This window comes from Nocardia carnea NBRC 14403, assembly GCF_000308515.1.
Taxonomy (GTDB): domain Bacteria; phylum Actinomycetota; class Actinomycetes; order Mycobacteriales; family Mycobacteriaceae; genus Nocardia; species Nocardia carnea.
This window is the reverse complement of sequence record NZ_BAFV01000053.1, coordinates 169258-216161: the sequence shown is the minus strand read 5'-3', so window position 1 is coordinate 216161 and position 46904 is coordinate 169258. Positions and strand designations below refer to the sequence as shown.

Annotated in this window: 46 protein-coding genes (1 of these 46 running past the window's edge); 20 read left to right on the top strand and 26 right to left on the bottom strand. The window is 67.2% G+C overall.

All coding sequences use genetic code 11. From position 1 onward, the window contains the following. From ON22_RS19555 to ON22_RS19520, 8 genes are all read right to left on the bottom strand, one after another. The coding region (locus tag ON22_RS19555) for a DUF4153 domain-containing protein (RefSeq protein WP_063820609.1) at positions 1-1692 on the bottom strand (1692 nt) is incomplete at its 3' end. Positions 1693-1814: 122 nt separating this feature from the next. After that, the gene (locus ON22_RS19550) at positions 1815-2762 is read right to left on the bottom strand and encodes a HAMP domain-containing sensor histidine kinase (RefSeq protein ID WP_373280880.1); all 948 of its coding nucleotides are present in this window, start codon (positions 2760-2762) and stop codon (positions 1815-1817) included. Between the two features lie 131 nt (positions 2763-2893). Continuing rightward, positions 2894-3595: a response regulator gene (locus ON22_RS19545; RefSeq protein WP_063820608.1), complete on the bottom strand. Its 702-nt coding sequence runs from the start codon at positions 3593-3595 to the stop codon at positions 2894-2896. A gap of 190 nt (positions 3596-3785) precedes the next feature. Next, positions 3786-5162, bottom strand: coding sequence for a tripartite tricarboxylate transporter permease (locus ON22_RS19540; protein WP_033241105.1), 1377 nt, complete (start codon positions 5160-5162; stop codon positions 3786-3788). Further along, the gene (locus ON22_RS19535) at positions 5159-5656 is read right to left on the bottom strand and encodes a hypothetical protein (RefSeq protein WP_051157826.1); all 498 of its coding nucleotides are present in this window, start codon (positions 5654-5656) and stop codon (positions 5159-5161) included. Before ON22_RS19535 ends, ON22_RS19540 begins: the two co-directional genes overlap by 4 nt. Before the next feature lie 34 nt (positions 5657-5690). Continuing rightward, entirely contained in the window at positions 5691-6653 is a 963-nt protein-coding gene (locus ON22_RS19530; protein ID WP_033241107.1) for a hydroxymethylglutaryl-CoA lyase, read from the bottom strand. A gap of 1 nt (position 6654) precedes the next feature. Then, positions 6655-7941 (bottom strand): hydroxymethylglutaryl-CoA reductase, degradative, encoded by a 1287-nt coding sequence (locus ON22_RS19525; protein ID WP_033241108.1) that lies wholly within the window; start codon positions 7939-7941, stop codon positions 6655-6657. A gap of 133 nt (positions 7942-8074) precedes the next feature. Next, positions 8075-9991, bottom strand: coding sequence for a helix-turn-helix domain-containing protein (locus tag ON22_RS19520; protein ID WP_043740344.1), 1917 nt, complete (start codon positions 9989-9991; stop codon positions 8075-8077). A 165-nt stretch (positions 9992-10156) separates the two neighbouring features. Here ON22_RS19520 and ON22_RS19515 point away from each other — a divergent pair, with 165 nt between their 5' ends. Beyond that, positions 10157-11548: an amidase gene (locus ON22_RS19515; RefSeq protein ID WP_033241110.1), complete on the top strand. Its 1392-nt coding sequence runs from the start codon at positions 10157-10159 to the stop codon at positions 11546-11548. Positions 11549-11563: 15 nt separating this feature from the next. On the opposite strand, the gene ON22_RS19510 is transcribed toward ON22_RS19515, so the two are convergent. Beyond that, positions 11564-12022, bottom strand: coding sequence for a nitroreductase/quinone reductase family protein (locus ON22_RS19510; RefSeq protein ID WP_033242101.1), 459 nt, complete (start codon positions 12020-12022; stop codon positions 11564-11566). A gap of 89 nt (positions 12023-12111) precedes the next feature. Further along, complete coding sequence (locus ON22_RS19505; protein ID WP_033241111.1) at positions 12112-12912, bottom strand: IclR family transcriptional regulator; 801 nt, start codon at positions 12910-12912, stop codon at positions 12112-12114. A 48-nt stretch (positions 12913-12960) separates the two neighbouring features. Between ON22_RS19505 and ON22_RS19500 the strand changes: the two genes are divergently transcribed. Genes ON22_RS19500 through ON22_RS19485 form a run of 4 tightly spaced genes read left to right on the top strand, consistent with a single transcriptional unit; the run spans position 12961 to position 17570 of the window. Next, positions 12961-14166, top strand: a complete 1206-nt coding sequence (locus ON22_RS19500; protein ID WP_033241112.1) for an FAD-dependent monooxygenase — start codon at positions 12961-12963, stop codon at positions 14164-14166. A 34-nt stretch (positions 14167-14200) separates the two neighbouring features. Then, positions 14201-15085: a fumarylacetoacetate hydrolase family protein gene (locus tag ON22_RS19495; protein ID WP_033241113.1), complete on the top strand. Its 885-nt coding sequence runs from the start codon at positions 14201-14203 to the stop codon at positions 15083-15085. 4 nt (positions 15086-15089) lie between these two features. Further along, entirely contained in the window at positions 15090-16457 is a 1368-nt protein-coding gene (locus tag ON22_RS19490) for an MFS transporter (RefSeq protein WP_051157824.1), read from the top strand. A gap of 60 nt (positions 16458-16517) precedes the next feature. Further along, positions 16518-17570, top strand: a complete 1053-nt coding sequence (locus ON22_RS19485; protein ID WP_033242103.1) for a cupin domain-containing protein — start codon at positions 16518-16520, stop codon at positions 17568-17570. Positions 17571-17665: 95 nt separating this feature from the next. Here the strand turns inward: ON22_RS19485 and ON22_RS19480 are convergent, their stop codons facing one another. Then, positions 17666-18589 (bottom strand): LysR family transcriptional regulator, encoded by a 924-nt coding sequence (locus ON22_RS19480; protein WP_033241114.1) that lies wholly within the window; start codon positions 18587-18589, stop codon positions 17666-17668. 136 nt (positions 18590-18725) lie between these two features. On the opposite strand from ON22_RS19480, the gene ON22_RS19475 reads away from it, so the two are divergent. Genes ON22_RS19475 through ON22_RS19450 form a run of 6 tightly spaced genes read left to right on the top strand, consistent with a single transcriptional unit; the run spans position 18726 to position 24723 of the window. Further along, positions 18726-19856 carry an FAD-dependent monooxygenase gene (locus tag ON22_RS19475; protein WP_033241115.1) on the top strand — a complete coding sequence of 377 codons (1131 nt, stop codon included), beginning with the start codon at positions 18726-18728 and terminating at the stop codon, positions 19854-19856. Positions 19857-19899: 43 nt separating this feature from the next. Then, positions 19900-20838, top strand: a complete 939-nt coding sequence (locus ON22_RS19470) for a VOC family protein (RefSeq protein ID WP_033241116.1) — start codon at positions 19900-19902, stop codon at positions 20836-20838. Continuing rightward, complete coding sequence (locus ON22_RS19465; protein ID WP_033241117.1) at positions 20838-21821, top strand: fumarylacetoacetate hydrolase family protein; 984 nt, start codon at positions 20838-20840, stop codon at positions 21819-21821. Before ON22_RS19470 ends, ON22_RS19465 begins: the two co-directional genes overlap by 1 nt. Continuing rightward, the gene (locus tag ON22_RS19460; RefSeq protein ID WP_033241118.1) at positions 21818-22567 is read left to right on the top strand and encodes an SDR family oxidoreductase; all 750 of its coding nucleotides are present in this window, start codon (positions 21818-21820) and stop codon (positions 22565-22567) included. The genes ON22_RS19465 and ON22_RS19460 overlap by 4 nt, the downstream gene beginning before the upstream one ends. Before the next feature lie 12 nt (positions 22568-22579). After that, a complete protein-coding gene (locus ON22_RS19455; protein WP_033241119.1) occupies positions 22580-23749 on the top strand; it encodes an alpha/beta hydrolase family protein in 1170 nt (389 codons plus the stop codon). Then, positions 23746-24723, top strand: a complete 978-nt coding sequence (locus ON22_RS19450) for a cyclase family protein (protein ID WP_033241120.1) — start codon at positions 23746-23748, stop codon at positions 24721-24723. The genes ON22_RS19455 and ON22_RS19450 overlap by 4 nt, the downstream gene beginning before the upstream one ends. A gap of 28 nt (positions 24724-24751) precedes the next feature. Here the strand turns inward: ON22_RS19450 and ON22_RS19445 are convergent, their stop codons facing one another. After that, positions 24752-25219, bottom strand: coding sequence for an SRPBCC domain-containing protein (locus tag ON22_RS19445; RefSeq protein WP_033241121.1), 468 nt, complete (start codon positions 25217-25219; stop codon positions 24752-24754). Positions 25220-25235: 16 nt separating this feature from the next. Here ON22_RS19445 and ON22_RS19440 point away from each other — a divergent pair, with 16 nt between their 5' ends. After that, complete coding sequence (locus ON22_RS19440) at positions 25236-25559, top strand: ArsR/SmtB family transcription factor (protein WP_033241122.1); 324 nt, start codon at positions 25236-25238, stop codon at positions 25557-25559. Positions 25560-25716: 157 nt separating this feature from the next. Here ON22_RS19440 and ON22_RS19435 read toward each other — a convergent pair whose 3' ends face one another. Further along, complete coding sequence (locus ON22_RS19435; protein WP_033241123.1) at positions 25717-26397, bottom strand: TetR/AcrR family transcriptional regulator; 681 nt, start codon at positions 26395-26397, stop codon at positions 25717-25719. A gap of 113 nt (positions 26398-26510) precedes the next feature. Here ON22_RS19435 and ON22_RS19430 point away from each other — a divergent pair, with 113 nt between their 5' ends. Then, on the top strand, positions 26511-28007 hold the full coding sequence (locus ON22_RS19430; RefSeq protein WP_033241124.1) for an MFS transporter: 1497 nt from the start codon (positions 26511-26513) through the stop codon (positions 28005-28007). A 107-nt stretch (positions 28008-28114) separates the two neighbouring features. Here ON22_RS19430 and ON22_RS19425 read toward each other — a convergent pair whose 3' ends face one another. From ON22_RS19425 to ON22_RS19400, 6 genes are all read right to left on the bottom strand, one after another. Next, positions 28115-28939: an HpcH/HpaI aldolase/citrate lyase family protein gene (locus tag ON22_RS19425; protein ID WP_033241125.1), complete on the bottom strand. Its 825-nt coding sequence runs from the start codon at positions 28937-28939 to the stop codon at positions 28115-28117. Further along, positions 28936-30099, bottom strand: coding sequence for an acyl-CoA dehydrogenase family protein (locus ON22_RS19420; protein WP_033241126.1), 1164 nt, complete (start codon positions 30097-30099; stop codon positions 28936-28938). Before ON22_RS19420 ends, ON22_RS19425 begins: the two co-directional genes overlap by 4 nt. A 20-nt stretch (positions 30100-30119) precedes the next feature. Next, the gene (locus tag ON22_RS19415) at positions 30120-31499 is read right to left on the bottom strand and encodes an MmgE/PrpD family protein (RefSeq protein WP_033241127.1); all 1380 of its coding nucleotides are present in this window, start codon (positions 31497-31499) and stop codon (positions 30120-30122) included. After that, positions 31496-32710 (bottom strand): CaiB/BaiF CoA transferase family protein, encoded by a 1215-nt coding sequence (locus ON22_RS19410; protein ID WP_033241128.1) that lies wholly within the window; start codon positions 32708-32710, stop codon positions 31496-31498. Before ON22_RS19410 ends, ON22_RS19415 begins: the two co-directional genes overlap by 4 nt. Continuing rightward, positions 32707-33273, bottom strand: coding sequence for a MaoC family dehydratase (locus ON22_RS19405; protein WP_033241129.1), 567 nt, complete (start codon positions 33271-33273; stop codon positions 32707-32709). Before ON22_RS19405 ends, ON22_RS19410 begins: the two co-directional genes overlap by 4 nt. 144 nt (positions 33274-33417) lie before the next feature. Next, a complete protein-coding gene (locus ON22_RS19400; RefSeq protein ID WP_373280878.1) occupies positions 33418-34110 on the bottom strand; it encodes a FadR/GntR family transcriptional regulator in 693 nt (230 codons plus the stop codon). Between the two features lie 380 nt (positions 34111-34490). On the opposite strand from ON22_RS19400, the gene ON22_RS19395 reads away from it, so the two are divergent. The 4 genes from ON22_RS19395 to ON22_RS19380 are packed head-to-tail and all read left to right on the top strand — an operon-like array spanning position 34491 to position 37939. Further along, positions 34491-35489 (top strand): ABC transporter substrate-binding protein, encoded by a 999-nt coding sequence (locus ON22_RS19395; protein ID WP_033241131.1) that lies wholly within the window; start codon positions 34491-34493, stop codon positions 35487-35489. Between the two features lie 31 nt (positions 35490-35520). Further along, positions 35521-36312, top strand: coding sequence for an ABC transporter ATP-binding protein (locus ON22_RS19390; RefSeq protein WP_033241132.1), 792 nt, complete (start codon positions 35521-35523; stop codon positions 36310-36312). After that, on the top strand, positions 36309-37118 hold the full coding sequence (locus ON22_RS19385; protein ID WP_033241133.1) for an ABC transporter permease: 810 nt from the start codon (positions 36309-36311) through the stop codon (positions 37116-37118). Before ON22_RS19390 ends, ON22_RS19385 begins: the two co-directional genes overlap by 4 nt. Then, the gene (locus ON22_RS19380) at positions 37115-37939 is read left to right on the top strand and encodes an ABC transporter permease (protein ID WP_231507892.1); all 825 of its coding nucleotides are present in this window, start codon (positions 37115-37117) and stop codon (positions 37937-37939) included. Before ON22_RS19385 ends, ON22_RS19380 begins: the two co-directional genes overlap by 4 nt. Positions 37940-37991: 52 nt before the next feature. Here ON22_RS19380 and ON22_RS19375 read toward each other — a convergent pair whose 3' ends face one another. The 4 genes from ON22_RS19375 to ON22_RS19360 all read right to left on the bottom strand — a co-directional run bounded on the left by ON22_RS19375 (position 37992) and on the right by ON22_RS19360 (position 42647). Next, positions 37992-38285, bottom strand: a complete 294-nt coding sequence (locus ON22_RS19375; protein ID WP_033241135.1) for a hypothetical protein — start codon at positions 38283-38285, stop codon at positions 37992-37994. 48 nt (positions 38286-38333) lie between these two features. Beyond that, complete coding sequence (locus ON22_RS19370; RefSeq protein ID WP_033241136.1) at positions 38334-39389, bottom strand: glycerophosphodiester phosphodiesterase family protein; 1056 nt, start codon at positions 39387-39389, stop codon at positions 38334-38336. Positions 39390-39813: 424 nt separating this feature from the next. Continuing rightward, positions 39814-40269 carry an SRPBCC family protein gene (locus ON22_RS19365; protein ID WP_033241137.1) on the bottom strand — a complete coding sequence of 152 codons (456 nt, stop codon included), beginning with the start codon at positions 40267-40269 and terminating at the stop codon, positions 39814-39816. A gap of 770 nt (positions 40270-41039) precedes the next feature. Then, entirely contained in the window at positions 41040-42647 is a 1608-nt protein-coding gene (locus tag ON22_RS19360; RefSeq protein WP_033241138.1) for a DEAD/DEAH box helicase, read from the bottom strand. A gap of 554 nt (positions 42648-43201) precedes the next feature. Between ON22_RS19360 and ON22_RS19355 the strand changes: the two genes are divergently transcribed. Next, a complete protein-coding gene (locus ON22_RS19355) occupies positions 43202-43780 on the top strand; it encodes an NPCBM/NEW2 domain-containing protein (protein ID WP_231508096.1) in 579 nt (192 codons plus the stop codon). Between the two features lie 37 nt (positions 43781-43817). Here the strand turns inward: ON22_RS19355 and ligD are convergent, their stop codons facing one another. Then, positions 43818-44753 (bottom strand): non-homologous end-joining DNA ligase, encoded by a 936-nt coding sequence (gene ligD, locus ON22_RS19350; RefSeq protein ID WP_033241140.1) that lies wholly within the window; start codon positions 44751-44753, stop codon positions 43818-43820. Positions 44754-45103: 350 nt separating this feature from the next. Between ligD and abmR the strand changes: the two genes are divergently transcribed. After that, the gene (abmR, locus tag ON22_RS19345) at positions 45104-45691 is read left to right on the top strand and encodes an ATP-binding transcription factor AbmR (protein ID WP_033241141.1); all 588 of its coding nucleotides are present in this window, start codon (positions 45104-45106) and stop codon (positions 45689-45691) included. A gap of 204 nt (positions 45692-45895) precedes the next feature. On the opposite strand, the gene ON22_RS19340 is transcribed toward abmR, so the two are convergent. Continuing rightward, complete coding sequence (locus ON22_RS19340; RefSeq protein ID WP_033241142.1) at positions 45896-46198, bottom strand: DUF1540 domain-containing protein; 303 nt, start codon at positions 46196-46198, stop codon at positions 45896-45898. Positions 46199-46340: 142 nt separating this feature from the next. Beyond that, positions 46341-46850 (bottom strand): MarR family winged helix-turn-helix transcriptional regulator, encoded by a 510-nt coding sequence (locus tag ON22_RS19335; RefSeq protein ID WP_033241143.1) that lies wholly within the window; start codon positions 46848-46850, stop codon positions 46341-46343. Between the two features lie 47 nt (positions 46851-46897). Here ON22_RS19335 and ON22_RS19330 point away from each other — a divergent pair, with 47 nt between their 5' ends. Then, positions 46898-46904, top strand: partial view of a questin oxidase family protein gene (locus ON22_RS19330; RefSeq protein WP_231507893.1) — the 5' portion only. It continues 1139 nt past the right edge of the window; only the first 7 of its 1146 coding nucleotides appear in the window; it begins with the start codon at positions 46898-46900; its stop codon lies off the right edge, out of view.

The window sequence follows — 46904 nt, the reverse complement described above, 5'->3', positions numbered from 1 at the left end:
GTCGTCGTCGAGATTGTTGTCGAGCCGGTTGAGCAGATCGTTGCGCATCGGGGCGGGCAGGCGGTCGAGGACGGGGACGATATCGACCGACAGGCCGGCCAGATAGTGCACGTCGAGATCCTCGCCGCGCTCCCAGCGGTCGATGTTCTCGCCGGCGACCAGGCCCTCGGGATTCAGCGCGGCCAGCGCCAGTAGGGCGGCCGTTGCCGTCGCGACCGCAGTGCGCGGCAGCCACGCCGTTTCCAGGCGCAGGACGGCGATGATCACCAGCACATAGACGATGCCGAGCCAGAGTTCGCAGGTGCCGACCAGCAATCGCAGCACGGTGAATCCATACGCCTGCTGGTAGGTCCACATCCGTCCGAGCGCGGAGGCGATCATCACCAGCGTGAGCCCGCTGATCGCGCACAACAGGCCGCGCAACCACAGCCGGTCCACGGCGGTATCCCGGGTGGCCCGGTGCAGGACCGGCAGGATGACGGCGAGCGTGAGGACCGTGACCGCCGAGAGCTGCCAGAAACCACTCCGGGCATATTCGGCGTAGGTGAGGCCCGCGGTGCGTTGCACGTAGTCGTCGCCACCGAACAGGGCGACGAGTTGCGCCCCGAGGAACAGCGCGAACACCGCTGTCAGGGCGCCCACCGGCAGACCCCATTCCAGCTGTGCCAGCGTGCGTTTCGCGGAATCCGGCTTATCTTCGGCCGGGAGCGGGGGCCCGGCGAGCAGGTACAGGGCGCCCAGCGTTCCGATACCTGCCAACACGAACACCGCGATCCAGCGGGTCAGGGTGTTGCCGTCCAACCGGGGCACCAGACCGTCGACCAGAGCCGCGAACGTCGCGTCGGCGCCGGACAGCAGCGGTACGAACACCGCCAGCAACGCGACCGTGACCGCGGCGGACACACCGAGCCGGCGATTACGCGCACCGGCACCGTCGGGCCGTTTGCCCAGCGCGTTGTACACCCAGGCGACCGCACCGACCGATGCCAGCGGAACAGCCAGTGCCTCCCGGAACACTCCGCGCTCCGAACGCCTGCCCACCACCGCCAGCGATCCGGCTACTGCTGCCGCCGCCACGCACAGCACGAACAACCATCCTGCGGCCCGGAAAGTGCCGACCGCCAGCAATGCCAGTGCCGCGACAGCCCACCACAACCCTTCCCGATTGCGAACCTGTCCGTGCTCCGGCCCCGCGGCACGACGTGCCCGGCGATGGACCAGACCCACCGCGGTTGCCGCTGCGGAACCCGCGAGCAGCCAGCCGATTCCGGGCCGGTCCAGCGGAACGGCCGCCGCCGCGACCAAACCCGCGATACCTGCCGCGGGCAGGACACCCGCCGGGTAGGCGATCAGAAGCCGGCGTGGCGCGACGGCCGGCGGTCTCGGATATTCCGGTGCTTCCAGCACGCTGGACGGCTGCACTTGTACCTGGCTGCGGGGCCCCCGGACCGTGGCATCGGATGTCGAATCCGCGGCGGGTTCGTTCCCGGCGGGGGATTTCGCGATGCCGGCGACCGCGACCCCCTCTCCATCGGTCGAGGCTGTCGAGACGGCGGCTTTCGCCGCCGCGCCTGGTTCGGCGGGGTCCGACGAACCGGTGCTCGTGCCCTCGGCCGACGCTGCGGTTCCCGGTATCGCTGGGTGCGTGGTTGCCGGTGAGTGTTCGGGCTCGCCGGATTCCGTGGACGTCACCGGGCGCCTCCGTTCCGGGGTGTCGTCGTTCGGTGCGGCTCTTCTGGGCATAGGTGTCCCTCCTGAGGGTGTGCGTCATCGACCCGGGGCCGATCGGCGGCCGGGCTGTGTGGATGGAAAGGTCAGTGGTCGGGCGATTCGGCGGCCGGGAGGATCACGCGGATCCGGGAGCCGGGGTCGGTGACGGCGATGGAGCCGCGGTGCAGATCGATCACCCAGCGTGCGATGGCGAGTCCGAGTCCGGTGCCGCCGCCGTCGGTGCGGCCGCCGCGGGTGAATCGGTCGAAGATGTGCTCGCGCTGGGCCGGCGGTATACCGGGGCCGTCGTCTTCGACGTCGATGACGAGGTCGCCGCCCACGGTGTGGGCGTGCAGCCGGACCTCACCGCCGGCCGGACCGTGCCGGGCGGCGTTGTCCAAGAGGTTCAGCAGAACCTGGTGCAGGCGGGCCCGGTCGGCGTACACGGTCGCGGTCGCCGGATCGACCTCGCTGCGGTGGCGGACCCCGCGGCCCGATGCCGCCGTCATCACCTCCGCCTCGGCCACCACTTCCGCGAAAAGCGGTGCGATGGCGTATACGCCGCGGTCGAGCGGGACGGCACCGGCTTCGATACTCGACAGGTCGAGCAGTTCGGAGACCAGCCGCCCGAGCCGTTCGGTCTGTGCGAGAGCCGTTTCCAGTGTTTTCGGATCGGGTTGCGATACCCCGTCCACGAGGTTCTCCAGGACCGCGCTCAGCGCGGTGATCGGTGTACGTAATTCGTGCGAGACATTCGCGATGAGGTCGCGGCGCTGCTGGTCTGCGGCGGCCAGATCATCGGCCATCCGATTGAACGCCGCGGCCAGCTGGCCCACTTCGTCCCGGGAGGAGGCGCGCACTCGGCTCGTGTAGTCGCCGCGTGCCATCCGTTGCGCGGCCGCGGTCATCTCCCGCAGCGGCGTGGTGATGCCGTGCGCCAGGAACTGGGAGGACACCAGCGCGATCACCATGGCCGCCAGCGTGGTCATCGGTGGGAGCCAGCCGATCTGCAGGCGGAAGTAGCCGAAGGCGAGTCCGCCGGCGAAGGTCATCAGGACGGCCAGTTTGAGTTTGATGGAGCGGATCCGGTCCAGTGGCCGCGGCAGTACCGCCGCCACCCGGCCCGATGCCCGCCGCACTCGGCCCAGGACCGCGCCCGGGCCGGCGGAGTCGGTGGGCCCGTTCATCTGCTCTCCAGGGCGTAGCCGACACCGTGGACGGTGCGGATCAGGTCGGCGCCGAGTTTGCGGCGCAATGCCTTGATATGACTGTCGACCGCGCGGGTGCCCGCGGCGTCGGCCCAATCCCACACCTCCTCGAGGAGTCGTTCGCGGGCCAGTACCGCGCGGGGGCGCTGCGCCAGCCGGGCCAGCAGATCGAATTCCAGTGGTGTCAGCTGCGCTTCGACGCCGTCGCGCCAGACCCGCCGCTGATCGGCGTCGATCCGCAGATCGCCGACCACGGTGATCGCGGCGTGCTGTGCTCCGGCGCGTTCGACCCGCCGCAGCAGGGCGTGAACCCGGGCGGTGAGGACCCGCAGCGAGAACGGTTTGGTGAGGTAGTCGTCGGCGCCGACACCGAGACCGATGAGCTGGTCGGTTTCGTCGGTGCGCGCAGTGAGCATCAGGACCGGTACCGAGCGTTCGGCCTGGATCCGCCGGCACACCTCCAGTCCGTCGAAACCGGGCAGCATGACGTCGAGAACGACGAGATCGGGTTCGAATGTGCTCGCGGCGGTTACCGCGGCGGGCCCGTCGTGGGCCAGCTCCACGGTGAATCCTTCGGCCCGCAACCGCGCCGCCACGGATTCCGCGATGGTGAGTTCGTCGTCCACCACCAGGATCCGCCGCGCCGCCGCTCCCCCTACCGGTGCCTTCTGTTCCATGATCGGGGAGCCTAGCCACCCCGTGTGGAGAGACCAGGCGTCAATTGTGGAGATTCTGTGTGGCCCCGCAGATCGGTCGCCGCGAACCGGAACACCCCGCTCCCGACCGAAAACGGCTGTCGACACAGCGAACGGCGTGTACCGCCCCGGTGAGGGCCGGTACACGCCGTGCTTCGGTACGGCCGGCGTTTCAGAGTGCGAGTACCGCGGGGATGGTCAAAACCGCCACGTAGTAGCCCATGAACAACACTCCGGCGTGGATCTTGAAGAACCGGCACAGCAGACCGCCGACCAGGCCGACCGTAAGCGTCACGGCGAGGCCGAGTACCCCGCCCTCCCAGACACTGATCACCACGACCAATCCGGCGAATGCGGCGATGATGGCCTCGTGGCTCACGTAGCGCACGACGATACTCGCGGCCCGGTGGGCGAAATTCATCGCGAACGGGTAGGCGATGAGGATCGCCACCGCGACGGCGGCGAGTCCGTAGAAGAGGAACTCGGTATTGGAGAGCGCGGTCGACAGATTGTCGATATTGCCGTTGCCGTCATCGGTGGTGAAAACCGGTGGGGCGTTGAACAGCGGTGCTGCGGGCCCGGCGGCAACCGGGCTCAACGGCAGCCCGAACGCGATGAGCGGGATGAGCGCTTCGGCGATATAGGTCGATTCGGTGGTGCCGTTACGCGCGGCGATCACCGAGGTGAGCCGGCGGTAACCGTGTTTGACCCGGGTGGCGACCATTTCGCCCATCAGTACCGTCATGGCGACCGGACTGAAGACGAAGGTGGCACTGGACACCGTGGCGGTGGCCGCGACATAACCCGTCTGCCCGCGGTCGAGTATCCGGAACGGATTGGGGAAGTAGCCCTTCCAGGTCTTGACATCGGGCGCCAGCCATACCGTCGCCGGTTCCTTGCGGGCCATCTCGGTGCGTCCCGGGCCCAGTGACAAGAAGAGGTCGGCGATCAGCGGTCCGACGGCGATACCGAGGAAATAACTGATATTGAGCGCGACATCATAGGACTCGGTGAGCTGTTTGAGACCCAGGATGAGCACGACGAACGGTACGAGCGCGAGCACGCCCGCCCATTTCCCGGGCGATGCATAGGCGATACCGATCGCGGCCAGCAGGAACAACCACGGCGCGGCGGACTGGACGTGGTCGGCGACCGGGGCCAGCAGCGTGGCGAACAGGACCGCGGCCGGGACGGCGATCACGGCGGCGATAACCGCCGCGGAGATCGCCTTACGGAGTGCGATATGGGGTACGCCCAGCGCGCGCAGCATCCGGGCTTCGCGCATGAGCGGGACAGCCATCGTGTCCCCGGGGATGCCGAGCAGCGTGGTCGGCGCCGCATGGGTCATATGTTTGGCCACGGCTCCGGACAGGAAGAACGTGAACACTGCCGCGGGCGGGGCGCCCAGCAGGATGACCAGCAGGGTGAGTGGGGCGATGGTGGCGGTTTCGTCGGTTCCCGACACCATTCCGATCAGCGAGAAGACGATCGCGCCGATCACGGCGAGTATGACGGCCAGCGCGATATCGCTGGTGAGGATCGCACTCATGAGGTGGCCCCGGGGTTCTCGCGTTCGGCCGCGGCGAACTGCGGGCGCAGCCCGAGATCGTCGAGTTCGCGGCGGGTGTGGTCGGGCAGATCGTCCAGCGATCCCAGGCCTTGGCGTTCTTCGCGCAACGCGGCGATGACCTCGCCGACAGCCACATCTTCGGACGCGTCGGTGACCACGATCCGTTTCGGCCGGAACATCCGCCCGCAGATCACCCCGGCCACCACACATCCGGCGATACCCACCAGCAGGGCGTAGGCCTCGGCCAGCGATTCGTTCGCCACGAACGAGGAGAACGCCCAGTCGGACAGCAGCAGCGCAGCGAGGCTCAACCCGATACCGATGACCACGGAGACGGCCAGATGGCGACCGACGACGGTGTCCCCCCACACCTCCAGGTACTGCGGGTGTTCGCCGCCCGAGGCGGTCGGTGCGGTGGCGGGTGGGTCCGCTGGTGCCGCCGGCACTGGCGGCGGCGCGGGTTCGGTGGGCATGGGTACTCCGTCGGCGTCGAGGGGGTCGGGCGGGTCAGGAAGTCGAGGCGGCGAGTGCGCTGACCACTCGCGAAGGGCTGGGGCGGCCGAGGACGGTGGACATCCACCGGGAGGTCGCGGCCAGCGCATCCAGGTCGATACCGGTGGCGATACCGAGTCCGTGCAGCATCCACACCAGGTCCTCGGTCGCGAGGTTTCCGGTGGCTCCGGCGGCGTACGGGCAGCGACCCAGGCCACCGGCCGCACTGTCGAACTCGGTGACGCCGGCGGTCAGGGCGGCGTAGACGTTCGCGAGTGCTTGGCCGTAGGTGTCGTGAAAATGCATCGCCAGGGTCTCGGGCCGGATCCCCCGTGCGAACAGGGCTTCGAGGAGTTCGTGGACGTGTCCGGGAGTGGCGACACCGATGGTGTCGCCCAGCGAGATCGAAGCCACTCCCATATCGAAGAGGTGTTCGGCGATATCGGCGACGGTCCCGGTGCCGACGGCGCCCTCCCAGGGATCGCCGAAGCACATCGAGATGTATGCGCGGGTGGTGAGCCCGTGCGCTCCGGCGCCGGCCACGACGGGGCGTGCGGATTCGAGCGCTCCGGCGACGGTGGTGTTCAGGTTCTTCTGCGCGAATGTCTCTGTTGCACTGACGAATACGGCAACTTCGGCAGCTCCGGCCGCCAGTGCCCGCTCCAGCCCACGATGGTTCGGGGTGAGCACCACCTGGCGGATATCGCGGGGCAGCTCGAGGCCGGCGAGTAGTTGTTCGGCATCCGACAGTTGCGGGATCCAGCGCGGCGAGACGAAGCTGGTGAGTTCGAGCTCGGTAACCCCTGCGGCGGCGAGCCGTCGGCAGAAGTCGATTTTGACCGGCGTCGGTACGACGGTGGCTTCCGCCTGGAGGCCATCGCGCGGGCCCACCTCGTAGACCCGGACCGCTGCCGGCAGGTCCGGTCTGCAGTGGACGTGCGGTGCGGGCCGCCGGACGGCCTCGGTATCCGGTGTCATCTCAGCTCCGGCTCCGCAGGCCCGCGAGTACTTTTTCGGCGTGCTCGACGCGAATGTTCTTGTCCTGGATGAGCTGTGCGACGACGGAATCGAGTTCGGCGGTGGACGCACCGGCCGTAACTGCGACGGTACGGGCATGCAGGCTCATATGGCCGCGCTGGATACCTTCGGCGGCGAGAGCCCGGCAGGCGCCCAGATTCTGGGCCAATCCGACCGCGACCACGACCTCGGCGAGTTCGGTGGCCGTCGTCACTCCGAGGATCTTGATCGCCGACTGCGCCACCGGATGAACCTTGGTCGCCCCGCCCACCAGGCCGACCGCCATCGGCACCTCCAGCGTGCCGGACAGGTGCCCGTCGGCGGTTTTCTCGAAATGCGACAGCGCCGTGTACCGGCCGTCGGGGCCGACGGCGTGGGAATGGCAGCCCGCCTCCACGGCGCGGGTGTCGTTGCCGGAGGCCAGCACCGCGGCGGTGATGCCGTTCATGATGCCTTTGTTGTGAGTGGCGGCCCGGTACGGGTCGGCTTCGGCCAGCGCCGAGGCGTGCACGATATCGTCGACGACCTGCTGGCCGCCCAGCAGATCGCGGTCGAAGACGGCGCGGGCCCGGACGATCCGCCGGTCGGCCATATTGGTGAGAATGCGCAGCAGCGGCCGGCCCCCGGCGATCTCCGCGAGCCGGGGTGCGATGGCTTCGGCCATGGTGTTGACCGCATTGGCGCCCATCGCGTCGCGCACATCGACGACCAGATGCGTGACGACATGGGTGCCGGTGCGGGTCGGGACCAGACGTACGTGCAGATCCCGGGCGCCGCCGCCGAACCGGACCAGCGTCGGATCCTGTTCGTTGGCGAGGTCCACGACGGCCGAAGAATGTTCCAGGATGCGTAGCCGCGCGGCCTCGGGGTCGGGTAGGTCCAGCAACTGGATCTGCGCCTGCATCACCGGGCCGGTGCCCGAGGTGAAGAATCCGCCCCGCTCGCGGGCCATCCGCGCGGCATTGCTCGCCGCGGCGACGACCGACGGCTCCTCGGTCGCCATGGGGACCAGGTAGTCGCGGCCGTTGATCCGGAAGTTGGTGGCGATGCCGACCGGGATACCCAGCACACCGATCACGTTCTCGATCATGTGATCGGCATGTTCGGTGTCCAGGCCGCGCGCGGGGTCGAGGACATCCAGGTCCGCGACAGCAACCCCGGTGCGTTCGGAAACCACCGAGCGGCGCTGCTCGACGGACGAGTCCTTGAAACCGGGAATTCTGCTGTTGACGGTCACTGCGCCCTCCATGTAGCGGGGACGCGGTATCCGCGTCCCCGGGGAAATCTGCCGGATACCGACGCTACGACCACGCTGTAACCGGCGACATGTGTCCAGAGCACATGAAATCTCTGGTTCGGTGTGTTGACCGCATATTCGGCCGTCACTGCCGGGATACCGAACGCAACTCGTCCAACCGGGTGGCGAGGGAGATACGGAACAGGTGTTCGTCCTGCCGCCACTCCGCGCCGAGCAGGGCTTTGAGACGGTCGAGACGCTGCAGGATGGTGTTCGTGTGATAGTTCAGCGCGCGCGCCGTCTTCGTCGGACTCGCCTCGTGCCGCACGAACGTGCGCAGGGTCGTGAGCAGATCGGTACCGTGCCGGGCGTCGTAGTCGACGACCGGGCCGATGGTGAGATCGAGAAACGATTGCAGGGCCTCCGGGTTAGCACCGAACAAGACCGTGTACGGGGCGTAGGCGTCGGTGGCGACGGCGCCGTTGTCGATCCCCAGCCCCGCCAGGAGGCGCACGGTCTGCTGCGCGGTGCGGAACAGCCGGGGGAGCTCGTCGGGAGCTGCGGCCGGTGGCGGGGTCACGAGGAGAACCGGCGCTCCGAGCGCGCCGATGAGGTGAGTGCGGAGGTCGTCCGCGAAAGCCATCGGATCGGCGGCCGCTCCGATCACGGCGACGGTGGCCGCATGCTCGCCCACCAGCCCGCTGTCGCCGAGAAACCCCGCCGCCGCGCGTTCGGCGCGGGCCCGCCGGTCCGGCGGCACCTCGACGATATGCAGCGTCTTCACATCGGACGAGGTCAGGCGGTGGTTACGCATCCGCTGGTCTATATCGCGCCGCCTCTCCGGCGACGAATCCAGCAGGTCGGCGATGAGTTCGCCGCGTTCACGGCGGTAGGCGTCCGTGACCGCTCGCTGCTGTAGGGCGAGCAGCGCCGCGACCTGAGCCGCCCGCTCGATCGTGCGCCGCTCCACCGGACCGAGCTCCACACTGCCGGGCGTGAGCAGTAGCGCGCCGAAATACAGTTCACCGGCGGTGACGGCGGCCACCGCCTCGACCGACCTGTTGTTCTCGACCGTCCGGCAGTGCCCGCTGACCCGGCTCACCGAGATCGCCGCCCGCACATCCGGCGACAGGCTCACCGCGACGTACTCGCTGTCGGCAGCCGCGGAGGTGGCGATCGAAAAAGAGTCGGCGTCGACGATGGTCACCCGCCGGTCCAGCGCCGCGGACAAGGTGCGTGCGACCTGCGTGAAACCGCCTCCGGACAGCACGGCATGGACGAGTTCCTGGTGCACCGCGCTCGACCGGTCCCGGGCTTCCAGATGCGCGGTCAGCTTGTCCAGGGCGCCGCGGGTGCGGTCTTGCGATTCCCGGAGTTGGGCGAGGACGTTCGCGGTCTGCAGCACCACCGAGGCATGGTCGGCCAGCGCCGAGAGCAGCGCGATCTCCGCGGGAGTGAAACGGTGTTCCTGCCGGGTCGCGGCGAAGAGGACGCCGAGCACGGTGCCGTCGGACAGCATCGGCACACCGAGGATCGAAACGATCCCCTCGGCGAAGACGGCATCGTCGATGGTGTGCTCGTGGGTGCCCTCCACGTACTCGCTGTAGCGGGGCACCCACTGCGCCGACCGGGTATCGGCGATCCGGCTCGCCAGCCCTGTCCCGGCGGGTACGTGCAGATCCTGGAACTGCGGAGTCACCGCTCCCATCGTTTTGCGGACGTGCAGGTCGCGGGTGGTGGCGTCGAACTCCGACAGATAGGTCACGTCGGTGCCCATCATCTCGTGGGCGCGCGCCACCAACCTGGCCAGCAGCGCATCGATATCGCGCACCTCGGCCAGGTCGCGGGCGCTGGAGAACAGCGCGGTGAGCTCCTGTTCGCGCCGGCGCAGGCGTGCGACCTCGGCGCGGTCGCGGCGGACACGGTCGACGATCTCGCCGATCGTGTCCGCATCCAGGCCGAGGCCGGTGAGCGAGCCCGTCAGTGCGGTGACATCCGGTTCACCGTGGGTGACGGTGCGGAGCACCTCGCGGACGAGACGCGCGACGTCACTGCTGTTCATGGACTACATGATCGCCCCTGTGCCGTGAGGCCGAAGCACGCCCTGGCCGGTTCGCGGAGCCGGTCATCGACAGCCGGGCCGGGTTGCCGCCACCACGGTGAGACATTCCTGCCGTTCTGGCAGGATTACGGCGCCAGCGAAACCTCGGCAGGAGAGCGATGCACAATGCGTGATCTACTCCGCTCCGGCGTGGCCGGGCAGGCCGCCGCATTGCGCGACGGCCGGGTCGGCGCGGTGGAGCTCACCGAGGCGGTACTCGCCGCCGTCGAAGAGCTGAACCCGAGGGTGAATGCGTTCTCCGAGGTCTTGGCCGAATCTGCCCTGCGGGAGGCGGCTGCCCTGGACACATGCCCTGCCGGCTCGCGCGGTGCGTTGCACGGAGTTCCGGTGGCGATCAAACAGGAGAACGATATCGCCGGCTCGGTGACCACCTTCGGTGGCCGGGCGAATCACACTCCCGCCGCCGCGGACAGCGAAATCGTCGGGCGACTGCGCCGGGCGGGCGCGGTGATCATCGGCAAGACGACGATGCCCGAATTCGGATTGTGGCCGTTCACCGAAGCCGAGGCGACCGGGCGGACCGACAATCCGTGGAATCGCGGGCATACTGCCGGTGGATCCAGCGGTGGTTCGGCGGCCGCCGTCGCCACCGCAATGGTCGCGGCAGCCATCGGCGGAGACGGCGGTGGGTCGATCCGGATTCCCGCTTCGTGTTGCGGCCTCTTCGGTCTCAAACCGTCCCGGGGGCGGGTCAGCACGGCGCCGCATCCGGATCTCTGGCAGTCGCTCGGTGTGCTGGGCCCGCTCACCCGGTCGGTGCTCGACAGCGCCATGGTCCACGATGCGATTGCCGGGTCGGTGCCCGGCGATCGTTACAGTGCGCCCGCACCGCCGGTCTCCCTGGTCGACGCGGTACGAACTCTCCCGGGCCGATTGCGGGTCGGATGGTGCACCACACCCCCGGCACGCGGGACGCAGGGCGATCCCGAAGTGGCGGCGGCGACTGCCGCCATGGCCGCGACACTGACCGATCTCGGCCACGAGGTACGTCCGGTGCAACCGGATTACCCCGATATCCGGTTCAGTTTCCTCACCCAGGTACTCGGCGGGGTCCGTGACGAGGCAGCCCGCGTAGAAGAAAGCGGCAGGCTCGAGGCCCGCACCCGTACCGTTCTGCGTTTGGGCGCATGGGCCCGCCCTGCGGTGATCCGGCGGGCCATCACAGCGGGTGCCCGGGCGGCCGCGCGCGTGAACACCGTCTTCGACGAAGTGGATGTGCTGCTCACCCCGACGCTTCCGGTGGAACCGCCGCCGGCCCCCGCCCTGCCACGCGGCGCGGTCGCCGGGTTGATCGCCGCGTTGCCGATGACCTCCTACACGGCGATGTGGAACGTATGCGGCAATCCCGCGGCTTCACTTCCGGCCGGTTTCGCGCGATCCGGGTTACCGATCGGTGTTCAGTTGGTCGGCCGGCTCCACGACGACTCGACACTCATGGCATTGGCCGCGCAGGTCGAACAGGCACTGGCCTGGACGGACCACTGGCCGCCGCCGTGATCGGGCGATGACCGGCTATTCGGTCAGCCCGGATACGCGTCCGACCACGACGAGCGGGATTTCTCGTTCGGTCTGCTGCTGATGGGCGGCCATATGCGGGAACCGGTCCGCCAGCATCGCGAACAGCCGTTCGCGTTCGGCCCCGGTTGCGGTGTGCACGGTGCCGGTGAACAGGTCGATCCCCGCGGAGGTGGGTCGTTCGATGATGACCTGCGGATTGGTGGCCAGATTGCGATACCACGCCGGATGCTCGGCAGCCGCCATATTGGACGCCCACAACACGATTCGGTCGTCACCGTCGGTCAGATAGGCGAGCGGCACGATGTGTTGCCGCCCGCTCCGCCTGCCGACCGTGGTCAACAGGACGAGATCGGCCCCCTTCAGCATTCCGTCCATCGTGATCTCCCCGTCGTGGGCGCGGAAATCCTCCACCACGGACCGATTGAACGCTGGCATATCACTCGGCAACGACATCTGCCGGATACTAGTCCGCGCCGGTGACGAATCGGTGGCTGCCCGGTGGGGCAGGCCGAGCAGACCCGCCCGAATCGGTTGCCGAGCGCTCACCGGTCCCGGATATCCAAATCGATGATCTGCAGGTCCTTTTCGATCTGATCCCGGGTGTCCAGCAGCAACGGGACGAAGGTCCGGTCGGCCAGCCCGGTGAAGCGCGCGGCATGGCTGGATACCGATACCGCGCCGACGGGATGGCCCGCCCGGTCGTTGATCGCGACCCCGACAGCGGCGACACCGCGTTCGGTCTCCTCGAAGTTGACGGCGAAACCGCGCGCCGATACCTGGATGAGGGATTCTGTCAGCGAAAGGAATTCGTTCTCGGTGAGGGACGGGCTGGTACCGGTACCGGATCGTCGATACAGCTGGCGGAGTTCTTCTTCGGACAGAGTCGCCAGTAGCGCTTTTCCGCCGGACGCCCGGTGCGCCGGCATCACCACCCCGTCGCGATCGTTGGTGGCGAACACAGACTGGGCTCGGACGGTGCCCAGAAACCGGACGGTATCGCGGACCCGGATCATCAGGTTCGCCGATTCACCGCTGCGCCGGGACAGCACTTCGAGGTGTGGCTGGCAGAGCGCGCGGAAGGTTTTGGTCCAGGCGAGCCGCGCCGGTGCCGCGTCCAGGGAGGGACCGGGGAAGTAGACGTGGGATTCGTCCTGTACCGCAAAGCCCCGGTAGGCGAGCGTCTGCAGGAGCCGGTGGGCGCTGGAGCGGGAGATGTCCAGATCGGCCGCCGCGTCCATCACCCGCAGGCTGCCGTAGTCGCGCAGCAGCTGCAGCAGGCGGAGGCCACGGTCGAGGGAGCCCACCGCGCTGGGTGGCCGTTCGGGCAGTGGTGGGTTGCGCATAGCGGAATCTTATTCCGTCCACGGGGCGGCGCGCTCTAGCTTTCTCGCATGATTGAGTGTGACCTGGATAACGGTGTCCTGGTGGTCGGTGGGGGCATCGGCGGTCTCGCGACCGCACTCGGCCTCGTGCGAGCCGGCCGGAAAGTCGTGGTAGTCGAGCAGGCCGGTGAGTTCGGTGAGATCGGCGCCGGTCTGCAGCTCGGTCCGAACGCCACCCGGATTCTGGATTCGTGGGGGTTGCTGGATCAGGTGCGGGCGGCCGGTGTGGCGCCGGAGAATATCGCTATGCGGGACGCGATCTCCGGTGCGGAGATTGCCCGGCTTCCATTGGGGGCAGATTTCCGCGCCCGCTACGGCACTCCGTACGTGGTGATCCACCGGACGGATCTGCATGCGATCCTGCTCGCGGCCTGCCGCCGGGTGGGCGTCGAATTGCTGACCGATGTGCGGATCGAACGGGTCGACACCACCGACTCCGGAACCGTCGCCCACGCCGCCGGCGGCCGGACCTTCGCCGCCGCGGCCACGATCGGGGCCGACGGGCTGCATTCGGTGCTGCGGCAGGCCATTGTCGGAGACGAACTCCAGCCGTCCGGGTACGTCGCCTACCGCGGTACCGTCCCGGTCGACGAGGTCCCCGCGGCCGATCGCGAACTCGACGATGTGGTGGTCTGGGCCGGGCCCGGCTGCCATCTGGTGCAGTACCGGTTGCGGTCCGGGGAGGTGCTCAACCAGGTCGCGGTGTTCGAATCGCCGGGTTTCCGGCGCGGCGCGGCGGACTTCGGCGGGGTCGACGAACTCGAAGCCGCCTTCGCGGAATGCCATCCGCAGGTGCGGGCGGCGATCGCGCATATCGGTAAGCAACGCCGGTGGCCGCTCTACGACCGGTTGCCGGCCGACGACTGGGGCCACGACCGCCTGGTCCTGACCGGTGACGCGGCCCATCCCATGCTGCAGTACCTGGCCCAGGGCTGCTGCCAGGCGCTCGAGGATGCGAACACCCTCGAAACGCTGGTTCGCGAGGACGCCGGAGATACCGAATGGCCGGAGGTGATCCGCCGCTTCACCGAAGCCAGGATTCCGCGCACGGCCGAGGTGCAGACCAAGGCACGCATGTTCGGTGAGATCTGCCACGCCCGCGGTGTGCACCGCCACCTGCGCAACGAACTGCTCGACCGGCTCGATACCGCCGACCTGTACGGCCACGCGGACTGGGTCTACCGCGGCCCGCTCTTCGATTCGGCCCACTCCTGAGCCCGAACTCTCTCCCAGACAAGGTTTTCTTCTCATGCGTCTAGCAGTACTCGGCGGTGACCGCGCCGCCGTCGTCTCCGGCACCGACGTCTACGACGTCACCGAATATCTGCCCACCTCACCCGGCCGCTACGGTGGGCCCTGGCTGCCGTGGCTCGAACAGGGCGGTCGCGTGGCCGATCTCGCCGGCATCGACCTCTCCGCGTGCCCCGTCCAACCGCTGGCCGGTGCCGCGCTGCTCGCGCCGATCGCGCGCCCGGGCAAAATCGTTGCGGCGCCGGTCAACTACCTCGATCACAAACTCGAGATGCACGAGCAGAAGACCATCGCCGAATACGGTGTCTTCCTCAAGGCCAACTCCTCGGTGATCGGGCCGGGAGAGCAGGTCGTGCTCCCGTACAGCGATATGCGGACCGATCAGGAAGGCGAGCTCGCGATCGTCATCGGCTCCACGGCCCGCAATGTGAGTGCCGACGACGCTCTCGACCACGTCTTCGGTTACACCGGTGTCCTCGATATCACCGTGCGCTCCACCGAGGACCGATCGACCCGTAAATCGTTCGACACCTTCACCCCGCTCGGGCCGTGGATCGTCAGCGCCGACGAGATCGGCGATCCCGACAACCTCCCGCTGCGCTGCTGGGTCGGCGACGAACTGCGCCAGCAGACCGATACCGCCGAACTCATCTTCTCCGTTGCCGAACTCGTCGCATACAGCAGTTCGGTGATGACGCTGTACCCCGGCGACATCATCGCCACCGGTACACCCGCCGGAGTGGGCCCGCTGTACGACGGCGCGACGATCCGCCTGGAGATCGGCGGTATCGGGACTCTCGAAGTCGGGGTCACCGGTCGGGACGCCAGCGCCTACGCCGATCGCCCGGGCACCCGGCACGACGTGCGCGCGGCAAGGGGATAGGACCATGGATATCAAGACCCGGATCGAATCGTCGCCGATGCGGCCGGTGCAGTACGCCGTCGTCGCGGTATGCGTATTGCTGAACATGCTCGACGGATTCGATGTGCTCGCGCTGGCGTTCAGCGCCTCGCATATCTCCGACGAATGGGGGCTGTCCGGTTCCCAGCTGGGCGCGCTGCTCAGTGCCGCGCTGATCGGCATGGCGGTGGGATCCATCGTGATCTCACAGGTCGCCGATATCGTCGGCCGTCGCCGGACCATCGTGGTGTGCGCATTCGTGGTCGCCGCCGGGATGGCGCTGTCCGCGGTGGCAACCGGTTTCGCGATGCTGCTCGTCGTCCGGATTGTCACCGGCCTGGCGATCGGCACACTGCAGGCCTGCCTGAACGTCATGGTGGCCGAATACTCGTCGGCCCGCTCCCGGTCGACGGCGATCAGCGTCTACACGGCCGGTCAGCCGATCGGCGGCACCGTCGGCGGGATCATCGCGGGTGTGCTGCTGGCGCAGTTCGATTGGCGGGCGGTGTTCCTGTTCGGAGCCGGGGCGACTCTGGTGACGGCGCTGATCGCGTTGGCTGTGCTGCCGGAATCGCTCGACTATCTGCTCTCCAGGCGCCCCGCGAAGGCGCTCGAACGGGCGAACGCCATCCTGGTCCGGCTGGGACAGCCGGAACTCGACACCCTGCCGCCGGCACCGGCGCGCACCCGGGGTTCGGCCGGCCGCTGGAAAGAACTTGCCACCGGCGCCAATCCGGTCACCACCCTGCTGCTGGGGTTCAGCTTCTTCGTGCTGATGGCGGGCTTCTATTTCGCCAACTCGTGGACCCCGAAACTCGTCACCAGCAGCGGGTTCACCGACGCCGACGGTGTGCAGGCGGGCGTGCTGTTCAGCGCGGGCGGAATTGCCGGTGCGCTGATCTTCGGCCCGCTGGCCGGCCGGTTCGGCGTGCGACGGACCCTCACCGCGTTGTTCGTTGTGGCGGGCGCCGCCTTCGGGTTGTACGCAGTATCGGTGGAATCGCTGAACGTGGCCTTCGCCGCCGCTGCCCTGCTCGGATTGGCCACCAGCGCGGTGATGGCCGGCATGTTCTCGATCGGTCCCATGTACTACGGGTCATCGGTCCGCGCGACGGCGGTCGGCCTGATCATCGGTCTCGGCCGGGTGGGCGCGATCCTTTCGCCGATACTCGCCGGCGCACTACTCGATCTCGACTGGGAGCCGCGCGGTATCTACTTCCTGTTCGTGTTGCCCATGGTGGCCGGTGCTGTAGCTATCTACGCCATGCGCACTCGCCGGCCGGTGCTCGCGGAAAGCCGGGAGAAGGCCGTCGAACCCGGCGCCGACCCGGACGCTGCGGTCGTCGTGCAATGACCGGTCCGCTCACACCCTCCCACTCCCGTCTTTGAGGAATATTTCGTGACAAGCGAGAACATCACCCCCGAGGAACCGACTGCCGAACTCGATCGCCTCTACGCCGATTTCGCACGTAATTCGACGGCACCGCTGTGGACCCAGACCACCGATCTGATGGCCGCGCACCCCGCGCCCGCCGCCGTACCGCATGTATGGAAATGGTCGGAGTTGCTCGATATCGCCCGCCGCTCGGGCGAATTGGTGCCCGTGGGCCGCGGCGGCGAACGCCGGGCGATCGGATTGGCCAACCCCGGCCTGGCCCCCACCGCCTACGCGACCCCGACCCTCTGGTGCGCGATCCAATGGCTCGGTCCACGCGAAACCGCGCCGGAACATCGCCACGCCCAGAACGCTTTCCGTTTCGTGATCGAAGGCGAGGGGGTGTGGACGGTCGTCGACGGTGATCCGGTGGCAATGCGACGCGGTGATCTGCTGATGACCCCGGGCTGGTGCTTCCACGGCCACCACAACGAAACCGACGAGCCGATGGCCTGGATCGACGGCCTCGATGTCCCGCTCGCCCACGATCTCGATTTCGGGTTCTTCGAATTCGGCCCGGAAACGGTGACCGATACCAGCACACCGCCCGTCTCGCGATCCGAGCGGTTGTGGGCGCATCCCGGTCTCACCCCCCTCTCTTCGCAGGACTCCGCCGGTTCGACCCCGATCGCGGCCTACCGCTGGGAGCACACCGACCGCGCTCTCACCGAGCAGTTGCTGTTGGAGAAAGAGGGTTACGCGGCAACCGTCGAACCTGGTCACGCCGCGATCAAATACACCAACCCGACCACCGGCGGTGATGTGCTGCCGACCATTCGCTGCGAATTCCACCGGCTGCGTGCCGGGACCGCTACCGCACCGCGCCGTGAAGTCGGTTCCTCGATCTGGCAGGTCTTCCAGGGCGACGGCCGCGTGACTCTGGGCACCGAGGAACGGCTGCTGACCACGGGCGATCTCTTCGTTGTCCCGTCGTGGGTGCCGTGGTCGCTGGACGCCGAGACGGAATTGGACCTGTTCCGCTTCTCCGACGCGCCGGTGGTGGAAAAACTGCAGTACCACCGCCCCCGGTGATACCTGGGGAGCAGATCCGTTCGATAGGCCGGCCGGACAACCGTGCCCCACTGCCCGCACAGTACGGGCGGTGGGGCGCGGAGCTGCTGCGGTGTTCAGTTCAGCGCAGCACCTGCGCTCACTTCTGTCAGTACCGAACGCAACCACTGGTGGGCGGGGTCGGCGCGATGGGTGGGATGCCACCAGAACGCCTCCACCAGCGGTACGACCTCCCACGGGCAGGGGATAACCCGGACGTTCGCGGCCGCGGCCAGCCGGTCGGCGAGGCGGCGTTGCAGTAGTGCGACGCAACGGGTTCCGGTGACCATGAAGGGCACTGCGAGGAAACTCTGTACGACCACCCGGATATCGGGTTCGATCCCGATCATGCGCAGCTGCCGGGCCGCAGGGGTGAAGGCGGTCGGTGCGTGATAGGTGACCACCCAGGGTAATTCGGCGAGCTGTTCGAGGGTGACCGTGTCCCCGACCTCGGTGTTGTCCGCCGACACGATGAGCACCCAGCTGTCGGTGAACACGTCGATGGAGGGCAGATCGGTCAGGAAGCCGTGCGGTAGGAAGGTGCCGTCGGCGGTGCGCAGTGATTCCGGGGCCTGGTCGATATGGGCGCCGGTCTGCTGGTCCAGGCGCAATCGCACGCCCGGGGCCTGTTCGGCGAGGACGGTCGCGACCTGGTCGCAGAATACTGTCGCCGCATAGTCGGAGACCAGCACGGTGAACTCCCGGCTGGACGTGGCGGGATCGAAAGCGGGGACCGCGTCGAAAACCCGCTGGATCCCGACAAGCGCCGCGGCGGCCGGTTCACGGAGCTGCTCGGCCAAGGGGGTGAGCTCGTAGCGGTTACCGCTGCGGTGCAGGAGTTCGTCGTGGAAATGGCGGCGCAGCCGGCGCAATGCGGCCGATACCGCGGGCTGGCTGAGGCCCAGATTCTCGGCGGCCCGGGTGACATTGCGTTCGGTGAGCAGTGCGTCGAGCGTCGTCAAGAGGTTCAGGTCCAGATTTCGCAGCCAGCCGGCGGTCATACCTCGAACCATAAACCGCGTGGATGGTGAACATAAGCGATCCGCTCTTCCGTGATGGTGACCTGGGTCGCAGAGTGGTCCCTACCACCTCGTCGCGGAGGGCTCGGCGAGGTCACGAGAGCCACTGGAGTCTGTTGTGTCTGCTGTCCGGAATGTGTTGGTGATCGGCGCCGGTTCCGCCGGTACCGCCACCGCGATCCTGCTCGCCGAGGCCGGGGTATCGGTCGAAATCGTCGAGACCAAACCCGATATCGCCGCGCTGGGTTCGGGTATCACGTTGCAGGGCAATGCTTTACGCATTCTGCGACAGCTGGGGGTCTGGGACGAGGTGCGTGCGAAAGGTTACGCCTACGACACCTTGGGCCTGCGCGCACCGGACCCCGCGGGCACCCTACTGGTCGAACTCGACGAGTTGCGCTCCGGCGGCCCGGACCTGCCGGCCAATATGGGCATGTTCCGTCCCGATCTGGCCCGCATCCTCGTGGGCCGGGCCGTCGCGGCGGGCGCGAAGATCCGCTTCGGTATCGCACCCACCGGCCTGGCCGCCGACGAGCAGGGCGTGGACATCGATTTCTCCGACGGTTCCATCGGCCGCTACGACCTCGTCGTCGGCGCGGACGGTATCCACTCGTGGACGCGGCGCACGCTCGGTATCGATATCGAGCCGCGGCCCACCGGCATGGGGATCTGGCGGCTGTTCGCCCCTCGGCCTGCCTCGATCACCCGCACCGATCTCTACTACGGCGGTCCGGCCTATATCGCCGGATACTGCCCGACCGGGCCCGACACTCTTTATGCCTACCTGGTGGAAAATGCCCGCGACGATGCCCGGCCGACTCCGGAGCACGGCCTGGCCGCGATGCTGGAGCTGGCGGCCGCCTACCACGGTCCGTGGGACGAAGTGCGGGCTTCGATGACCGACCCGGACCGGATCAACTACGCGAAATTCGAAAGCCATGTGATCGACGGGCCATGGCGCCGCGGCCGGGTGGTGCTGATCGGCGATGCCGCCCACAGTTGCCCGCCGACCCTCGCGCAGGGGTGTGCCCAAGCGCTGGAGGACGCCGCGGTACTGGTCGAACTGCTGATCGCCCACGACGCGGTATCCGAGGAACTCTGGCGTGAGTTCACCGGCCGCCGGCTGCCCCGGGCGAAGGATGTCGTCGAATCCTCGGTTCAGCTCGGACAGTGGCTGCTCGACGGTGAACAGGGCGATATCGCCGGACTGATGACCCGTATCTCGCACATGGTCGCCGAACCCGCCTGAGCGGTATCCGGCCGATTCCCCGACCCGAACGAAGGGCAAAAGCATGAACGAACGATTGATCACCCATCTGCGGCATGTCGATCTGGCCGTCCCCGACTACGACAAGCAGTTCGAGTTCTATACGAATATGTGGGGGCTGGAACCGCAGACGACCGAGAGCGGCATCGCCTTCCTGGCCGCGGCCGGCTCGCCGGAACAGTATTCGGTGCGCTTGCGCAAGGCCGAGGAGAAACGCCTCGACCTCATCGCGTTCGGTGCGGCGACTCCCGCCGATGTGGACACGATGGCGGAACGGCTGGCCGCCGATGGTGTGAAACTGGCCAGCAGTCCCGGTGAACTGCAAACCCCCGGTGGCGGTTACGGTTTCCGGTTCTTCGACAACGACGGCCGCACGCTCGAGGTGTCCTCGGACGTGGCCGTGCGGCAGCATCGCAGGGTCGAGGAGGGGGAGTCGGTGCCGGTGAAGCTGTCGCATGTCGTGATCAATTCGCCGAATCCCGAAGCGACCGTTGCCTTCTACCAGAGGCACCTGTCCTTCGCGCTGTCCGACACCCTCTTCCACTCGCATATGGGCGAGATGATGTGGTTCCTGCGCACCAACCGGTTCCATCACAGCATCGCCATCGCACGATGCCCGCACGTCTCACTGCATCACGCCTCGTTCGAGATGCGCGGGATCGACGAATACATGCGCGGCACCGGCAGGCTGCTGCGCGGGGGAGTCGAGAAGGTGTGGGGCCCGGGCCGGCATATGGCGGGTAACAACACCTTCAGCTACTTCCTCGACCCGCACGGCAACACCGTCGAATACACCACCGAACTGGAAGAACTCGACGAGGACACCTGGCATCCGCACCTGTACGACTTCTCCGACCCCACCGTGAGCGACCAGTGGGGCACCGCGAACCCGATGGAGGAATTCGTGGCGAAGAAATCGTTCAACGACCCCGACCGCGGCTGCTTCGTCGCGCCTCCCGTCTGATGCGGCTCGCGACTTTCACCGCGCCCGATCTCGTGGAACCCCGTGTCGGGCTGGTCGACGGTGACACGGTGTATCCGTTCCCCGCGGGACTGAGCATGCGCGACGTGATCGACGCCGGTCTGCCTGAAGCACACCGGCTGGCCGGTCACGCCCGCGCTGAGCAGGCCGGGCGAGGGCTGAGCGAGCTGAGGCTGCTGGCCCCGCTGCGGCCTGCGTCCATCCGCGACAGTGTGGCGTTCGAGGAACACGTCGAAGGCGTGCGCCGCAGCGTGGACGGCAAGTCCGGGGTGCCCGACGCGTGGTACGACGCGCCGACGTTCTATTTCACCAACCCGCACGCCGTCCTCGGACCGGACGACGAGGCACTGTTCCCGGCGACCTGTGTCGTGCGCGATTTCGAACTCGAGGTCGCCGCGGTCGTGGGCCGGACGGGCCGGTCGCTCCCCGAGGACCAGGCACGGGAGGCGATCTTCGGGTACACGATCATGAACGACTGGTCGGCCCGCGATCTGCAGAGCCGGGAGATGCAGGTGTCGCTGGGGCCGGCGAAAGGCAAGGATTTCGCGACCAGCCTGGGGCCATGGATCGTCACCGCCGACGAATTCGACCCCTACCGCGACGCCGACGGTTTCCTCGACCTCGACTGCGCGGTGAGTGTCAACGGTGTGGAGATCGGCCGCGATGTGCTGAGCAATGCGGGCTGGACCTTCGAATCGATGATCGCCTACGCCTCTCGTGACAGCGGGGTCGTCCCCGGCGATGTGATCGGTTCGGGCACCGTCGGCAACGGCGGCTGTCTCGGCGAACTGTGGGGCAGGCGCGGCGAACAGGATCCACGGCCGCTGCAACCCGGTGACGTCGTGACGCTCACCGTCGAAGGGATCGGTGCGTTGAGCGGCCGGGTCGGAATCGCCGATCCCGCACCACCGCTGAGTCCCGTGCGGCGGCGCGACTACGCGGCCTTCCGAAGAAGTCCGCGATGAGCACGCTCGCCGGACGCACTGTGGTCGTCACCGGGGCCGGGGCGGGAATCGGTGCCGCGGTAACGGCCGCGGTCACCGCCGCCGGTGCTCGCGCGGTCGCGGTCGACCGGAATGCCGGGGACGGAATCCGCCGGCTCGACGTACGCGACCCGGGGGATTGGTCGGCGTTGGTCACCGACCTTGCCGGTGAACCGGTCCACGGCCTGGTCAACTGCGCGGGCATCACCTGGCGGGCGCGGCTCGAGGACGTCACCCCGGACGCCCTCGCCGATACCCATGCGGTGAACGTCGGCGGTCCGTTGCAGGCGATCCAGGCGCTGTCACCGCTGATGCCGGCCGGCGGTTCGGTCGTCCTGATCGGTTCCCTCGCCGCCTACCAGGGCCATTACCCGCTGGCCTACACGACCAGTAAATGGGCGGTCCGTGGGCTCACTCGCACGGCGGCCCTGGAACTCGGCGAACGCGGAATTCGGGTCAATACCGTGCATCCCGGCTTCATCGAAACGCCGATGACCGCGTCGGCGCCCGCGGAATTCCGGAACTCCTCGATCGCCGCCGCGCCGCTGGGCCGTGCGGGCAGCCCGGAGGAGGTCGCGTCCGTTGTCGTGTTCCTACTCGGCGACGGCGCCTCGTATGTGACCGGAGCCGAGATCCCCGTCGACGGCGGTGTCGCTTCACACGCGGGCGCGAAACCCGTCTCCGATGCCCTGCGCCCGCTCTACCAGCCCCCACAATCCACCCACTGAGCAGAGGAAATCATGTTCGAATACTTTCCGGGCAACTACATCTGGAACCTCGGCGTCGTCGCGACACTCAACAGCGGCGGCCTGATCGACGAGGTCGACCGCGCCTGCCGCCCCATCCGCGAACTCGCCGTTCAGGGCGCCGATGTGGGCACCGCCGAGTTCATGGCCGCCTGGCGGGCGGTGGCCGACCGGCTCGAACAGCAGGCCGTGGACGCGGAGAAAGCGGGCCATCGGCGCACTGCCGGGCAGGTGTATTTCCGTGCGTCGGTGTATGTCGCGCAGGCGGAGCGGATGCAGAGCGCCAAGGATTCGAGTCGCAATGCCGAATATCAGCGCAGCGTGGACCTGCTGCTGAAATCGTGTGCGCTGATCGACCCGGCGACCACCAAGGTCGCGATTCCCTACGAGGACACCACTCTTCCGGCGTACTTCCACAACGCGTCGGCCGACGGTGCCCCGACACCGGTGGTCATCATGTGGAACGGGCTGGACTCCACCAAGGAGATGATGGTCGGCGCCGGAATCCATACCGAACTCGCCGCTCGCGGTATCTCCACGCTGATGGTCGACTGCCCCGGCAGCGGTGAGGCGCTGCGGTTGCAGGGGCTCACCGCCCGGATCGATACCGAGGTGTGGGCCGCCGCCTGCGTCGACTGGCTCGAAGCCCGCCCCGATATTCGCGCCGACCGGATCGGGCTGGCCGGCTGGTCGCTCGGCGGCTACTACGTCCCGCGCGCCGCGGCGTTCGAGAAACGTCTCGCACTCTGCGTGGCCTGGGGCGCCAACCACAACTGGGGCGCGGTGCAGAAGCGGCGGCTCGACCGCGAGGGCGAGAACCCGGTCCCGCACTATTGGGATCATGTGCTGTGGGTGTGGGGACAGCCCGATATCCCGACCTTCATCGAGTTCGCCGAGGATATCCACCTCGACGGCGTGGTCGAGAAGATCACAGTGCCGTTCCTGATCGCGCACGGCGAAAAGGATCGGCAGATCCCGCTCGAATACGCGCACCGTTCCTACGACCAGGCGGTCAACAGCCCCAAACGCGAACTACGGCTCTTCACGCCGGAGGAAGGCGCGACCGAACATATCGGCCTCGACCACCTGCCGCACGTGACCACCTTCATCGCCGACTGGGTGCGCGACACCTTCACCGAACTCGACGGAGGCGTGCTCTCATGACCGCCGGAGAACTGGACCCCGCCGACCCCGAGGGCGCCATCGCCGCCGCGGCCGCCCGGGTTTCCAATTGGGGACGCTGGGGCCCGGACGACGTCCTGGGCACCATGAATTTCCTCGACGACGACACCCGCCGCGCCGCGGCCGCCGCGATCCGCACCGGCCGCTCCTTCTCGCTGTCCCAGTCCTTCGATATGGACGGTCCGCAGAAAGGCTGGCGCCGACGCACCAACCCCGTGCACACCATGCTCGACACCGGAACCGACGCCGTCGCCGGAATCCAGGGCTTCCCGCACGGTCTCGGCGGCGCCGACGATGTGATCGCGATGCCCTTGCAGTGCTCCACGCAGTGGGACGGGCTCGGCCATATCTTCGACCACGGCCGCGCGTGGAACGGCCGACCCGCGGAACAGGTTGTCACCAGTCTCGGCGACCAGGTCACCGGTATCGAAACCGTTGCCGATGTGATCTGCGGCCGCGGCGTCCTGCTCGACGTAGGCCGGGCGATCGGCGAAAACGGGGAACTTCCCGACGGTTTCGCGATCACCCGCGATCACCTCGAGCAGACCGTCGCCGCCCAGGGGGCGACCGCGGAGATCCGCCGCGGCGATATCGTCGTCGTGCGCACCGGCAGGCTGACCCGGGCCCGCCGCGAAGGGTGGGGCGAATACGCGGGCGGGCCGGCTCCCGGCCTGTCCTTCACCACCGCGGACTGGTTACACGCTACCGAGATCGCCGCAATCGCCACGGATACTTGGGGTTTCGAGGTGCGGCCGAACGAATTCGAGGTAGCCTTCCAGCCGCTGCACCAGGTCGCGATTCCGCAGATCGGCCTTTTCATCGGCGAAATGTGGGACCTCGACGCGCTGGCCGAAGCGTGCGCCGAGGACGGGATCTACGATTTCTTCCTCACCGCCGCCCCCATCAAGATCACCGGCGCGGTCGGCTCGCCCGTCAACCCGGTGGCGGTCCGATGAGGTGCCTTTGCCGGTCTTTGTGCGGGGGCTATTTGTAGAAGCCCTCGCGCAGGTTGATGCCGTGCTCGACCCAGACCTTGAGTGCGGCCAGCATGCCGGTCCAGCCCTCGCAGTTGCCGAAGGCGTTCTTCGCGCCGGCTTCGGTCGGGCGCCAGGACGATTCAGTGATGGTCACTAGGGTGCGGGTGTCGTTGTCGATCGGCTCGAATTCGAAGGTCGTGGTGGTGGCACCGGCTTCGTCGGTGGTGGCCTCGCCGTCCCACTGGACGACGATGGTGCGTGGCGCGTCGGCCTTCAGTACCCGCACCGGAAATGCGCCGGGGAAGTCGTGGAAATCCCAGGTCACCTCCGTTCCCGGGGTGAGCCGGCCGCGGGCTCCTCCGGTGGTGAAGTACTTCGACAGCTGTTCGGGGTCGGCGACTGCCTCGTAGACCTCGGCGCAGGGCTTGGCCACGCGGCCGGAAACGGTGAAGGAGAGTTCTTTCAGCTCAGACATGTGATAAATTTACAACATGTCTGCGGTTGATGACAAGGACCCCGATGATCTGGTGTTCAAAGCACTGGGATCGGCGACCCGGCGGGCCATGCTCGATGCGCTCAAGGAAGCGCCGCGCACCACGGGCGGGCTGTGTGAATTCTTTCCCGATCTGGACCGGACGACGGTGCTGCAACATCTGCGGGTGCTGGAGCGGGCCGGGCTGGTGACCGGCCGCAAAGTGGGCCGGGAACGGCACCTCTCTCTCGCGCCGATGCCGATCAAACGCATATACGACCGGTGGATCGGCGAATACGCGCGCGCTGCAGTCGAATTGCTCGGCGATCTCGATGCCGAGTAGTTGTCACCGGCCCGGTGTTCGGCTGTGGGCTTTCGGCGAGCTTGCGAAACTGCCCCGGCTGGGTGGACGGCACGTGCCGCGTGCCCTTCGGGGGCGGAAGTGTTCCGAGTCGTAAGCCCTCGGCGATATGCCCTTCGGCTCCGGCGAAAAGGGTCGATCAGCGGCGACGGCCGGCGCAGGGGGCCGTGCGCGCGGTTTTGGCCTGGTCGACTTCGTCGTCGGTGAGGGCGCGTACGGGTAGGTCCTGGCGTGCGATGTTGTCGGAGCGAATCCCGTTGAGCGTGATGGCCATATAGCGCCGCCAGATTTCGGGATTGATCGGTTTGGCGAACTCGGCGAGCCCGTCGACCATATGAATCATCGCGAAGAGATCCGACGGTTCGATATCGGGTTGCAGTACGCCCGCTGCCCGTGCCCGTTCGACGATGGCGGCGACCGCCGGTTTGATCCGGTCGCGGATGCGGTGGAAGCGTTCGGTATCGAGATCGAGTTCGAGGATCACTTCGCTGAACCCGCGGTTGATCGCGAGGTGGCGGCACGCGTATTCGACGAACTGTACGAGGCCGAGCCACGGATCGGGGTGGTGCACGCTCGCCTCGGCGGCGTCGGCGAATTCGCCGAGGTGACGTTCGAAGACCTCGGAGATGAGTTCTGTTTTGTTGGTGAACCGGCGGTAGACCGTGCCCACTCCCACGCCCGCGCGTTCGGCCACATCGTCGAGGGTGATCTCGAGGCCGCGTTCGGCGAACAGTTCGCGGGCGGCCTCGACGATGCGTTGCTGATTGCGGACGGCATCGGCGCGCAGGCGCCGGGTGCGCAAGGTCGTGGCGGGTTTCACAGCCGCAGTCTATCAACGACGGGATTAAGTGGAGGCGTGATCTCCGTTATTGTGTTAGCGTTCAGGTAAGCGGAGACGCAACCTCCATTTAACCACTCTTTTCTAGGGGCGAGATGACTACCACGTTCGATCGCGGGCCATCCGCGCAGGAAAAACCGTCCGGCAGACGCGGCTCGCACGCGCTGCGATGGTGGGTTCTCGCCGTACTCGGCGTCGCCCAGCTCATGGTCGTGCTCGACGCGACCGTGGTGAATATCGCGCTGCCCGAGGCCCAGCGCGACCTCGGATTCGACGATGCGAGCCGGCAATGGGTGATCACCGGCTATGCCCTGGCCTTCGGCAGCCTCCTATTACTCGGCGGCCGGCTCAGCGATCTGTTCGGGCGCCGCAACACCTTCATCGTCGGCCTGATCGGATTCTCGGTGGCCTCCGCTGTCGGCGGTGCGGCCGCAAACTTCGAGATGCTGGTCGCGGCCCGCGTCGGCCAGGGCGTTTTCGGCGCGCTGCTCGCACCGGCGGCACTCTCACTGCTCACCGTCACCTTCACCGAACCGTCCGAACGGGCGAAGGCCTTCGGTATCTTCGGCGCCGTCGCCGGTACCGGCGGAGCCATCGGACTGCTGCTCGGCGGTGCGCTCACCGAATGGGCGTCGTGGCGGTGGGTGATGTTCGTGAACCTGATCTTCGCCGCGGTCGCACTGGTCGGCGCGGTACTGCTGCTGGCCCGGCACGCCGCCGGCGTCCGGCCCAAGCTCGATATCCCCGGCACGGTCGTCGTCACCGCCGCCCTGTTCGCGATCGTCTACGGTTTCTCCCACGCCGAGAGCGAAGGCTGGACCGATTCGGTGACGCTCGCCTTCCTCGTCGGCGGCGCGGCCCTGCTCGCGCTGTTCGTCTGGCTCGAAACGCGGGTCGCGCATCCCCTGCTACCGCTGCGTATCGTGCTCGACCGCACCCGCGGCGGCGCATACCTCGCGGTATTCGTCATGGGGATCGGCATGTTCGCGATCTTCCTGTTCCTGACCTACTACATGCAGCTCACGCTGGGCTATTCACCGATCATGACCGGTGTGGCATTCCTGCCGATGGTCGCCGGAATGATCGCCTCGTCCACCACGACACCGTCGCTGCTGCTGCCGAGGATCGGGCCGAAGGTGGCGGTCAGCGGAGGGTTCGCGATCGCCGCGCTCGGAATGGCGTGGCTGACGCAGATCGGTCTCGATACCGGTTACGCCACCCATATCCTGCCCAGCCTGGTCCTGCTCGGCCTCGGTCTCGGCGCCGCGATGTCGACGGCGTTCCAGAGCGCCACCGCCGGGGTCCGGCACGACGATGCCGGTGTCGCCTCCGCGATGATCAACACCAGTCAGCAGGTCGGCGGGTCGATCGGGACCGCGCTGCTGAGCACCATCGCGGCCTCGGCGGCCGGTGACTACCTCGCCGGGCGGACGCCGAGCCAGATCACTGTCGCCCAGTCGGCGATCGAAAGCTACACCACCAGCTTTGCTTGGGCTGCAGGCGTTTTCGTGATCGGCGCGATCGTGCTGGCGGCGCTGCTGCCATCCACCTTGCCCGCTCCGGCCGAGGGAGAACCGGTGCTCGCGCACTGATACCCGCGGTACGGACGTGCCCGCCGTCGCGATATGCGAGGGCGGGCACGGCGCGTTTCCGGCGACCGTCCGAATCGGTGAGTGCCTCCCGGGGCTCGGTCGACTGCTCAGCGTGCGCGAGCGAGTACTCGCCGCGCCGATCGCGCGACCGCTTCATCGATGAGATGCCCGTGCGCGTCCACCCCGACACCCGAAGGGGCGGAGGCGAGCCGGCTCAGCACATCCTCCGCACGGCCGATCTCCTCCGCCGTCGGGGTGAACACGGCGCGCACCGGTTCGAGCTGTTTCGGATGGATACACGCGCGCCCGGTGAAACCCAGGCGGCGGAGCCGCCGGGTATCGGCCTCGAACGCGGGAAGATCGGTGAAGTTCACCGATACCGCCGCAACGGGCGGTTCGATCCCGGCAGCCGCGCTCGCCGTGACCACGCGGCTACGTGCGAACAGCAACTGTTCGGCGGAGTCATCCACGTCGATCCCCAGATCCGCGGCGAGGTCGACCTCACCGATTTGCAGGAACCGGAGGCGGGGCGAGCGCGCGATACCCGGTGCTGCCAAGAGCCCGGTTGCCGTTTCGATGAGCGCGGAGAGCCGCGCATTATCGGCCCCGCATTCGGTGAGAATGCGGTCCGCAGCGTCGAGTTCGCGGGCCGATTCCACCTTCGGCAGCCAGATGCCGGTGAGGTTCGGTCCGGCCACCGCGCGGATATCGCTGTCCTGCAATTCGCCCGGGTTCACCCGGACCCAGATTTCGACTCCGTCCGGATCGCAGCCCGCGACCCATTCGGCGACTGCGGCGCGTGCCTCGTCTTTCTGTGCGGGGACCACTGCGTCTTCGAGGTCGAGCACGACCGCGTCCGTCCCCGAGCGCAGCGCTTTGCCGAATCGCTGCGGGACGTCGCCCGGCACGTACAGGTACGTGGTCGCCGTCATCCGATGACTCCCTGACCCGAGACGAGTGCCTTCGCGATCACGGTACGCATGATGTCGTTGGTACCCTCGCCGATCGCCATGAGCGGTGCATCCCGGTAGAGCCGCTCCACGACGAACTCCGTGGAGTATCCGTATCCGCCGTGGATGCGCATGGATTCCAGGCTCGCGGTGATCGCTGTTTCGGAGGCGAAGGTCTTGGCCATCCCGGCTTCCATATCGACGCGGTTGCCGCCGTCGGCGCGAGACGCGGCCCAATAGGTCATCAGCCGCGCGGCCTGCAACTGGGTGGCGATATCGGCGATCTTCAGCTGGATCGCCTGGAACTCCGCGATAGGCTGCCCGAATGCCTCGCGTTCGCGTGCGTAGACGAGGGCGGCGTCGTAGGCGGCCTGTGCGATTCCCACGCTGCGCCCGGCGATATTGAGGCGGCCGATCTCCAGCCCGGACAGAGCCTGTTGCAGGCCACGGCCCTCGGTTCCCCCGAGCAGCGCGCTCGCCGGCACCCGCACATCGGTCATGACTATCTCGCACGATTCGGTGCCCTTGTACCCGAGCTTTCCGAGATCACGCTGCACCTCGAAGCCTTCGGTGGCGGTGTCGATCAGCAGAATGCTCATACCCTTGTGGGCCGGGGTCGCGGTGGTATCCGTTTTCACCAGAACGGGAAGGACGTTCGCGTAGCGGGCGTTGGTGATCCACGTCTTCGTACCGTTGACCACGTAGTGGTCCCCGTCTCTGCGGGCTGTCGTGCGGATGCCCTGGAGGTCGGTACCCGCGCCCGGTTCGGTCAGGCCGACGCCGGTCCGGTAGGTCCCGGCGGCCAGTTTCGGCAGGAGTTCCTGTTTCTGTTCCGTGGTGCCGTGACGGGCGATCATCCAGCAGGAGAGGTTGTGGCTACCGAGGATGCCGGCGATTCCCATCCAGCCCCGGGCCAATTCCTCGTAGACCAGGGTGAACGACACCTTGTCGAGGTCGAGGCCGCCGTACTCCTCGGGCGTGGTGATGCCGAAGAGTCCCATTTTCTTCATATGCTCGACGATTTCGGTCGGGTATCGGCCCGAACGCTCGTATTCGCTCGCGACGGGCACGATCTCCTTCTCGACGAAGGCCCGCAAGGCCGAACGGAAATCGCGCTGCTGTTCGTTGAAGGTGAAATCCATGCTGGTTTCCTCAGCTTTCTTCAGTCGTGCCGCTCGGTGGCGATGAGATGGGCGAGGTCGTGCACGACGGTCAGGTCGGCCTCCGCGGACAAGTTCAGGATTCGGTCGGCGAGTTCGCCGGCCCGCGGGTGCCCGGCGCAGTTGCCGGTGAACTTCGCCAGTACTTCGGCATCGGACATGGGAACCTCGGGTGTTCCCTTGCTGCCCGGGACTTCTCCCGTCGCGGTCCGCCCATCGCGCAGCGTGACGACGGCCCGGCTGGGCGCCGCGGCGGCGGGCCCTTCGGCCGGTGCAGGGACCACCCGGACCGATTTCGCCGTCGCTGCCACCGCGGGGCGAGTGATCGACTGCGGGGTGTAGGTGTCGATCGTGATCGACCCGTCGTGCAGCAGCGCGGCGACGCTCCACGGCAGGTCGAACTTGGCGTCGTAGGTACTGCGCGGGGGAGCCGTGCCGGTGTGGTCACCGCAGACGAACGGGCTGGAATCGGGGTGGACGTGCACCTCGATATCCACGATATCGGCCGGATCGACCGCTATTTCGGCGACTGCGGCCGATACGGCATCGAGGGTCACGTGCATGAGCTGGCAGCTCGGGTAGGGCTTGATACCGATGCGTGTCACTTCCCAGCGGACCCCGAGATCGTCGGTCAGCACACCGAGATCGGCCGCTCGTTCCGAAAGTGTCGCGTACACACCGCGTTTACCCTCGAGAACCGAGGGCGGTCCGGAGGCGCCGGCGGCGGCAAGTCGTGCCGCCACCACCCCGGCGAAAGCCGCGGAACCGGGATGCAGGGATTTGGTGTCGGCGGCGGAATCCAGGAACTCCAGCAATCCGCCGGCCGAGGAGCCGGCGATCCCCAGGGCGTCGACGAGGCGGGCGGCGGGCAGGCCCATCAGCCGTCCCGCGGTCACCGCCGCGGCAAACGGCCCGGCCACACCGGTGGCGTGCAGGCCGCGGGCGTGGAAGCCGTGCGGGCTGACAGCGCCGAGCCGGCAGACCGTCTCCAGTCCGAGAGCCGCTGCGGCCATGACTTGCTCGCCCGTCGCCGACTGCTCCTGACCCACGGCGAACGCGGTCGGTAGCACGGTCACCGTCGGATGGACCAGGCCACCGGCATGAGTGTCGTCGAAGTCGAGCGCGTGCTCGAGCATCGCGGTGGCCATTGCCGCTGCCGGTGCCGACAGCGCCTCGTCACCGGTCAGCGCACGCGCTTGCGGTGGCCCACCGAGACTGTGCGCGACGGTCCACCCCGGGGTACCGGCGGCGAGGCGGGCTGCCGCGACGGTGACGCCGGCACCGTCGAGCAGATGCCGGCCGACGGCGTGCTCCACGTCCCGCGGCAGGTCACACGGCTCCGTCTCGTGAATCCAGTCGGCCAGTACCGCGGCCGCAGTCATCGGGTGGCGCCCGGGTCGTCTGTGCCGAAGGCGCCGCCGGCGGTCAACTCCGAGATCCGTTCGTCGTCGTAACCGAGTCCCCGCAGTACGGCATCGGAATGCTCGCCCCGGGCCGGTGCCCGTCGGTAGTCGGGCTGCTGGGTGCCGAAACGTACAGGCGAAGCGACCTGCCGGACCGTGCCGAAGCGCGGATGTTCGGTGTCGACGATCAACCCGCGGGCGAGCGTGTGCTCCTCGGTGAGCGCCTGGCCGATATCGTTGATAGGTCCGGTCGGCACACCGGCCGGTCGCAGCACCGACAGCCAGTGGTCGACGGTGGCCGTCGCGAAGATCTCTTCGAGAATCGGTAGCAGTTCGGCGGCGTGGCGGCCGCGGCTCTCGAAATCGGTGAAGCGGGGATCTGCCGCGAGTTCGGGCCGGTCGATCGCGACGACCAGCCGTCGCCAGAATTTCTCCTTGGCGCAGCCGACGATGAGCCAGCCGTCCGAGGCTTCGAATGCCTGGAAGGGGACGAGCGAGGGATGCGCGGAGTTGCGGGTACGGACAGGTTCGAAGCCGCCGTTGAGATGCCAGGTCGCGGGATAGGTGAGCAGTCCCATCGCGGTGTCGTACAGCGAAAGATCGCAATCGCCGCCGATACCGTCGCGCCGGGCGGCGTGTAGTCCGGCCAGGATGCTGATGGCGGCGACGAACCCGCCGGAGTAATCCACCAGGGACAGGCCCGATTTGGTGGGCGGGCCGTCGGGGTCGCCGGTGACGCTCATCCATCCCGCCAGGCCTTGCAGGATGTAGTCGTATCCGGGTTCTTTCGCGCGCGGACCGGTCATCCCGAAGCCGGTCAGACTGCAGCAGACGATTGCCGGATTGAGGTGTTTCAACTGGTCGTAGGTGATGCCGATCTTCTCCGGCACGTCTCCGCGCAGATTGGAGTACACGACATCGGATTCGCGGACGAGGTCTTCGAACACCTGACGGCCTGCCGTGGTCGACAGGTCCAGGGAGATGCTGCGCTTGTTGCGGTTGAAGGTCTCGAAGAACAGTGAATCCTCGCCCGCGGCGAAAGGCGGGACATAGCGGCCGACATCGCCGCCGGCCCCGGGATCTTCGACCTTGAGCACATCGGCGCCGAGGTCGGCGAGATGCAGGCTCCCGAACGGGCCCGCGCCGTACTGTTCGAGCGAGAGGATCCGGACATCTTCGAGCGGCCTCATGCGGTCACTCCGTTGGTCGTACCGGCGGAGGTGGAGCCGGGTAGCTCGAGCGGCCCGCTCTTGGCCGCGGGGAAGTAGTTCTGTCCGATACCGCTTTCGCGGGTCGCGACCATGACCGAACGCTTCCAGGAGATGACCTCGTCACCGTCCTGGTTCAATCCGCGCGTGATCATCGAGACGATGCCGGCGTAGGGTCGGGATTCCGAGCGGCGCAGACCGGTGCAGATGCTTTCGGCGTAGATCGTGTCACCGACGTAGACCGGGTGGCTCATCTTGATATCGGTGAACGCGAGGTTGGAGATCGCGTTCTGGCTCATATCCAGTACCGAAATACCCAGCACCACCGAGACGGTGAGACCCGAGTTGACGATCACCCGGCCGTCGGTAACCGGATTCTGTTGTGCCAGATGGGCATTGAAGTGGTTCTGATTGGTGTTCATGGACAACAGGGTCACCCAGGTGTTGTCGGCCTCGGAGATGGTCCGCCCCAGTGGGTGCTGGTACACATCGCCAACGGTGTAGTCCTCGAAGAACCTTCCCAAGATCGCGGGATGGGTCGCCACGGTGCCTCCTAGGGCTTCGGTCGGGCAGTCGCGATGACTGTAAACATCTGATGTTTGCGACGTCAATAGTTACCTTCGCAAACATGGAGCCCATGTTTGCCGAAAAACTTCGAGACATCAGGATAAAACATCAGATGTATGACCTTATGTGGACCGAAGATGGTCCATCTGGCGGTACGAATCCCGCAGATGGTCGAGGTGTCGGCGCATGAGATCCATGGCCGCCATCGAATCGCCGTCGCGCACCACCGCGAGGATCGCCCGGTGGTCGTGGTCCACGCATTCCCAGAAACCGTCCGGAGTGTGATCGCGTCCGAAGCGGCCGGACAGTACCCGGAACACCGGCGCCGTGATCAACTCGAGTAACGGATTGCTTGCGGCGCGCAGCAGGATGAGGTGGAATTCCTGATTCGCCGCGTATGTCTCGGGGCCCTGGGTGCCGTCCGGTTCGAACATCACCGCCTCGAGTTGTTCGAGCTGTTCGGGCGTGCGCCGAAAGGCTGCCATCCCGGCCGCGGGAACCTCCATCAGGTTGCGCACTTCCATCAACTGATCGACGCTCACGGTCTGCGCCGCGGCCATGAGAGCGACGCCCGTCTCGAGGTGTGCACTGATATGACCGATACTCGGCGCGGTGACGAAACTGCCGCCGGTCACCCCGCGGGTGGTATGGATCAGGTTCTGGGTGGCCAGTGACCGGAGGGCTTCACGGATGGTGCTGCGGCCGACGCCGAACTCGTCGCTGAGCTCGGGTTCCGTGGGTAGGCGAGTGCCCGGAGGGAGTTCGCCGGACAGTATTCGCCCCCGGATGGTCTCCACCAGGATCTCGTAGGCCAGTGGCGGCCGGGGCGCCGTTGCCTTCGACCCGTGGTTCGTGTGATCGGCGACCAACCTGGGCCCCTCCTTCGTCGGTCCGGTGCAACCTCATGCCCGGGATGGATACTGAAAAGTCTGCTGTATTGGCAGGTATTTCGTCGCGCGTTGCCCGATATCGTCGTGAAATGGGGATCTTGACGACCAAAGCATCATATGTTTACAGTCACCCACTGTAACCCAAGTCTCATCAACGAGATCCTGCGAGCCGTCACATCACGTGCCGCTCTCTACCACCCGCGGCGGCGGCATCGTCACCACCGACCCGCACGATATGTCGAGGGATCATGTTCACATCATTTCTGTCCCCACGTCGCCGGGGCCTTCGTGGCAGGTCGGTTGTCATGGCGGCCGCATCGATCGTCGCGCTAACCGGATGCGCCGGTGATCCGGGCCCCGACGCCGACCCCGCCGCACCCGTCACCATCGATGTGACGGTGTCGGCCGCGGCCGAGATCTACAGCATCCCGTGGCTGGTCGCCCAGAAACAGGGGCTGTTCGAGAAGTACGGCGTCATCGTCGAGAACATCGTGCCGGGCAAAGGGGGCAGTGCCACCATGCGCACCCTGCTGGACGGCAATATCCCGATCGGCGAGGTGAGCTACCCATCGATCGTGCAGGCCGACCCGACCGGCGCCGAACTTCGTGTGGTGGGTGGCGGAACGCAAGGTCCGTACCCGATGAACTTCTACGCACTTGCCTCGAATACTCAGATCAATTCGATTCAGGACGTGCGCCGGTGGGCCTATACGCGTCCGAACTCGGCAACCGACGCCCTCTCGCAGCTGATACCGGAGCTGGCCGGTATCCCCGAGGGCCGGATCGAACGTATCTCCTCGGGTGGTATCGGCGAGGGGCTCGCGCTGCTCGAAGCCGGGTCCGTGGATATCGCGATGCTGCCGTCGATCGTCGCCGAGCAGCGCCCGGACGATTTCGAACTCATCGCGAGCAGCCCCGAATACCTGGAGCGGTTCCTCCAATCCACCATCACCACCACCAAGGACTACGCCGCTTCCCACCCCGGCGTGGTGCGCGCCATCAATGCCGGTTACACCGACGCGGTCGCATCGATCGACGCGAATCCACTGGCCGCAGCCCAGTTGTACGCCGACTACTCGGGATTCGATGTCGACGCCGCGCTGAAGGTGGTCGAACGGGCAGCATCCGCCCGAACCTGGGGCGGCGGCTTCGATCCCGCGTCGGTGGCATCGGCGCAGGCCGGAGTCGAACTTTCGGGTAGCGACCGCGATCCCGACCTCTGCACCCTGTTCGATCCACAGTTCCTGCCGCCCGAGGTGGATCATTCGCTCCCCGACGGATGCTCCGAGACGTCCTCGTCGTGATGTACAACTTCCGACCGCGAAGGGTCTGTTCATGAATACTCCTACGACATCCGATCCGATCGTCGACGCACGCGGTATCGTTCGGCGCTTCGGTGCGGTCACCGCACTCGACGGGGTCGATCTGCAAATAGGGCGAGGTGAGTTCGTTTCCATCGTGGGCCCCAGCGGCTGCGGAAAATCCACGATGCTGGAGATCGTCGCGGGGCTGCAGGACCACGATGGCGGGACCGTGGCAGTGGACGGGAAGCCGCTGGGCGGTCCCCGGGAACGCACCGCGGTGATCTTCCAGGAATCGGCCACCCTGCCGTGGCGTACGGTCCGCGACAATGTGGCGTTTGCGCTCGAGGTACAGGGTGTGGCCAAGCGGGAGCGCCGGTCCCGCGCCGACGAACTGCTCGCCACGGTCGGTCTCGCCGCTTTCGGTGATCACTTCCCGGGGCAGTTGTCCGGGGGAATGCGGCAACGGGTGGCCATCGCACGGTGTCTGTCGATGCAACCGGACCTGATCCTGGCCGACGAGCCCTTCGGCGCGCTCGACGAACAGACCCGCCTGGTGATGTCGTACGAGTTACTCGAAATCGTCGAGAAGCTCACCTGCGGTGTCCTGTTCATCACGCACAGCATCCAGGAGTCCATCCTGCTGTCGGACCGGGTCCTCGTCATGAGCGCGCGGCCGGGGCGATTCATCGACGAAATAGAGATCGACCTCGCGCGACCACGTTCGGAGGATGTACTGACCTCATCGGCCGCGACCTCGTTGCACGAACGTATCTGGTCGTCGCTGCGGGACGAGGCGAAGAAGACGATGAGTGTGGCCCGATGAGCAGCCGATCCGTCGTCCCCGGCTATCTCCGCCCGCCGCCGGCCCGGGTGCTGCGGCTGCCGAGTCCGGGATGGACCGCGGTGGTCATCATCGTTCTCCTGGTGCTGGTCGAACTCTACGCACGCTCGTCGCTGGCCTCGCCGCTGGATATCGTGCCCGTTTCGGACATGGTCGCGGAGACGATCCGATTGCTCGGTGACCGGGAGTTCCTGGTCGATTCGCTGGGACGTACGCTCGGAATCATCGCGATCAGCTTCGCTGTCAGTTCCGTTCTCGGTATCGCGGCCGCGTACCTGTTGTGGCGGTTCGATCTGTGTAAGCGTGCATTCCGTCCGTACCTGAATGTGTACTACGCGGTCCCGACTTTCGCGCTCTATCCCATCATGGTGGTGCTGTTCGGCAGTGGGATCACGCCGATCGCCGTACTTTCGACGGTCTTCGCCTTCGGTATCGTCACCGTGAACGCGCAGACCGGGTTCGAAGCCACGACACCGATCATCGGGAAACTGGGCCGGGTGCTGCGAATGACTCGATGGCAGTACTTTCGATCGATTCTTCTGCCCTACGCGCTGCCCAATATCATCACCGGACTGAAACTGGGCCTGTCGTACGCAATCATCTCGGTGCTGGCCAGTGAATTCATTCTCTCCACAGACGGTCTGGGGCACTATATTTCGATCGCGTACGACAGCTTCGATATCGCCGAAATGTACGCGGGCATACTCGTGGTCACCGCACTCGCACTCCTGGCGACCCTCCTGATCTCCGCAGTGCTCAACCGATTCGATTGGAGGCGCCGGCGATGACATCCGTAATGTCGCGGCAGCTGCCGACCCGTCCGATATCCCTGGGCGCAGCGGTGCCCCGGATCAGCACGGCACGACGGGTCGGGCCACCGGTCCTCGTCGCCGTCCTGGGCGTCCTGGCCTGGTGGGCCACCGCGATCGTGCTGGACAGCCGAATCTTTCCCACGCCCGCCGATTCCATGCGGTCGTTGGTCGCCGATCTGGCCACCGAATCGTTTCGCGCCAATGTGTTCGACTCCCTGCGCCTGTTGATCGCCGCATTCGTCGTCAGCGTGGTGATGGGTTCGATTCTGGGTCTCGCGCTCGGAATGAGCGCATTCTGGTCGCGTGCCGTTCTGCCGATCATCTACTCGATCAACAGCATCCCGAAAATCGTGCTGTACCCGTTGTTCCTGTCCTTTCTCGGGATAGGCCAGTTGAGCCGGTTCGGATTCGCTTTCTACGCGGCATTCGTCCCGATGCTGATCATGGCCGTAGAGAGCGCGACCGCGGTGAATCCACTGCATCTGAAAATGGCGGCGTCGCTACGGATGAGCCGGCCGCGCCTCATCCGACAGATCATCGTGCCCTCGACTCTGCCCGCCCTCGCGACCGGTATGCGGACAACCTTCGGTCTCGCCTTCCTCGGTTTGCTCCTCGCGGAGATGTTCTCCTCGTCGAGCGGTATCGGCTACGAGATGCTGCGCAATGTCAGCCTCATCCGGATGGAGAACATCATGGGTACGGTCGTGCTGATCGTCGTGATCGCACTGCCTCCCACGATCGCTTTGCAGGCGCTGGAAAATCGCATCACAGCCCGCTTCGGCGGGTCTGCTCGGTGAACATGCCTACCTGCAGGTGCGCGGGTCCGTAATCTGTTCCCGCGCGTTCGCTTCAGTTGTCCGGGGGGAGAATCGGAGAGCTGAACACGTCCTCGAGCGGCGTCGGCCCGGTATAGCGGCGGCAATTGCATTGCACCCATTCACGCAGACCGTGGGTGCCGCGGCGGGAGGACTCGGCGTGGCAGGTGCCGGTGGTGCGGTCGTGCAGCGCCAGATCGTGGCCGCAACCGCAACGCGCGGGGAGTTTCCGGGCCGATCCCGTTCGGCGCCGTGGCACGAACCGGCCGCAGGCCCAGCCGACCGCGAGAAGGCCTGCGCCGACGGCAAGGCTGAGGGGATCGAGCATGCAGTCAGTATATGAATACGCTCAGCGGGTCCGGGCCGGTTCAGCCGTTCATTGCCGCAGCAGCGGTGGCGGTGGGGCGTACCCGTTGTCCTCGAGGACCTCACGCAGTACATCGGGGCGGTTGGTGATGATCCCGTCGACGCCGAGACCCAGCAGGTGGGCCATGGTGGCGGGGTCGTCGATCGTCCACGGCACCACCCGGAGTCCGCGCCGATGTGCGGTATCGACAAGTTCCGCGGTAGTGAACGGGGTGTAGCCGGGATCGGCGATCGAGCCGTCCTGAGGGTCGCCGTGGACAGGAGAGAGGGTTCTGACGCCGAGCTCGGCCGCGGCGGCCACGTACTTCTCCTGCAGTGAACCCGCGAAATCGTCGATATCCAGCCCGCCCAGCCACGGTGAAGCGCCGGGCACGCCCTCCTGGAGGAACTGCGCGCCGTTCGTCAGCGCGACCAGCGGAAGTTCCGGGGCCAGCGCGCGCACCATACGCAGGGTGTCCCAGTCGAAGCTCTGCACACTGACCTGGTCCTGTATCCCGGCGCGCCGGACCTCGCGCACTACGGTCCGGGCGAAATCGGCTCCCGGCATGGTCTCGTGCGGGGCCGCGGCCTCCACCTTGGTCTCGATGTTCAGCATCACCGATTCGGCGCGATACGCCCGCACGAGATCGAAAACCTCCGACAGCAGTGGCATTCCAGCGCCGGGGGCCGGTCGCTGTTCGGGATATCCGGGCAGCGGCCGGGAGCCACAGTCCAGGGTGCGTACCTGGTCGAGTGTGAGATCGCGGATGAGAGCCGGGCCGGGGACATAGGGATATTCCGGGTCACCGGGGAACGCCGGTGCGGTATCCGCACATTTGGCCGGGTCCGGATCTCGGTCATGAGTGACGACCGGGTGACCGTCGGCCGTGATCTGGACATCGAGTTCGAGTGTGCTCACCCCGAGTTCCAGGGCGTGGGCGAAAGCGGGCAGGGTGTTCTCCGATACCAGGCCGAGCCCGCCTCGGTGCGCCTGGAGATCGAAGGCCGGCCGCTCCGGTGCCGGCGTTGCGCCGGTCGAGCATCCGGCGATCAAGGCCACCAGTACCGGCGCATACGCCCACCACATAGCCCCATCCTGTCCTACCCGGGGCGGGGTCTACCACCGTTCGCGGCCGGATCGGTGTGATGGTCGCCGAGGGTTCATCGGCGGGTAACAGTCGCGGTGCCGGGTGGGCACACACGACGCCGTCACAGCCTGCCGAGAGCTGGCGAGCAGGATGCGGTCCGGCCCGCCCCAGTGCTCCACTCGCCGCCTCCCAGCCCGAAGTTCCGGCCCGGGCGACCGACACACCAGTACCAGCGCCCGCAACGTGCCGGCACTGCCGGGACCGGCGGATAAAACATTCTGCGGTTCTCACCGGTGCAGTGTCCGACCGGGTCCTGCGGTACGGCGAGCGGAGGCGGGGCCTGGTGGGCGGAGCGTGGCGAGACGACTGTGGTGGGGCGCGAGGCCGGCGAGCGCAAGGGGCCGAGCGCGGCGCATGAGGCGTTCAGTCGGGGCCGGTGGGGGAGCGGCCGGCGGCCAGGGCTGCGAGACGCTGGAGCGATTCGCGATTGCGGGGGATCAGCGCCAGATCCTGGACCGCGCCGGGTAGTAGCCGTCCGGGCCCCTGCGAGACGCGTTCGGCCATCCGGACCTCGGTGCTGCCGGGGCCGAGCGCGACGAGGTCGAGCGAGATATGGGCGGCTCCGGCGGGCCACAGCCGCGCCTCCAGCTCGAGATGATGCGGCGGATCCACCGCGCTCACCGTGGTGGTGTCGCTGCGGGCCAGCGGCCACCCGCCGACGCTGTGGTGGATCCGGGTGCCGACCGCCGGCCATCCGGTATCGACCTTCCGGATATGCGTGGCGCCGACAACCCACAGCGCATAAAGCCAGCCGTCGGCGAGGACGGCGAACACGTCCTCGATCGGGATCGGGATACGCACACTCGGTTCGGCGGGCATCGCAGCTCCGATCGTCGGAGAACCTGCTGCCGCGCGGCCACCTGCGCCGTACGGCAGTTCCGTCGCCCGGCGAGGTACCCGGCCGCCGGTCCGCGAAACGCGCCGGGATCGAGGCGCGAGTCGGCTGGAGCCTCGCCGGCGCCGATCCGGGGAGTCGTGCGGGACTGCGATCCGGCCGTCGTGCGGGTGCGGCCGACGAGCTGATCGGCCGCCTGGGCCTAGCTGTAGCTGGGCGTCGACGCGCCCGAGGTTGTCCGGGGCCCTCGCAGCAGACCGCATCCGGCTGTGGGCCCTCCGGCCACAAGCGGGGTGGGAACGGCAGTGACGATGTTGATCACTCCGGGCGGGAAGCCGGGCTTCGTCGATCGGTTCGGCCCGCTGGAGCGTGGTCAGGGGGAGTCTCGCTCATCGGTGGTGCGAGTCGTTGCCGGGGCGGTCGTTCCCGTATCGAGGGAAACCGGTGTCGGCGAGATGTGCTGCTCGGTGGCCGTGGCGCATCGATGCACCGGATCGAGTTCGGCCAGGTCGGCTGGAATCGACCGGCCTGTGGTGAATCCGTTGGCACCGGAGCCGGACCCGTCGTAACACGCGGCAGGGAATGACGCCGGATGTCCTCATCGGCCCGCACCATTCGAGTACCACCGGTGCACGGAAGCTGATCGGTGCTCCGAACGCATCGGGTCGGTGCCCGATACGCCGCACTCCCTCGAGCGTGCTGTCGTCGCTCGAGGGAGTGGCGGTCTGCCCGAGGAGTTCGGGTCAGCGGCGGATCAGCCGGCCGGGCGGGTGGCCCGGCGGGGACGGCGCGTGCCACGGGCCCGCGTCGGATCGGAAGTGTTCGTGGTGCTGGTATGCGCGGTCCGCTTCGTGCCGGCTGCCTGCTTGCGTGCGGGTGCTGCGGGAGCCTCATGGCCGGACGCGACCCGTTTGCCGGCGCGTCCCGCGGACGCTCCGCGCCGACCGCTGGAACCGCGTGCTCCGGCGTGTTCGGCCGCACCGGAGCGGTCGCTGTGACCGGAGCGTTTACCCGCTCCGTCCGGACGGGTGCGCCCTCCGGTGCCGGCAGCCGCGCCGGTCGTATCCGCGCGACCGTTCGCCGATGTGCGTGCACCACGCGCGCCACGCCTGCCGTTGCGGGCGGGTTTGTTCTCGGGGCGCGAGCGGTCGGCCGGCGGCGCCTCCGTGGGGAGTTGCAGCGCGGCGGCCGCGCCGTCCGAGAGTTCGGCGAGGATCGGCGAATCGACTGTCACCGAGCGCGGTTTCACCGTGATTCCGGCTTTGCGCAGCAGTGCCGCGACATCCTTGCGCTGTTCGGGCAGTACCAGCGTGACCACGGTGCCCTCGGTGCCGGCGCGCGCGGTGCGGCCGGACCGGTGCAGGTAGGCCTTGTGCTCGGCGGGCGGGTCGACGTGGACCACCAGTTCGAGTTCGTCGACGTGGATACCGCGGGCGGCGATATCGGTCGCGACCATCACCCGGGCCGTCCCGGCGGCGAATGCGGCGAGGTTGCGGTCGCGGGCGGGCTGCGAAAGGTTTCCGTGCAGGTCGACGGCGGCGATACCGGCGCGGGACAGCTCGCCGGCCAGTCGCCGGGCGTGGTGTTTGGTGCGCATGAACAGGATGCGGCGACCGCTACCGTTGGCCAGCATCCGGATGATCTGTTTTTTCGCCGCGGCGCCCTCGAGTTCGAAAACGTGGTGCTCCATTTTCGGCGGCGGGTCACCGGCTTCGTCGACCGAATGGGTGACGGGTGCGCGCATGAACCGGTCGACCAGTTTCCCGACCCCGTTGTCCAGGGTGGCCGAGAACAGCAGGCGCTGACCACCGGCGGGGGTGGCCGCGAGGATGCGCGTGACGCCGGGCAGGAAGCCGAGATCGGCCATATGGTCGGCCTCGTCCAGCACGGTGATCTGCACGGCGTCCAGCGCGACCGCCCGCTGTTTCATCAGATCTTCGAGCCGGCCCGGGCAGGCGACGACGATATCGACACCTTGTTTGAAGGCCTTGATCTGGCGATTCACCGGGACACCACCGAAAACGGTGGTTACCCGCAGCCCGCGGAGCTGCGCCAACGGGGTGATGGTGGCGGCGATCTGGGTGGCGAGCTCCCGGGTGGGGGCCAGGATCAGCCCGGCCGGCCGGCCCGGGACCCGCTTGGTGCCGGCGAGCCGGTCGACCATCGGGATCGCGAAGGCCAGGGTTTTACCGCTACCGGTTTTGCCGCGGCCCAGGACATCGCGTCCGGTGAGGCTGTCGGGCAGGGTGGCGGCCTGGATGGGGAAGGCTGTGGTGATACCGGCGGCCGCGAGTTCGTCGACGATTCCGGTGGATACGCCGAGATCGGCGAAAGTCTGCGTGACAGCAGTGTGGACAGGCATGAATATAGTGCGCCTTTCGGCATCGGAGGTGATACCGCGACATCCGATCGGACCGATGTCCGTGCCTACACGAGGTGGCGGTGTCGCGGGTCCGACGCGAAAAGCAGGTATCCCGCGACGGCTGTACATGCATAATTCATCGGCGCAGGTACAGCAGCGACCCTACAGCACAGGCGAGCGGTTTCCGGTATTCGTGAAGCGGCGCACAGTCGGCCGGCTTCACCGGATCGCTGCCCGACTGCCCGAAATGGTCTGGTCCTATGAGTGTGAATTATCAAAGTGCGCTGAAACTTTCGCGTTTATGGCATACCGAGCCAGGTCGGCGGGATTACGCTGACTGCGTCATCACCACCGACCCGAGCGCTCCGATTCCCTACGCCTGGCGAGCGTGGTATATCTCTGCTGCGGCGCCCATCCGGGTTCCGGCGAGTTGATCGAAGAAGAGTGTGCGCGTGTCCAATCCCACCGATCCCACCCGCGGGCAAACACAGAGTCCCCCCTCGCCGGCGCGTACGGCGCCGGGCGCCCGTGCCGGTGATCCCGTCCAACGAGTGATGCTTGTCTCAGGGCTCGGTGTGACGCTGGCGATCGTGGGTTTGGTCGTGACCCTCATTGTCGGTCCGGGGTCGGGAGAAGCCGATTCCGATTCCGCTCTTCCCGCCACCACCACGGAAAGTTCGGCGTCTGTGCCGGCGCCCGCGCCGCCCGCCACGACCACCGGCGCCGCTCAGCAGTTCCTCGCCGAACTCGACCCGGTCGGTACCACCGCCTACACCGGGGCGATCACCGTCAACGGTGTTGCTTATCCGCATGCGATCTACCAGCAGTTCAGTGGCTGCAGCACCGAGGTGAGCCACAGCTACGACCTCAACGGGGAATGGTCGCGCTTTTCCTCGGTGATCGGCGTGGCCGACGGCGGTAATACGGAATCGGCCCTGCAGTTCTCGGTGGTCGCCGACGGGAAATCTGTTTTCACCTCCGGAAATGTCGGTGTGGGCGTACCGCCGAAGGTGGAAATCCCGGTGGCCGGTGTGGAGAATCTGACGATCACCTTCACTCTTCTCGACGGTGCTTCGTCGAGTTGCACCCAGCTCGGAAACGGTGTCTGGGGCGATCCGGCTCTCACGAAATAGGTTCGCGAATATCTGCGTTCATCGGTACCGGCCGCGTTCACTCGGGCACGACTACCTCATCGGTCGATTTGTCGGTGCGTAGACCGCGCCAGCTGGGGTGACGCAGTCCTTCGCCGGTGTATTCGCGGTATTCGACATCGCCGACGAGTACCGGCTCCACCCAGTGCGGGGCGCCGGGCCGGCCGCGTGCCGACGTCAGTGGAAACAGGGGTTCGGTGCGGCTCAGTTCATCGAGCCGGGCGCGTAGTGAACGCCGGTCGGCGAAGGTGAAACCGGTGCCGACATTACCGATGTGGACCAGGTTGCCTGCCTGATCGTGGGCGCCGAGGATCAGCGATCCGAAGGATCCGGATACCGACCCGCTGCCGGAGGTCCAGCCGGCGACCACGGCCTCGGTGGTCCGGCGGAACGGGGTCTTGATCCAATCCGGGGAGCGCCGGCCGGGCCGGTACCCGGAGTCGGTCCGTTTGGACACGATGCCCTCGAGGTGGTTGTCCCGGGCGGCGGCCATCATCTGCTCCGCGTCGACATTCACCCAGTACGGCGGGGTCTGGACCGGTGCGGTCGTGAATCCCAGCTGCTCGAGCCGCTCGCGACGCCGCAGATACGGCTCTCCGGTGACGGTTTCGCCGTCGTCGACCAGCACATCGAAGAGGAACAGCTGAACCGGCACGGCCCGCACGAGCGCCCCGCCCGGCCGGGCGACGTGCATGCGGCGCTGTAGTAGCGCGAACGACGGTGCGCCGGCCGGTGTCTGCGCGATGATCTCACCGTCGAGGACCAGCTCGCGAGTACCGGCGCCGGCAGTCAGGGCGGCTACCAGTTCCGGATACGAGTCGGTGATCTCGCGGCGGTTGCGGCTGTAGAGCCGGCAGGTCCCGTCGCGGCAGATCACGATCGCGCGCACACCGTCCCATTTCATTTCCACCGCCCACTCCGGGGCGTCCGGCGCCGGGCCCGCCACGGCGAGCATCGGTGCCGGGACCGACGGCCCGGTCAGGACGTGCCCCTCACCTCGTGTGCCCCGGCGCTCGGAGGTGGGCGCCGATCCTTCTGCGGTGCGTCGCGCCGGTGGTTCCGCGGCCCGGTCCGGATGCCATGAGTCCTCGCTTCGTGAGGCGGGTACTGCCTGGTCAGCCGCAGAATACGGAGCTGTTCGGGCCATCCGGAGCAGACACGCGGAAGACGGAATCTTCCGCAATGCGCGGAGCGGATATACCCCTCGGTTCTCCCGTGATCAACGTTCGCGCTCAGCGGAACCGGCCGCATCAATTACGGCGTAATCTTGTAATCAAGTAATCGTTCTAGGGAGAAGGTGATCCCATGAGGCATGGACACCGAGGGCGTGGATTCGGCCGGCCGGGCGGATGGCAGCAGGCGGATCTGCCCGAAACCGGCGATATCGAGGACTGGTTCGCGGGCCGATTGCCCGCCGAATGGTTCACCGGACCGCCGGTGATCGAGATCGACCGCGACGAGATCGTGGTGATCGGCGAACTACCGCTACCGCAACCGGACGAGGCGGCGGGCGAGGAATCCGGCCGTCCGATTCCGGAGGCGACCAAGGAGGGTGCGGTGGCCCGGTTCCGCGAGTCCACCCGGCCGGCGCGGATGCAGATCGCGGACGAGGCGCAGCACCGTTACCGGCGCAGTGTCGCGTGGGGTGTCTCGATCGATGGGCAGCGGACTCTGTTCACCCATTTGGCGGTTCCGGTGATGACCCGGCTGCGGCAACCGGAGCGCAAAGTACTGGACACGCTGGTCGACGCCGGAGTCGCGCGGTCCCGAGCCGACGCATTGGCGTGGGCGGTGCGACTGGTGGGCGAGCACACCGAGTCCTGGCTCGAGGAGTTGCGTACGGCGATGCGAAAGGTCGACGATCTGCGTTCGGAAGGTCCGCAAGGCCTCTGATGTTGCCACTGCGGGCCGCGATGGTCCGGCTGGGTCGATGCAGGAGGACCGGGCGGGTGGCACGGGAGACCGGTACGGCCCGGCGGCTTCGCTACGGCCGTTGTCGCCGATGTGTCGGTCCGTAGGTAAGCGGCGCGGTGGCGGAACAGTCCGCGCGCAGCACGGTGCGGGACAGGCAACCTCCCGCACCGTGCCGTGGATAGTTCAGCTGGGGGTGTAGGTCATGCAGCGGGCGGCGTGATCGCCGCGGCCCGGACCGACCCGGATCTCCCCAGCGGTGCATTCCAGGTCGGTGTTGTGTGCGCAGTCGGCGCGCTGGCAGGCTCCGACCATGCTGGTGACCGTGTCCAACCCGCCCTTGATGGCCAACGGAATGAACGTCGCGCAATCGGCGCTGCCGTTCTGGCCGGAGACGTTGATGGCGTAGGCGTGGCAGCCGTCGTGGTTGTTGTAGGAACAGTCGTTCACTGTGCATTCGCTGACGTGCGGCATTTCCATGGTTGTCATGCGCTTCGTCCTCCTGGGCTGTGGGAGTCTTGCTCATGCGGATACCAGAATAGACCGCCGTCACCGTGCTGAATACCTCTCGGAGCGTTCCGGATGTTCGCTGCTCTTCGAGCCCGGAGCTGTTGAAATTGCGGTCGAGTTGCTAGCGCGACGACGGTATGGGATCGGTTCGCCAGTTCCGGATCTCGTGCGCCCAGGCCTGTAGCCCGGCCTGGAACCCCGCCCGCTGTTCGGGGGTGAGGGTGGACATGGCTGCCAGGAGCGGCTCCGCGCGCCGGGCGACGAACTCTTCGACATGTGCGCGCCGGGGCGGCAGCAGGGATACCAGGGTGCGCCGCCGGTTGGCCGGATCGGGCCGGCGTTGCACCCATTCGGCGCGGTCGAGATCGCCCACCAATTCGCTGACCGTGGACAGTGCCAGCCCCATCCGCCCGGCCAGTTCGCCGACGCTGATCGCTTCCTCGGCGACCAGCTGTACGCAGACCGCGCCGTGGCGCGGGGTGAGCCGGTGTGCGGTGAAGGATTCGAGGTATTCGGCCGGCATATCCGTACGTGCCTTGTCGAAGAAGTTTGCGACCAGCGGCAGGAATCCGATCAGCTCGGTGATCTCCTGTGCGGTCGGCTGCCTCGGAGTGTGGGTCTTGTCCGGCATGGAGTCATCTTATATGTTCGTATTTACAAACAGTTCGGATATACAAAGTGAGTG

Coding starts and splice junctions, on each gene's coding strand:
- ON22_RS19550 (WP_373280880.1), bottom strand. CDS start 2,762: ATGACCTTCGCCGGCGGACTCGCCTTCGGCTACTTCCGCCTGCAGATC.
- ON22_RS19545 (WP_063820608.1), bottom strand. CDS start 3,595: ATGGAACAGAAGGCACCGGTAGGGGGAGCGGCGGCGCGGCGGATCCTG.
- ON22_RS19540 (WP_033241105.1), bottom strand. CDS start 5,162: ATGAGTGCGATCCTCACCAGCGATATCGCGCTGGCCGTCATACTCGCC.
- ON22_RS19535 (WP_051157826.1), bottom strand. CDS start 5,656: ATGCCCACCGAACCCGCGCCGCCGCCAGTGCCGGCGGCACCAGCGGAC.
- ON22_RS19530 (WP_033241107.1), bottom strand. CDS start 6,653: ATGACACCGGATACCGAGGCCGTCCGGCGGCCCGCACCGCACGTCCAC.
- ON22_RS19525 (WP_033241108.1), bottom strand. CDS start 7,941: ATGGAGGGCGCAGTGACCGTCAACAGCAGAATTCCCGGTTTCAAGGAC.
- ON22_RS19520 (WP_043740344.1), bottom strand. CDS start 9,991: ATGAACAGCAGTGACGTCGCGCGTCTCGTCCGCGAGGTGCTCCGCACC.
- ON22_RS19515 (WP_033241110.1), top strand. CDS start 10,157: ATGCGTGATCTACTCCGCTCCGGCGTGGCCGGGCAGGCCGCCGCATTG.
- ON22_RS19510 (WP_033242101.1), bottom strand. CDS start 12,022: ATGTCGTTGCCGAGTGATATGCCAGCGTTCAATCGGTCCGTGGTGGAG.
- ON22_RS19505 (WP_033241111.1), bottom strand. CDS start 12,912: ATGCGCAACCCACCACTGCCCGAACGGCCACCCAGCGCGGTGGGCTCC.
- ON22_RS19500 (WP_033241112.1), top strand. CDS start 12,961: ATGATTGAGTGTGACCTGGATAACGGTGTCCTGGTGGTCGGTGGGGGC.
- ON22_RS19495 (WP_033241113.1), top strand. CDS start 14,201: ATGCGTCTAGCAGTACTCGGCGGTGACCGCGCCGCCGTCGTCTCCGGC.
- ON22_RS19490 (WP_051157824.1), top strand. CDS start 15,090: ATGGATATCAAGACCCGGATCGAATCGTCGCCGATGCGGCCGGTGCAG.
- ON22_RS19480 (WP_033241114.1), bottom strand. CDS start 18,589: ATGACCGCCGGCTGGCTGCGAAATCTGGACCTGAACCTCTTGACGACG.
- ON22_RS19470 (WP_033241116.1), top strand. CDS start 19,900: ATGAACGAACGATTGATCACCCATCTGCGGCATGTCGATCTGGCCGTC.
- ON22_RS19465 (WP_033241117.1), top strand. CDS start 20,838: ATGCGGCTCGCGACTTTCACCGCGCCCGATCTCGTGGAACCCCGTGTC.
- ON22_RS19460 (WP_033241118.1), top strand. CDS start 21,818: ATGAGCACGCTCGCCGGACGCACTGTGGTCGTCACCGGGGCCGGGGCG.
- ON22_RS19455 (WP_033241119.1), top strand. CDS start 22,580: ATGTTCGAATACTTTCCGGGCAACTACATCTGGAACCTCGGCGTCGTC.
- ON22_RS19450 (WP_033241120.1), top strand. CDS start 23,746: ATGACCGCCGGAGAACTGGACCCCGCCGACCCCGAGGGCGCCATCGCC.
- ON22_RS19445 (WP_033241121.1), bottom strand. CDS start 25,219: ATGTCTGAGCTGAAAGAACTCTCCTTCACCGTTTCCGGCCGCGTGGCC.
- ON22_RS19440 (WP_033241122.1), top strand. CDS start 25,236: ATGTCTGCGGTTGATGACAAGGACCCCGATGATCTGGTGTTCAAAGCA.
- ON22_RS19430 (WP_033241124.1), top strand. CDS start 26,511: ATGACTACCACGTTCGATCGCGGGCCATCCGCGCAGGAAAAACCGTCC.
- ON22_RS19425 (WP_033241125.1), bottom strand. CDS start 28,939: ATGACGGCGACCACGTACCTGTACGTGCCGGGCGACGTCCCGCAGCGA.
- ON22_RS19420 (WP_033241126.1), bottom strand. CDS start 30,099: ATGGATTTCACCTTCAACGAACAGCAGCGCGATTTCCGTTCGGCCTTG.
- ON22_RS19415 (WP_033241127.1), bottom strand. CDS start 31,499: ATGACTGCGGCCGCGGTACTGGCCGACTGGATTCACGAGACGGAGCCG.
- ON22_RS19410 (WP_033241128.1), bottom strand. CDS start 32,710: ATGAGGCCGCTCGAAGATGTCCGGATCCTCTCGCTCGAACAGTACGGC.
- ON22_RS19395 (WP_033241131.1), top strand. CDS start 34,491: ATGGCGGCCGCATCGATCGTCGCGCTAACCGGATGCGCCGGTGATCCG.
- ON22_RS19390 (WP_033241132.1), top strand. CDS start 35,521: ATGAATACTCCTACGACATCCGATCCGATCGTCGACGCACGCGGTATC.
- ON22_RS19385 (WP_033241133.1), top strand. CDS start 36,309: ATGAGCAGCCGATCCGTCGTCCCCGGCTATCTCCGCCCGCCGCCGGCC.
- ON22_RS19380 (WP_231507892.1), top strand. CDS start 37,115: ATGACATCCGTAATGTCGCGGCAGCTGCCGACCCGTCCGATATCCCTG.
- ON22_RS19375 (WP_033241135.1), bottom strand. CDS start 38,285: ATGCTCGATCCCCTCAGCCTTGCCGTCGGCGCAGGCCTTCTCGCGGTC.
- ON22_RS19370 (WP_033241136.1), bottom strand. CDS start 39,389: ATGTGGTGGGCGTATGCGCCGGTACTGGTGGCCTTGATCGCCGGATGC.
- ON22_RS19365 (WP_033241137.1), bottom strand. CDS start 40,269: ATGCCCGCCGAACCGAGTGTGCGTATCCCGATCCCGATCGAGGACGTG.
- ON22_RS19360 (WP_033241138.1), bottom strand. CDS start 42,647: ATGCCTGTCCACACTGCTGTCACGCAGACTTTCGCCGATCTCGGCGTA.
- ON22_RS19355 (WP_231508096.1), top strand. CDS start 43,202: ATGCTTGTCTCAGGGCTCGGTGTGACGCTGGCGATCGTGGGTTTGGTC.
- ligD (WP_033241140.1), bottom strand. CDS start 44,753: ATGCTCGCCGTGGCGGGCCCGGCGCCGGACGCCCCGGAGTGGGCGGTG.
- abmR (WP_033241141.1), top strand. CDS start 45,104: ATGAGGCATGGACACCGAGGGCGTGGATTCGGCCGGCCGGGCGGATGG.
- ON22_RS19340 (WP_033241142.1), bottom strand. CDS start 46,198: ATGACAACCATGGAAATGCCGCACGTCAGCGAATGCACAGTGAACGAC.
- ON22_RS19335 (WP_033241143.1), bottom strand. CDS start 46,850: ATGCCGGACAAGACCCACACTCCGAGGCAGCCGACCGCACAGGAGATC.